55 protein-coding genes and 1 pseudogene (1 of these 56 only partly in view) are annotated in these 55578 nt (G+C 72.1%); 32 read left to right on the top strand and 24 right to left on the bottom strand.

Features of this window, described 5'->3' with window-relative positions:
* The 3 genes in view from AB0I29_RS22115 to AB0I29_RS22105 are tightly spaced (at most 2 nt apart) and all read left to right on the top strand, a layout consistent with a single transcriptional unit that may run on beyond the window.
* On the top strand, positions 1–434 hold the end of the coding sequence (locus AB0I29_RS22115; RefSeq protein ID WP_357485844.1) for a sugar ABC transporter permease. Its footprint begins 511 nt before the window's first position; only the last 434 of its 945 coding nucleotides appear in the window; the start codon falls outside the window, past its left edge; its stop codon occupies positions 432–434.
* Positions 435–436: 2 nt separating this feature from the next.
* The gene (locus AB0I29_RS22110; RefSeq protein ID WP_357485842.1) at positions 437–1330 is read left to right on the top strand and encodes a carbohydrate ABC transporter permease; all 894 of its coding nucleotides are present in this window, start codon (positions 437–439) and stop codon (positions 1328–1330) included.
* On the top strand, positions 1327–2862 hold the full coding sequence (locus AB0I29_RS22105; RefSeq protein WP_357485839.1) for a family 43 glycosylhydrolase: 1536 nt from the start codon (positions 1327–1329) through the stop codon (positions 2860–2862). Before AB0I29_RS22110 ends, AB0I29_RS22105 begins: the two co-directional genes overlap by 4 nt.
* Positions 2863–3066: 204 nt before the next feature.
* Here AB0I29_RS22105 and AB0I29_RS22100 read toward each other — a convergent pair whose 3' ends face one another.
* Both AB0I29_RS22100 and AB0I29_RS22095 read right to left on the bottom strand, forming a co-directional pair.
* The gene (locus AB0I29_RS22100) at positions 3067–3780 is read right to left on the bottom strand and encodes an SDR family oxidoreductase (RefSeq protein ID WP_357485837.1); all 714 of its coding nucleotides are present in this window, start codon (positions 3778–3780) and stop codon (positions 3067–3069) included.
* 38 nt (positions 3781–3818) lie between these two features.
* Positions 3819–4898 (bottom strand): alkene reductase, encoded by a 1080-nt coding sequence (locus tag AB0I29_RS22095; RefSeq protein WP_357485835.1) that lies wholly within the window; start codon positions 4896–4898, stop codon positions 3819–3821.
* A 292-nt stretch (positions 4899–5190) separates the two neighbouring features.
* Here AB0I29_RS22095 and AB0I29_RS22090 point away from each other — a divergent pair, with 292 nt between their 5' ends.
* From AB0I29_RS22090 to AB0I29_RS22065, 6 genes are all read left to right on the top strand, one after another.
* A complete protein-coding gene (locus AB0I29_RS22090; RefSeq protein ID WP_357485832.1) occupies positions 5191–6042 on the top strand; it encodes an alpha/beta hydrolase in 852 nt (283 codons plus the stop codon).
* 72 nt (positions 6043–6114) lie between these two features.
* Positions 6115–7110 (top strand): NADP-dependent oxidoreductase, encoded by a 996-nt coding sequence (locus tag AB0I29_RS22085; protein ID WP_357485830.1) that lies wholly within the window; start codon positions 6115–6117, stop codon positions 7108–7110.
* 42 nt (positions 7111–7152) lie between these two features.
* The gene (locus AB0I29_RS22080; protein ID WP_357485828.1) at positions 7153–8019 is read left to right on the top strand and encodes an alpha/beta hydrolase; all 867 of its coding nucleotides are present in this window, start codon (positions 7153–7155) and stop codon (positions 8017–8019) included.
* 169 nt (positions 8020–8188) lie between these two features.
* On the top strand, positions 8189–8803 hold the full coding sequence (locus AB0I29_RS22075) for a helix-turn-helix domain-containing protein (protein WP_357485916.1): 615 nt from the start codon (positions 8189–8191) through the stop codon (positions 8801–8803).
* 95 nt (positions 8804–8898) lie between these two features.
* Positions 8899–9468: a TetR/AcrR family transcriptional regulator gene (locus tag AB0I29_RS22070; RefSeq protein WP_357485825.1), complete on the top strand. Its 570-nt coding sequence runs from the start codon at positions 8899–8901 to the stop codon at positions 9466–9468.
* Between the two features lie 25 nt (positions 9469–9493).
* Positions 9494–11014 (top strand): aldehyde dehydrogenase family protein, encoded by a 1521-nt coding sequence (locus AB0I29_RS22065; protein WP_357485823.1) that lies wholly within the window; start codon positions 9494–9496, stop codon positions 11012–11014.
* Positions 11015–11085: 71 nt separating this feature from the next.
* Here the strand turns inward: AB0I29_RS22065 and AB0I29_RS22060 are convergent, their stop codons facing one another.
* The 4 genes and pseudogenes from AB0I29_RS22060 to AB0I29_RS22045 all read right to left on the bottom strand — a co-directional run bounded on the left by AB0I29_RS22060 (position 11086) and on the right by AB0I29_RS22045 (position 13580).
* Positions 11086–11535, bottom strand: coding sequence for a roadblock/LC7 domain-containing protein (locus AB0I29_RS22060; protein ID WP_357485820.1), 450 nt, complete (start codon positions 11533–11535; stop codon positions 11086–11088).
* Positions 11536–11573: 38 nt separating this feature from the next.
* The gene (locus AB0I29_RS22055) at positions 11574–12389 is read right to left on the bottom strand and encodes an SDR family NAD(P)-dependent oxidoreductase (protein ID WP_357485818.1); all 816 of its coding nucleotides are present in this window, start codon (positions 12387–12389) and stop codon (positions 11574–11576) included.
* Between the two features lie 142 nt (positions 12390–12531).
* A pseudogene (locus AB0I29_RS22050) lies at positions 12532–12732 on the bottom strand (dehydrogenase); the annotation flags it as partial.
* Positions 12729–13580: a helix-turn-helix transcriptional regulator gene (locus AB0I29_RS22045; RefSeq protein ID WP_285106010.1), complete on the bottom strand. Its 852-nt coding sequence runs from the start codon at positions 13578–13580 to the stop codon at positions 12729–12731. The pseudogene AB0I29_RS22050 and the gene AB0I29_RS22045, both read right to left, overlap by 4 nt.
* Positions 13581–13795: 215 nt before the next feature.
* On the opposite strand from AB0I29_RS22045, the gene AB0I29_RS22040 reads away from it, so the two are divergent.
* From AB0I29_RS22040 to AB0I29_RS22010, 7 genes are all read left to right on the top strand, one after another.
* Positions 13796–14551 carry an SDR family oxidoreductase gene (locus AB0I29_RS22040; RefSeq protein WP_357485815.1) on the top strand — a complete coding sequence of 252 codons (756 nt, stop codon included), beginning with the start codon at positions 13796–13798 and terminating at the stop codon, positions 14549–14551.
* Between the two features lie 59 nt (positions 14552–14610).
* The gene (locus tag AB0I29_RS22035) at positions 14611–15555 is read left to right on the top strand and encodes an SDR family oxidoreductase (RefSeq protein ID WP_357485812.1); all 945 of its coding nucleotides are present in this window, start codon (positions 14611–14613) and stop codon (positions 15553–15555) included.
* Between the two features lie 52 nt (positions 15556–15607).
* Positions 15608–16969, top strand: coding sequence for an MFS transporter (locus AB0I29_RS22030; RefSeq protein ID WP_285106016.1), 1362 nt, complete (start codon positions 15608–15610; stop codon positions 16967–16969).
* Between the two features lie 420 nt (positions 16970–17389).
* The gene (locus AB0I29_RS22025) at positions 17390–18013 is read left to right on the top strand and encodes a (2Fe-2S)-binding protein (protein ID WP_357485809.1); all 624 of its coding nucleotides are present in this window, start codon (positions 17390–17392) and stop codon (positions 18011–18013) included.
* Positions 18013–18990, top strand: a complete 978-nt coding sequence (locus AB0I29_RS22020) for a xanthine dehydrogenase family protein subunit M (RefSeq protein ID WP_357485807.1) — start codon at positions 18013–18015, stop codon at positions 18988–18990. Before AB0I29_RS22025 ends, AB0I29_RS22020 begins: the two co-directional genes overlap by 1 nt.
* 18 nt (positions 18991–19008) lie before the next feature.
* Positions 19009–20184 carry an XdhC/CoxI family protein gene (locus AB0I29_RS22015; RefSeq protein ID WP_357485804.1) on the top strand — a complete coding sequence of 392 codons (1176 nt, stop codon included), beginning with the start codon at positions 19009–19011 and terminating at the stop codon, positions 20182–20184.
* 11 nt (positions 20185–20195) lie between these two features.
* Positions 20196–22457: a xanthine dehydrogenase family protein molybdopterin-binding subunit gene (locus AB0I29_RS22010; protein ID WP_357485802.1), complete on the top strand. Its 2262-nt coding sequence runs from the start codon at positions 20196–20198 to the stop codon at positions 22455–22457.
* A gap of 20 nt (positions 22458–22477) precedes the next feature.
* Here AB0I29_RS22010 and AB0I29_RS22005 read toward each other — a convergent pair whose 3' ends face one another.
* From AB0I29_RS22005 to AB0I29_RS21975, 7 genes are all read right to left on the bottom strand, one after another.
* Positions 22478–24220 carry an alpha/beta fold hydrolase gene (locus tag AB0I29_RS22005; RefSeq protein WP_357485799.1) on the bottom strand — a complete coding sequence of 581 codons (1743 nt, stop codon included), beginning with the start codon at positions 24218–24220 and terminating at the stop codon, positions 22478–22480.
* A gap of 178 nt (positions 24221–24398) precedes the next feature.
* Positions 24399–24746 carry a MerR family transcriptional regulator gene (locus tag AB0I29_RS22000; RefSeq protein ID WP_357485797.1) on the bottom strand — a complete coding sequence of 116 codons (348 nt, stop codon included), beginning with the start codon at positions 24744–24746 and terminating at the stop codon, positions 24399–24401.
* Positions 24747–24789: 43 nt separating this feature from the next.
* On the bottom strand, positions 24790–25710 hold the full coding sequence (locus tag AB0I29_RS21995) for an alpha/beta hydrolase (protein ID WP_357485794.1): 921 nt from the start codon (positions 25708–25710) through the stop codon (positions 24790–24792).
* Positions 25711–25805: 95 nt separating this feature from the next.
* Positions 25806–26345 carry a small multidrug efflux protein gene (locus AB0I29_RS21990; RefSeq protein ID WP_357485792.1) on the bottom strand — a complete coding sequence of 180 codons (540 nt, stop codon included), beginning with the start codon at positions 26343–26345 and terminating at the stop codon, positions 25806–25808.
* A 147-nt stretch (positions 26346–26492) separates the two neighbouring features.
* A complete protein-coding gene (locus AB0I29_RS21985; protein WP_357485789.1) occupies positions 26493–26996 on the bottom strand; it encodes an isochorismatase family protein in 504 nt (167 codons plus the stop codon).
* A complete protein-coding gene (locus AB0I29_RS21980) occupies positions 26972–27154 on the bottom strand; it encodes a hypothetical protein (protein WP_357485787.1) in 183 nt (60 codons plus the stop codon). Before AB0I29_RS21980 ends, AB0I29_RS21985 begins: the two co-directional genes overlap by 25 nt.
* 49 nt (positions 27155–27203) lie before the next feature.
* Positions 27204–27758 (bottom strand): hypothetical protein, encoded by a 555-nt coding sequence (locus AB0I29_RS21975; RefSeq protein ID WP_357485784.1) that lies wholly within the window; start codon positions 27756–27758, stop codon positions 27204–27206.
* A gap of 99 nt (positions 27759–27857) precedes the next feature.
* On the opposite strand from AB0I29_RS21975, the gene AB0I29_RS21970 reads away from it, so the two are divergent.
* Positions 27858–28793, top strand: a complete 936-nt coding sequence (locus AB0I29_RS21970) for a LysR substrate-binding domain-containing protein (protein WP_357485914.1) — start codon at positions 27858–27860, stop codon at positions 28791–28793.
* 237 nt (positions 28794–29030) lie between these two features.
* Here AB0I29_RS21970 and AB0I29_RS21965 read toward each other — a convergent pair whose 3' ends face one another.
* The 3 genes from AB0I29_RS21965 to AB0I29_RS21955 form a co-directional block, all read right to left on the bottom strand.
* Positions 29031–30899, bottom strand: a complete 1869-nt coding sequence (locus tag AB0I29_RS21965; protein ID WP_357485782.1) for a carboxylesterase family protein — start codon at positions 30897–30899, stop codon at positions 29031–29033.
* 101 nt (positions 30900–31000) lie between these two features.
* Entirely contained in the window at positions 31001–31624 is a 624-nt protein-coding gene (locus AB0I29_RS21960; protein WP_357485780.1) for a TetR/AcrR family transcriptional regulator, read from the bottom strand.
* Positions 31625–31705: 81 nt separating this feature from the next.
* The gene (locus AB0I29_RS21955) at positions 31706–32557 is read right to left on the bottom strand and encodes an enoyl-CoA hydratase/isomerase family protein (protein WP_285106042.1); all 852 of its coding nucleotides are present in this window, start codon (positions 32555–32557) and stop codon (positions 31706–31708) included.
* A gap of 121 nt (positions 32558–32678) precedes the next feature.
* On the opposite strand from AB0I29_RS21955, the gene AB0I29_RS21950 reads away from it, so the two are divergent.
* The 6 genes from AB0I29_RS21950 to AB0I29_RS21925 all read left to right on the top strand — a co-directional run bounded on the left by AB0I29_RS21950 (position 32679) and on the right by AB0I29_RS21925 (position 37159).
* On the top strand, positions 32679–33068 hold the full coding sequence (locus tag AB0I29_RS21950; protein WP_285106043.1) for a helix-turn-helix domain-containing protein: 390 nt from the start codon (positions 32679–32681) through the stop codon (positions 33066–33068).
* A 180-nt stretch (positions 33069–33248) separates the two neighbouring features.
* Positions 33249–34013, top strand: a complete 765-nt coding sequence (locus AB0I29_RS21945; protein WP_357485776.1) for a MerR family transcriptional regulator — start codon at positions 33249–33251, stop codon at positions 34011–34013.
* Positions 34014–34089: 76 nt separating this feature from the next.
* Positions 34090–34803: a nuclear transport factor 2 family protein gene (locus tag AB0I29_RS21940; protein ID WP_285106047.1), complete on the top strand. Its 714-nt coding sequence runs from the start codon at positions 34090–34092 to the stop codon at positions 34801–34803.
* A gap of 68 nt (positions 34804–34871) precedes the next feature.
* The gene (locus AB0I29_RS21935; RefSeq protein WP_357485773.1) at positions 34872–35453 is read left to right on the top strand and encodes a hypothetical protein; all 582 of its coding nucleotides are present in this window, start codon (positions 34872–34874) and stop codon (positions 35451–35453) included.
* A 328-nt stretch (positions 35454–35781) separates the two neighbouring features.
* Positions 35782–36123 carry a hypothetical protein gene (locus AB0I29_RS21930; RefSeq protein ID WP_285106049.1) on the top strand — a complete coding sequence of 114 codons (342 nt, stop codon included), beginning with the start codon at positions 35782–35784 and terminating at the stop codon, positions 36121–36123.
* A 202-nt stretch (positions 36124–36325) separates the two neighbouring features.
* A complete protein-coding gene (locus AB0I29_RS21925; RefSeq protein ID WP_357485770.1) occupies positions 36326–37159 on the top strand; it encodes a hypothetical protein in 834 nt (277 codons plus the stop codon).
* A gap of 17 nt (positions 37160–37176) precedes the next feature.
* Here AB0I29_RS21925 and AB0I29_RS21920 read toward each other — a convergent pair whose 3' ends face one another.
* Complete coding sequence (locus AB0I29_RS21920; protein WP_357485768.1) at positions 37177–37455, bottom strand: hypothetical protein; 279 nt, start codon at positions 37453–37455, stop codon at positions 37177–37179.
* Between the two features lie 82 nt (positions 37456–37537).
* On the opposite strand from AB0I29_RS21920, the gene AB0I29_RS21915 reads away from it, so the two are divergent.
* On the top strand, positions 37538–38293 hold the full coding sequence (locus AB0I29_RS21915; RefSeq protein WP_357485765.1) for an alpha/beta fold hydrolase: 756 nt from the start codon (positions 37538–37540) through the stop codon (positions 38291–38293).
* Here the strand turns inward: AB0I29_RS21915 and AB0I29_RS21910 are convergent.
* Positions 38262–38816, bottom strand: coding sequence for a DUF1990 domain-containing protein (locus AB0I29_RS21910; RefSeq protein WP_357485763.1), 555 nt, complete (start codon positions 38814–38816; stop codon positions 38262–38264). The genes AB0I29_RS21915 and AB0I29_RS21910 overlap by 32 nt on opposite strands.
* A gap of 95 nt (positions 38817–38911) precedes the next feature.
* Here AB0I29_RS21910 and AB0I29_RS21905 point away from each other — a divergent pair, with 95 nt between their 5' ends.
* Together AB0I29_RS21905 and AB0I29_RS21900 are read left to right on the top strand one after the other, a co-directional pair.
* A complete protein-coding gene (locus tag AB0I29_RS21905) occupies positions 38912–39529 on the top strand; it encodes a hypothetical protein (protein ID WP_357485760.1) in 618 nt (205 codons plus the stop codon).
* Positions 39530–39643: 114 nt separating this feature from the next.
* Complete coding sequence (locus AB0I29_RS21900; RefSeq protein ID WP_357485758.1) at positions 39644–40552, top strand: alpha/beta hydrolase; 909 nt, start codon at positions 39644–39646, stop codon at positions 40550–40552.
* Here the strand turns inward: AB0I29_RS21900 and AB0I29_RS21895 are convergent.
* Positions 40536–41819 carry a cytochrome P450 gene (locus AB0I29_RS21895; RefSeq protein ID WP_357485755.1) on the bottom strand — a complete coding sequence of 428 codons (1284 nt, stop codon included), beginning with the start codon at positions 41817–41819 and terminating at the stop codon, positions 40536–40538. The genes AB0I29_RS21900 and AB0I29_RS21895 overlap by 17 nt on opposite strands.
* 116 nt (positions 41820–41935) lie before the next feature.
* Between AB0I29_RS21895 and AB0I29_RS21890 the strand changes: the two genes are divergently transcribed.
* Together AB0I29_RS21890 and AB0I29_RS21885 are read left to right on the top strand one after the other, a co-directional pair.
* Complete coding sequence (locus tag AB0I29_RS21890) at positions 41936–43378, top strand: FAD/NAD(P)-binding protein (RefSeq protein ID WP_357485753.1); 1443 nt, start codon at positions 41936–41938, stop codon at positions 43376–43378.
* 105 nt (positions 43379–43483) lie between these two features.
* Complete coding sequence (locus tag AB0I29_RS21885) at positions 43484–44500, top strand: hypothetical protein (RefSeq protein ID WP_357485751.1); 1017 nt, start codon at positions 43484–43486, stop codon at positions 44498–44500.
* Positions 44501–44681: 181 nt separating this feature from the next.
* Here AB0I29_RS21885 and AB0I29_RS21880 read toward each other — a convergent pair whose 3' ends face one another.
* Positions 44682–46610, bottom strand: a complete 1929-nt coding sequence (locus tag AB0I29_RS21880) for a glycoside hydrolase family 3 N-terminal domain-containing protein (protein WP_357485748.1) — start codon at positions 46608–46610, stop codon at positions 44682–44684.
* On the bottom strand, positions 46607–47944 hold the full coding sequence (locus AB0I29_RS21875; protein WP_285106068.1) for an MFS transporter: 1338 nt from the start codon (positions 47942–47944) through the stop codon (positions 46607–46609). The genes AB0I29_RS21880 and AB0I29_RS21875 overlap by 4 nt, the downstream gene beginning before the upstream one ends.
* A 144-nt stretch (positions 47945–48088) precedes the next feature.
* On the opposite strand from AB0I29_RS21875, the gene AB0I29_RS21870 reads away from it, so the two are divergent.
* Positions 48089–50473, top strand: coding sequence for a glycoside hydrolase family 3 C-terminal domain-containing protein (locus AB0I29_RS21870; protein ID WP_357485744.1), 2385 nt, complete (start codon positions 48089–48091; stop codon positions 50471–50473).
* Here the strand turns inward: AB0I29_RS21870 and AB0I29_RS21865 are convergent.
* From AB0I29_RS21865 to AB0I29_RS21855, 3 genes are all read right to left on the bottom strand, one after another.
* Entirely contained in the window at positions 50470–51165 is a 696-nt protein-coding gene (locus AB0I29_RS21865) for a TetR/AcrR family transcriptional regulator (protein WP_357485742.1), read from the bottom strand. The genes AB0I29_RS21870 and AB0I29_RS21865 overlap by 4 nt on opposite strands.
* A 91-nt stretch (positions 51166–51256) precedes the next feature.
* Positions 51257–52201: a hypothetical protein gene (locus tag AB0I29_RS21860; RefSeq protein WP_357485739.1), complete on the bottom strand. Its 945-nt coding sequence runs from the start codon at positions 52199–52201 to the stop codon at positions 51257–51259.
* Between the two features lie 99 nt (positions 52202–52300).
* Positions 52301–53377 carry an N-acetylmuramoyl-L-alanine amidase gene (locus AB0I29_RS21855; RefSeq protein ID WP_285106073.1) on the bottom strand — a complete coding sequence of 359 codons (1077 nt, stop codon included), beginning with the start codon at positions 53375–53377 and terminating at the stop codon, positions 52301–52303.
* Positions 53378–53460: 83 nt separating this feature from the next.
* Between AB0I29_RS21855 and AB0I29_RS21850 the strand changes: the two genes are divergently transcribed.
* From AB0I29_RS21850 to AB0I29_RS21840, 3 genes are all read left to right on the top strand, one after another.
* A complete protein-coding gene (locus AB0I29_RS21850; RefSeq protein WP_357485736.1) occupies positions 53461–53898 on the top strand; it encodes a VOC family protein in 438 nt (145 codons plus the stop codon).
* 76 nt (positions 53899–53974) lie between these two features.
* Positions 53975–54334: a GntR family transcriptional regulator gene (locus AB0I29_RS21845; RefSeq protein ID WP_285106076.1), complete on the top strand. Its 360-nt coding sequence runs from the start codon at positions 53975–53977 to the stop codon at positions 54332–54334.
* 176 nt (positions 54335–54510) lie between these two features.
* Positions 54511–55347: a DUF899 family protein gene (locus AB0I29_RS21840; protein WP_357485732.1), complete on the top strand. Its 837-nt coding sequence runs from the start codon at positions 54511–54513 to the stop codon at positions 55345–55347.
* Positions 55348–55578 lie beyond the last annotated feature (231 nt).

Raw genomic sequence — 55578 nt, 5'->3', positions numbered from 1 at the left:
GGCCCGACTGGCTGGGCTCCACCGCCTGGTCCATGCCGTCGATGATCCTCATGGCGGTGTGGCGCAACATGGGCACGCTCATGATCATCTTCCTGGCCGGCCTGCAGGGCATCCCGCAGGAGGTCGTCGAGGCCGCCGAGGTCGACGGCGCCGGCGCGTGGCAGCGCTTCGTCCGCGTGACGCTGCCGATGCTGCGCCCCACGCTCCTGCTCGGCGCCGTGCTGCTCTCGGTCGGCTACCTGCAGTTCTTCGAGGAGCCCTTCGTCATGACCAAGGGCGGCCCGCTCGACTCCACCCTGTCGATCAGCTACTTCACCTTCAACCAGTTCGGCTTCGGGAACTACGGGACGGCGTCGGCAGCCAGCTATGTGCTCTTCGTGGCGATCGCGCTGCTCAGCATCGTGCAGTTCCGTGCCTTCCGGACAAAGGAGTGACCATGGGCTCCGCAACCACGGCCCCGGCCGTCTCCGAGCGCTCGACCAGAACCCGGAAGGTCACGTCGGCACGGCGTCGGAGCCCGTCGGGCACCGTCCTCGCCTACACCGCCCTGACGTTCGCACTGGTGGCGACACTCATACCCTTCGCGTGGATGTTCCTCGGCTCGGTGAAGACCGAGGCCGAGCTCCGGCAGCGACCGCCGACCTGGTGGCCCCAGACGTTCACCTGGGACAACTTCGCGGCATGGTTCGGCCGGCTCGACATCGGCACGTTCTTCATGAACAGCGTCGTCGTCGCCGTGTTCACCGTCCTCGGCACGCTCGTGTTCTGCTCGATGGTGGGATACGCGCTGGCCAAGCTGGACTTCCCCGGCAAGCGCCTCGTGTTCACGCTCGTGCTCGTCACGCTGATGGTCCCGGGCGTCGTCACGTTCGTCCCGCTCTTCGTCGTGGTGAGCAAGCTCGGCATGGTGAGCACCTACCCGGCACTCATCCTGCCGTTCCTCGCCGGTCCGCTCGGCGTCTTCCTCATGCGTCAGTTCATCCAGGACATCCCGGACTCGCTCATCGAGGCCGCCCGGATCGACGGCGCGGGCGAGCTGCGCATCTTCCTGCGCGTCGTCATGCCGCTGTGCGGCCCGGCGCTCGCGACGCTGGCGATCCTGACCTTCCTCGGGTCGTGGAACAACTTCCTGTGGCCGCTGGTGGTAGCCCAGTCCGAGGACATGTACACCCTGCCGGTCGCGCTCTCGCTCTACTCCGTCGGCCAGAACTCGACGAACTACGGCGTCCTCCTGGCCGGCTCCGTGCTCATCATCACCCCCGTGCTCCTGCTGTTCGTCGCGCTCCAGCGCTACTTCATCCAGGGCATCGCAGCGACAGGAATCAAGTGACCACGACCAGCACCCAGCCCACCCCTGCCCGCACGCGGACACCGCACGAGGCGCCCGACGCGCTCACGAGCGTCGTGCCGATCATCCCGGGCTTCCACCCCGATCCCTCCGTGTGCCGGGTCGGGGACGACTACTACCTGGCGAACTCGTCGTTCGAGTACGCGCCGGGCGTCCCCCTCTGGCACAGCCGCGACCTGCTCACCTGGACCCTCGTCGGGAACATCCTCGACCGGCCCGACCAGTTCCCGGCCGGGCACGCCCCGTCCAGCCGGGGCGTGTTCGCCCCGACCCTGCGCCATCACGACGGCAGGTTCTGGCTGATCACCACCGACGTGTCCGACCGCCCGGGCCAGCTCGTCGTCTCCGCCGAGGACCCGGCCGGACCGTGGACCGCTCCCACGTTCCTGGGCGGCCTGCACGGCATCGACCCCGACCTCGCGTGGGACGACGACGGCACGTGCTACGTGACCTACTGCGCCACCGGCCCGGACGGCGTCGGGATCGCCCAGGCACGCGTCGACCTCGAGTCCGGGGCCGTCCTCGAGACCCCCCGACGGCTGTGGAGCGGCACGGGCCTCGCCCACCCCGAGGCGCCGCACCTGTACCGGCGCGGCGCGTACTGGTACCTGCTCGTCGCCGAGGGCGGGACCGAACGCGGCCACAGCGTCTCGATCGCGCGCGCCGACCGGCCCGACGGACCGTACGTCGGCGCACCGGCCAACCCCGTGCTCAGCCACCGCAGCACCAACCACCCGGTGCAGAACACCGGCCACGCCGACCTCGTCGACAGCGCGGACGGCAGCTGGGCGGTCGTCTACCTGGGCGTACGCCCGCGTGGCGTCACGCCGATGTTCCACGTCAACGGCCGCGAGACGTTCCTCGCCGGGATCGACTGGGTCGACGACTGGCCCGTCGTCGACGAGGACCGCTACCTCCGGCCGGTACCCGACACGTCGTACACCGACACGTTCGACGGCGGCGAGCCGCATCCCCGCTGGGCCTCCCCCGGCACCGGGCTGCCCGAGATCGCCGAGGCTCAGCCCGGCGGAGGGCTCCGGCTTCGCCCCGGGGACGGTCCCCGCGGCGCCGTCGGCGCCCTGACCGCACGCACCCTTGACCACGCCTGGCGGTTCGAGGCCGACCTCGACCTGGGTCACGGGTCGGGCGCACTGCTGCTGCGCCTGGACGACGCGCACTGGTGCGAGGTCCGCGCCGACGCCGGCCTGGTCCGCGCCGTCGTCCGCATCGGTCCCCTCGAGTCGCACCTCGGGGCCACCGTCACGCCGACAGGTTCGTCCCTGACACTTCGGGCCGAGGCACTCGGCCCGACGACCGACGGGCCGGACGACGTGCGGCTGTCCGTGGTCGTCGACGGGACCGAGCACGAGCTCACCCGCTTCGACGGCCGGTACCTCTCCACGGAGGTGGCCGGCGGCTTCACGGGACGCGTCGTCGGGCTCCGAGCGCTTGACGGGACTGTCGACGTCTCCGAGGTGCGGTACACGCAGTTCACGAGGGACTCGACCGAGTGAGCTCACGAGCCTCCCGGGCGGGTTGGTCCGGGCCCTCGGCCGGGCCGAGGGGGATCTTCGGGTGCGACGAGCTCGGAGGCAGGCTCTCGGGACGTTGGACTCCGGCCGCGCAGTGAACGAGGCATGGACCGGCAGGGAGCCCAGGCAGGCGAAGCGGCACCGTTGCCACGGGTAGCCGTGACGACGGTGCCGCCGCCAGGGCCGCTAGGCCCGTGCAGTCGCCAGCTCGGGGTAGACGGCCTCGAGCGGAGCGCTGAGCCCGGCCTTCGCCTGGACGGACGTGGCGTCGGCGAGGACCTCGTACTCCCCCGCCTCGGTGGCGTCGAACACGATACGCACCAGGTCGGCCGGGTCGGTCTTGGGGTCGGTGGTGTGGGCGGCCATCGGGGTGTCGACCCAGCCGACGTGCACTCCGACGACGTGCACCCCTGCGGGCGCGAGCTCGAGGCGCAGGGAGTTGGTCACGGACCAGAGTGCGGCCTTGGTCGCGCTGTAGATGCCGGCGACGGCGTACCAGCTCAGGGCGGAGTGGACGTCGATGATCACCGAGCCCGGCTTGGCCGAGAGGGTCGGCGCGAACGCACGCGCCAGGAGCAGCGGGCCGACGAAGTTGGTCTCGACGCTGCGGCGGATCTCCTCGTCCGTGTGGGTGAGGATGCCCGCGCTGGACACCGACGTACCGGCGTTGTTGATCAGGACGGTCACGTCGGAGGCCGCTTCGACCGCCGCCTGGATGGATTCTGCGTCGGTGACATCCAGGGCGAGCGGCACGATGCGCTCGTCGTCCCAGGTGCGAGGGTTTCGGGCGGTCGCGTAGACCTTGGCCGCGCCGAGGTCGAGGGCCTGCCGTACGAACTGGGTGCCGATTCCGCCGTTGGCTCCTGTGACCAGGACGACGGCTCCGTTGAGTGAGGGCATGGGCTTCTTCTTTCCGAGGGATCTGAGGTCGAGCGGGGTCAGACGTGCGTCAGGGCTGGGTAGTCCGTGTATCCGGCCGCGCCGCCGCCGTACAGGGTGGTCGGGTCGAGCTCGTTCAGCGGCGCGTCGGTGCGCAGTCGCTCGACGACGTCGGGGTTGGCCAGGGCGAACCGGCCCAGGGGCGCGATGTCGGCGAGCCCGGCGTCGATGTCGTCGGCGATCTGCTCACGGGTCCGCCCGTATCGCACGACCAGCACGGCCGTGGGCCACACGTCGCGCAACGAGCGAAGCAGGTCGTCGTCGCCGAGGTGGTGCACGTGCAGGTACGCCAGCTCCAGCGGGGCAAGCTCGCCGACCAGGTGCCGGTACTGCGCCCGGACGCTCTCGACGCCGCCCTCGTCGATCCCTCCCAGGGGGAATGCGGGCGAGATGCGGATGCCGGTCCTGTCGGCGCCGATCTCGTCGGCCACCGCTCGGGCGACCTCGACCACGAACCGGGACCTGTTCTCCACGGATCCGCCGTACTGGTCGGTGCGGTGGTTCGCGTTCGGGGAGAGGAACTGGTGCAGCAGGTACCCGTTCGCGCCGTGGATCTCGACCCCGTCCGCGCCCGCGGCGATCGCGGACGCCGCCGCGTGCCGGAACTCGCCGAGCACGGTCTGGATGTCCTCGGCGGTCAGCTCGCGCGGCACCGGTGTCCTCTGCGGTCCGGCCGCGGTGAACATGTCCTGCTCGGCGGAGACGGCGGACGGCGCGACGGGCTGGCGGCGGTGCGGAGTGTTGTCCGGGTGCGACATGCGGCCGACGTGCATCAGCTGGATGAACAGCGACCCGCCACCGGCGTGCACGGCGTCGGCGACCTTCCGCCATCCCTCGACGTGCTCGGGGGCGTAGATGCCGGGGGTGTTGAAGTAGCCCTGCCCGTCCGCAGAGGGCTGGACGCCCTCGGTGATGACCAGGCCGAGCCCGGCCCGCTGCCCGTAGTACTCGGCGGCCAGCTCACCGGGCGTGCCGTCCGGGTTGGCCCGGTTGCGGGTCATCGGCGCCAGCGCGAGCCGGTGCGCGAGCTCCACACGGCCGAGAGCAAACGGCTGCCAGAGGGAAGGTGACGAGGTCATGGGTGCGAATCCTTACGTCGATCGGTCTTGGGTGGCCGCCACTGCTGCCACGGTTGGAACCTTCGCGCAGTAGTGACTGCGCTCATAACTGAGCATAGTCAGCATCTATTCCGACGAGGGTGCGCACCGCGCGGAGGGCCGCTGGGCGTCGGCTTCGCGACGGCGAGGATCGCGCCCGAGCGCCCCCACTCCCCCGATGCTTGACCCCTGCCCCCTTGACAGACTTTTCTGAGCATGCTCATTATTGAGCATGCTCGCATAAGCCGAGCTGGACGAGGACCAGGAGAACGACATGTCGCAGCAAGGGACGACCCAGGGCTACGCCGACGCTCCGACGCGGACGATCGCGGCGAGCGACGCCGTGTTCGCATACCGCGAGCTCGGCCCGCAGACCGGTGTCCCGCTGGTCCTGCTGACGCACCTCGGAGCGAACCTCGACGGCTGGGACCCGCGCGTCGTCGACGGCCTGGCACGCGACCGCCGGGTGATCGCCGTCGACTACCGCGGCGTCGGCGACTCCACCGGACGTGTGCGCGCCTCGATCGAGGAGATGGCCGGCGACGTCGTCGCCGTGATCGAGGCGCTCGGCCACGACCGCGTGGACGTGTTCGGCCTGTCGATGGGCGGGATGGTCGCCCAGGCCGTCGCCGCGGGGGCGCCGCGGCTGATAGACCGGCTCATCCTCGCCGGTGCGGGCCCTGCCGGCGGGCCCGGGCTGACCACCATGACAGCTGTCATGGTCCGGACCGTGCTCCGCGCCGGGCTCACCGTCAACGATCCGAGGGCGCTGCTGTTCTTCACCCCCACCACGGAGGGGAAGCACGCCGCCCGCACCTACCTCGCGCGGCTCAAGGAACGCACGACAGGACGCGACAAGCCGGTCGCTCCCGGCGTGTATCAGGCGCAGCTGGCCGCGGTACGCCAGTGGGGCAGCCAGGAGCCCGCGGACCTGACGGCGTTCACCGGACCCGTCTTCATCGTCCACGGGGACAGCGACCGGATGGTTCCGCCCGCCAACGCCACGGCGCTGGCCCGGCGTCTGCCCGGCGCGGCCGTCACGGTCTACCCGGACTCCGGGCACGGCGTCGTCTTCCAGTACCACCGAGAGTTCGTCGCCGGGGCGCGGGACTTTCTCCACCGATAGTCCCCGCCCGCCCCGTCCTCGCCGCAGACCAACCCATCAGGCCAAGCCACCAGAACCAGAAGGAAGAGCACCATGCGCGCGTTCGTCGTCAGCAAGTACAAGGGACCGCTCCAGGAGGTGGACGTCCCGGAGCCCGTGGTCGGAGAGCACGACGTGCTCGTCCAGGTCCAGGCAGCCGGTCTCAACATGCTCGACGAGAAGATCCGCGCGGGCGAGTTCAAGCAGATCCTCCCGTACAAGCTGCCGCAGATCCTGGGCAACGACGTCGCCGGGACCGTCATCGGCGTCGGCCCCAGGGTCCAGGAGTTCGCCCTGGGCGACCAGGTGTACGCCCGGCCCGACAAGGACCGCATCGGAACGTTCGCCGAGCGGATCGCCGTGGCCGAGGCCGACCTGGCGCTCAAGCCGGTCTCGGTCGACATCGAGGAGGCGGCCTCGCTGCCGCTCGTGGCCCTGACCGCATGGCAGGCACTCGTCGAGAAGGGCAACGTGCAGCCCGGTCAGCGGGTCCTGATCCACGCCGGCGCGGGGGGCGTGGGGACGATCGCGATCCAGCTCGCCAAGCACCTCGGCGCGACCGTCGCGACGACGGTCAGTGGCGGCAACGCCGACTTCGTCCGCGAGCTGGGTGCCGACAGCGTCATCGACTACCGCACCCAGGACTTCGAGCAGCTCCTGGACGGGTACGACCTCGTGCTGGACAGCCTCGGCGGCCAGAACCTGGAGAAGTCCCTGCGGGTGCTGCGCCCCGGCGGCAAGGCGATCGGGATCGCCGGGCCGCCCGACCCCGCCTTCGCGAGAGAGGTGGGCCTGAACCCTGTACTGCGCCTCGCGATCGCGGGGATCAGCGGCAAGATCCGCAGGCGGGCCAAGCGCCTCGGCGTGACCTACGAGTTCCTCTTCATGCGCGCCAGCGGCGACCAGCTCCGTGAGATCACCGCCCTCGTGGACAGCGGCGTGCTGCGCCCCGTCGTCGGACGCGTCTTCGACTTCGACCAGACCGTCCAGGCCGTGCAGTCCCTCGAGAGGGGCGGCATCCGCGGCAAGGCCGTCGTCACCAGGGCCTGAACGAGCCCTCATCCACCGCACTCCAGAAGCAGGAGAAACAACATGAGCGCCAACGACACCTCGAACCAGCACACCGTCACCTCTTATGCGCTTGCCCCGGCCCGCACCATCACCGCGGGCGGCGTCACCTACGCCTACCGCGAGCTCGGCCCGAAGGGCGGGATCCCCGTCATCTTCTTCGTGCACCTCGCCGCGACCCTCGACAACTGGGACCCCCGGATCGTCGACGCCATCGCGCAGAACCGACACGTCATCACGTTCGACAACCGGGGTGTCGGCGCCTCCACCGGCAGCGTTCCCGACAGCGTCGAGGCGATGGCCGATGACGCCTACACCTTCGTCAAGGCCCTCGGCTTCGGCACGATCGACGTCTTCGCCTTCTCCCTGGGCGGCATGATCGCGCAGGACCTGGTGGTCAAGCACCCCGAGCTGGTCCGCAAGCTCGTCCTGACCGGAACCGGGCCCCGGGGCGGCAAGGACATCGACAAGGTCGTGGCCACCACCTACTGGGACATCCTGCGCGCGACGCTGACCCGGTCAGACCCGAAGGAGTTTCTGTTCTTCAACCGCAACGCGACCGGCAAGCCCGCCGCGAAGGCGTTCGTCAAGCGCCTCCAGGAGCGCACCACGGACCGTGACGACGACATGTCGCTGAAGGGGTTCCGGACGCAGCTCAAGGCGATCAAGAAGTACGGACGCTCGGCCCCCGCCGACCTGTCGGTGATCACGCAGCCCACTCTGATCGCCAACGGCGACAACGACCGCATGGTGCCCTCCGTGCTCTCCGAGGACCTGCACCGCCGTATCAAGGACTCCACGCTCGTCATCTACCCGGACTCCGGGCACGGCGGCATCTTCCAGTACCACCAGAGGTTCGCCCCTGTCGCCGCCGAGTTCCTCGCCGGCTGACGTCAGGGCTACATCGAGGCCCGGATGGCTGACCGCGCAGGTCAAGGCAGCCCCGAGCGGCCCGGTCGACGCGCTGTACCCGGACCTGCGCAGTACCGGGGCACCCCCGGATCGCCGTGGAAGAATGAGCGCCGAGCGCCAGCCCGATCAGCAACGAAGGAGGGCAGCCATGCCACTCGCCCCCGGGTCGCCGTCCGTGTCCCTCAGCCGGCGCGAGCGGAACAAGCAGCAGAAGCTCGAACGCATCGTGGCCGCCGCCACCGAGCTCTTCGCCGAACGCGGCATGGACGATGTCACGACGCAGGAGATCGCCGACAAGGCGGATATCGGGGCGGGCACCCTGTTCCTCTATGCCAAGACCAAGGGCGAGCTCCTGCTGCTCGTGCAGAACTCCACGTACGCCGAAGCCCTCGCCCAGGGCAGGCAGGCGGCCGAGAACGTGACGGATCCGCTGGATGCCGTGATGGCCGTCGTGCGGCCGGTCGTGGAGTGCAACCGTAAGCAGGTCGACAACGGGCGGACCTATCTGCGCGAGATGGTCTTCGGCGACCCCGCCGAACCTCACCACCGCGAAGCCCTCGGTCTGAGCGCGCAGACCGAGGAGGCGATCGCCGCCGTCCTGCAGCGCGACGAGCGCCTCACCGCGCAGGACGCCGCGGCCCGGGCGCGCATCGTCTCCGCCATCATGTTCGTCAGCATGGCCGCGTCCTTCAACGCCGCCAACCCGGTGGACGACATCGTGCAGGAGATCCAGGACCAGGTGCGCGTGCTCCTGCCGCGGTGACGACCCAAACCAGTGGCCGAGATCTTGAACGCCGCCGCCTGACGACGCGTAAACCGATCAGTTTCCAACGTGTCCTGCACGGCTAAACTCGGCGCATGACCACGGAGGCGAAAGCGAGCCCTCGGGAGCGCCTGCTGGAGGCGGCGGCGGCACTGACCTACCGCGAAGGCATCGGTGTCGGCATCCAAGCACTGTGCCAGGCAGCGGGCGTCTCGAAGCGCTCCCTGTACCAGCTCTTCGACAGCAAGGACGAGCTGCTGGCCGTGAGCCTGGAGCGGGGCGCGCCCGCCTACACCGCATGGCTGCTGCCCCCGGCGAGAGACGAGAGCTCACCGCGTGAGCGGATCCTGCACGTCTTCGGCCAGCTGGAGTCCCAGTCGACCGCACCCGACTACCTGGGCTGTCGGTACCTGGCCATCCAGATCGAGCTCAAGGACCCGACCCACCCGGCGAGCCGGGTGGCTCGCGGCGTCAAGGCCGACCTCGCCGGGTTCTTCCGGACCGAGGCCGAGCGGGGCGGGGCAAGAGACCCCGACCTGCTGTCCCGGCAGCTCATGCTGATCTTCGACGGCGCGAGCGCCCGCGCGGGCATCGGGGTCGACGACCTGACGGGTCTCGTCTCCCCCACCGCCGGCAGCCTCCTGGACGCGGCAGACGTGCACTGAACGCTTCGACGACTGAGAGAACCTCATGACCATCGCTCCGCTGACCGGCCTCGCCGAGGGCGCCATGATCCCGTTCGGCGGGGACCGGTACACGACCGTGACCGCCGAGCTCGCCGCGGCCTTCCGACCAGGCGACCATCTGCACGTCGTGCAGTCGACCGGGGCGCTGCTGCACGTCCCGGCGACGGTGCGGACCGCCGTGGCGGCACAGGTCGACGCCGCGGTCGACGCGTTCGCCCAGCTGCGCTCGGCCGCACCGGGCGCGGTGCGCGACTTCTACCTGGCGTTCGCCGACGCCCTGGCCGACGACGCCGTCTGGAACCTCATCGAGGCCGCCAACACCGAGGACGTACTGCGCGCGGAGCGGCTCGGGCGTTCGACCACCCGGCTGCGCGTCTCTGCCGGGATGCGCCAGGACATGGTCACCGGCCTACGCGGCTGGGCGACGCAGCAGGCCGCGCGCGCACGCGACGACTCCGCGGACCTGATCGAGCGCGTCGAGCACGACGACTGGTCCGTCGAGATCGTCTCGGCCCCGCTGGGGGTGATCGGCTTCGTCTTCGAGGGTCGCCCGAACGTCTTCGCCGACGCCGCCGGCGTCCTGGCGACCGGGAACACCGCGGTGCTGCGCATCGGGGGCGACGCGCTCGCCACGGCCCAGGCGATCGACCAGCACGCGTTGCGCCCGGCCCTGCGGTCCGCCGGGCTGCCCGAAGGCGCGATCGCTCTGGTCCCCCGACGCGAACGGGCCGCCGGCTGGGCCCTGTTCAGCGACTCGCGCCTCGCGCTCGCCGTGGTGCGCGGCTCGGGGCCCGCGGTGACGCAGCTCGGCAGTGTCGCTCGCCAGAGCGGGACCCCGGTGAGCGCCCACGGCACCGGCGGCGCATGGCTCGTGGCCGACGACACCGCGGACTCCGCGCGTTTCACCCGGGCAGTGCGGCACTCCCTGGACCGGAAGGTCTGCAACACCCTCAACGTCGTCGCCGTCGTGCGCGAGCGCGCGGAGGAGCTGGTGCCGCTGCTGCTGCGGGCAGCGGACGACGCAGCCGCCGCCCGGGGCGGCGTCGCGCGCGTGCACGTCGCCGGCGGCAGCGAAGGCTGGGTGCCGCCGGCCGATCTGGAGCGCCGGATCGTGGTGCGCCGAGCCGAGGGGCCCGTGGACGAGCCACGCGCGAGCCTGCTACCGCTCGACGAGCTCGGCACCGAGTGGGAATGGGAGGACACCCCGGAGCTGAGCCTCGTGGTGGTCGACGACGTCGACCAGGCGGTCGCCCTGTTCAACGCCCACAGCCCGCAGTTCGTGGCGTCCCTCATCTCTGCTGACCCGGGTGCGCACGCGCGGTTCCGTGACCAGGTCAACGCCCCGTTCGTCGGCGACGGGTTCACCCGCTGGGTCGACGGCCAGTACGCGCTCGAGCGCCCCGAGCTGGGCCTGTCCAACTGGGAGAACGGCCGCTTGCTCGGTAGGGGCGGTGTGCTCACCGGCTCCGACCTGACCACACGGCGCACGTTCGCCCGGCACGACAACCCGGACCAGCACCGCTGACCCGACACCCAGGGCCGGGATCCCTCGCACCGCGGATCCCGGCCCTGGGTGCTCCGTCAGAAACCGACCGCTCAGCGCGATGAGACGCCTCGGGCCTCTCCGTCGACCGGAAGGCTGCCGCGCATCTCCGAGATCAGCTGGGGGGTGAGCGTGGCCTCGGTCCGGGAGACCAGCAGCGCCATCTCGTATCCGACCAGACCGATGTCGCAGGTGGCCTCGGCCACCACACCGAGCACCGACCCGTTGGAGACACTCATCAGGAACAGGAAGCCCTGGTCCATCTCGATGATCGTCTGCCGCACATTGCCACCGTTGAGCTGGCGGGAGGCCCCACGGGTGAGGCTCGACATGCCCGAGACGATCGCCGCAAGCTGGTCCCCGCTGGTGCGGTCCAGCTGGTCGGACATCGCCATGAGCAGGCCGTCTGCCGACACGACGAGCGTGTGCCGGCTACCCGGGACGGTCCGCACGAAGTTGTCCAGCAGCCATCCGAAATTCGTGGCCTCGGTACTGAGTGTCACTCTTTGCTCCTCTGGTGCCGGGTCGCCCGCGTGCGGGCTCAGCCGGGCAGCTGGTTGTGCTTGCGGACAGGGGCGTAGAACATGTGCAGGGGAACCATCTGTGCTTGACCGGGGCGGCTCACCACGTCGATACCGCTCCCCGGCAGAGCCGCGACGTATCGCGGCTTCGGGTCCGGCGCGGTCGCCGCCGCCACGACGGCCTTCGCGATGACGGCGAGCGGGTCATCGGTGCGCACCTCCGCCACCGCTCGGTCCGCGATGCGCCGACGCTTGTCGTCCACCACGATCGCGTCGCCGATCGCACGGGTGGCGGGCGTCGCGTGGTTCACCCGGGAGGCGCGACCGGTCCCACCGGGTACGACCAGGAGCACGCGAACGCCGTCCTCCCACGCCTCGTGGTCCACCGCCGCGGAGTATCCCGCGACGGCATGCCTGGACGCCCGATCGGCCGCCAGGTACGGCCCGGTGATCAGACCGGTGACCGACGGAAGGTTGATGATGCGGCCGTCGCGCCGAGAACGCATGTACGGCAGGACGGCCTGAGTCATGCGAACGAGGCCCAGGAGGTTGTTGTCGAAGTCACCCTGTGGACGCGCCGAGCCGACGGCAGCGGTGTTCACCAGGACGTCGATCCGCCCGAATCGCTTGACCACCCGCTCGACCACCCTGGTCGCCGACGCCCCCTGGGTCACGTCGAGACCGATGAAGACGACATCGTCGACCAGGCCGGCCCCCGATGCGTCGCGACCGGTGCCGGCCACGTCGAACCCGGCGGCCACCAAGGCGAGCGAGCACGCTCGCCCGATGCCCGAGGACGCGCACGTCACCAGGGCGACTCGGCGACGTGTTGCCATCTGAGCTCCTCGCCCGTTGAACCGATCGACTGCGGACCACCGTAAACTGATCGGTTTCCAAAGACAACTCCCCCGTACCGGCGATGCGCGCGTCCGACGACCTGCGCAGCAGCGGCAGCATGGCCTGGTACACCGCCAGCACGCCGAAGACGTGGACCTCCCGGCCAGCCCGCACCTCGTCGGGGGAGACGACGCCGGGCTGCGACAGCGCGCGCGGCTTCTCCATGCCCTGGACGTCGGTTGGGTTGCTGGAGATGGCGGCGTTGTCGACCAGCAGGTCGAGCCGGCCTGCCTCCTCCTGGATCCGCTCGGCGGCCCTGGCGACAGATGCCGCGTCTGTCACGTCGAGCTGGAGCGCAGGGACTGCGCGCCGATGACGGACAGCACCTGGAGCTTCTCGTAGCTCTCGCTGCCGGGAACGGCGGTGTAGACCATCAGGGCGTGGGCCTGGCCCGGGTCGATCAGCCGCTGGCAGTTCAGCTCCAGCGCGCCGACCTCGGGGTGGACGAAGTGCTTCATCTGGTGGGGGTGTATCCCGATCTCGTGGTCGTCCCACACACGCCGGAACTCCTCGTTGCTGTCCAGGAGCAGGTCGGCCAGGTAGGCGGCCCGGGAGTCGGGGCCGCGGAGGGTGACGAGCCCGCGCAGGCCGGCGGCATACATCCGCGTCATGAAGGCGTGCTCCTCCGGGGCGTAGAGGTCCCGCACGCCCGGGTCGGTGAACCACCGGTACCCCAGGCTGCGGGCAGGCCCGGTGTACCGGGTCGTGTCGCCGGTGAGCGCGACGCCCATCGGGGTCTGCCGCAGGGTCTCGCCGAGCTCGGTGACGATCTCCGCGGGAGTGTCCTCCAGGCGGTCGAGGATGCGCAGCAACCCGGGGTTGATGTGCTCGCTGGACGAGCCCCTGGGCGGTGGGTTGTGGCCGGCGAGGCGGAAGAGGTGGTCGCGTTCGTCGATCGACAGGTGCAGCCCCTGGGCGATCGAGGCGAGCATCTGCTGCGACGGCTGTGGCCCGCGCTCGCGCTCCAGGCGGGAGTAGTAGTCGGCCGACATGTTGCAGAGCGTCGCGACTTCCTCGCGTCGTAGCCCGCTGGTCCTGCGGCGCTGTCCCCGAGGCATGCCGACGTCCTCGGGCTGTAGTGCCTCACGCCGGTTGCGCAGAAAGCCGGCCAGCCCGGTGCGATCGATCATGGCGCTCCCCTTCTGGAGTAGTGCCTCGTTTCTATCCCGTGCGGACCGGGGTAACCACGGCCTGGCGATCCCCCCTTACGGACCGGGCCCGTGACCCGGCGAGCCTGTGATCGGGAGGTCCTGGATAGGTCTGCGCCGTCCGCCAAGGATCGATGCCACGGCCACCGACCGGGTGGACGGCCCAGGCAGAAGCCCGAGCGCACATGGAGCAGATGATGACCGACCTGACAGGGAAAGTTGCCGTGGTGACCGGTTCGGCACGCGGGCTCGGAAGGGCGATCGCGCTGCGGTACGCCTCGTTGGGCGCGAGCGTGGTGATCAACTACTCCGCCGACGAGGACAACGCACGACGCACGCTCGACCAGGTCGAGGACGCCGGAGGGCGAGGGATCGTGGTCCGTGCCGACGCGTCGTCGCTCGCCGACCTGGACCAGCTGTTCGCGACCGCGATCGACACGTTCCGCGGTCTCGACATCGTGGTCGCCAACGCGGGGCGCGAGGTGATCGGCCAGCCGGCGGTCGAGGTCACCGAGGAGCAGTTCGACCGTGTGTTCGCGGTCAACGCCAAGGGCGCCTTCTTCACGCTGGTCAAGGCGGCGAAGCTGGTATCGGACGGCGGACGGCTGATCTACATCGGGTCGAGCACCACCGTCAGCCCCTATCCGGGTATGGGCCTGTACTCGTCGTCCAAGACGGCCGCGGCCAACCTCGTGCGGATCCTCGCGCTGGAGCTGGGCCCGCGGAACGTCACCGTGAACACCATCCTGCCCACCGCGACGGCCGGCGCCGGCGTGTTCGCCGACGTCACCGAAGGGGACGAGTTCCACCGGATGAACGCCCAGCTGCGCCCGATCGGCGGACGGGGCGGCACCCCGGAGGACACCGCCGACGCCGCCGAGTACCTCGCCGGCGACCTGGCGGGCTGGGTCAGCGGTCAGTCGCTCGTCGTCGCGGGCGGCGCCGTCCAGTGACGACCGACCGCCCCACGGCCTCAACCACAACCACAACCTCAACCACAAGGAGCAGAACAATGCCGCGTACGCCGATCGACATCACCGTCCCCGACCTGTCCGGAAAGCGCGCGCTGGTCACCGGAGCCAGCGACGGCATGGGCCTCGGCATCGCCGGACGCCTGGCCGCCGCCGGTGCGGAGGTCGTCATGCCCGTGCGCAACAAGGCCAAGGGCGAGACCGCGATCACCAAGATCAGCCGGGTCGCCCCTGGCGCGAAGGTCTCGCTGCGCGGCCTCGACCTGGCGTCGCTGGAGTCCGTCGCGGCCCTGGGCGACACCCTGCGCGAGGAAGGGCAGCCGATCCACCTCCTGATCAACAACGCGGGTGTGATGCGACCGCCGCAGCGGCAGACCACGGTCGACGGGTTCGAGGTGCAGCTCGGCACCAACCACCTGGGCCACTTCGCGCTCGTCGCCCACCTCCTGCCGCTGCTGCGCGCCGGGCACGCCCGCGTGACCTCCCAGGTCAGCGTCGCCTCCGCCAGCGGCTCCATCAGCTGGGACGACCTGAACTGGGAGCGCTCGTACGACGTCATGCGCGCGTACCGCCAGTCCAAGATCGCGTTCGGGCTGTTCGGCCTGGAGCTGGAGCGTCGCAGCAGGGCCAACGGCTGGGGTATCACCAGCAACCTCTCCCACCCCGGTGTCGCGCCGACCAGCCTGCTGGCCGCCCGCCCCGAGATCGGCCGCAGCGACGACACGGCCCACATCCGGCGCATCCGCTGGCTCTCCGAGCGCGGCATCCTGCTGGGCACCGCCGAGACCGCTGGGCTGCCCGCCCTCATGGCCGCGACCGACCCGGCCGCCAAGCCCGGCACCCTCTACGGTCCCAGCGGTCCGGGCACCCTGGGCGGCGCGCCCGCCGAGCAGCGGATGCACCGACCGCTGCGCAGCCTCACCGAGGCGGCCCGCGTCTGGCGAGTCTCCGAGGAGCTGACGAAGACCTCCTTCCCGACCGCGTGACCGCACAGCCGACCACCGCGAGCCCCACGAGCCGAGCCGCAGGAGAAGCCACATGAGTTCTGTCACCCAGCCCGCCGCCCGACGCCGAAGCCCCTGGTGGGTGGTCGTCGGTGCCGGTACCGCCAACGCCGTCGGCCCCCAGATGTACCTGGCCACCACCGGCCTGTTCGTCCTGCCGATCGTCGAGGAGACCGGGTTCAGCCGCACGACCGTGACCGGCTCGTACTCGGTCGCCGCCGTCGGGATGGTCATCGGGCTGGTGATCGTCAGCAGGCTCGTGGACCGGTACGCCGCGCGCTACATCCTCGTGCCAGGGTTCGTGCTCTTCGCGGCCTCGATGGCCTCGATCGCCCTGGTCCCGCCGGTCGAGGCCGTGTACTTCGTCCCGTGCTTCTTCGTGGGGCTCTTCGGAGCCGGCACCGCGCTCCCCGCCGTCCGGGTGGTCGTGAGCTGGTTCGACAACAACCGGGCGCTGGCCGTCGGCGTCGTGACGGGCATCATCGGCCTGGGCGCGGCGCTGGGGCCCCTGCTGGCCGGCTCGCTCATCGACAGCGTCGGCTGGCGGCAGGCCTACGCCTCCATGGCCCTGATCGCCGTCGTCGTCTCCGTCACGATGGTCGCCCTGTTCGTCCGGGGCCGCGCCGAGCGGCACGTCCGCGGCCGGCTGGTCCAGGAGACGCAGGTCGAGGGCCGCGACGTGAGCCTCGAGCTCCCGGGCCTGACGTTGCGCGAGGCGGTCGGCACCCGGCAGTTCTGGGGCATCGCGCTCGGCCTGGGCCTGGTCGGCGCCGTCGTGATCGGTCTCCAGGTGCACCTCGTGCCCATGATGACCGACCGTGGCCTGAGCAACGGCCAGGCGGGACAGCTGCTCGTCGTCTTCGGCCTGGCCTCCCTCCTCGGCCGGGTGGCCGGTGGCTTCATCATCGACCGCGTCCACGGCTCGATCGTGGGCCCTATCGTGATGCTCGCCCCCATAGCGGGCATGTTCTTCCTGCACCCGCCGTTCGGCAGCGCCGTCGTCGCGGTCGCCTTCATCGGCATCGCGTTCGGCATCGAAGGCGACCTGGCCGCCCTGCTCATCACCCGGTATCTCGGCACCCGTAACTTCGGCCAGATCTTCGGCCCGGTCCAGGCCATGTTCCTCCTCGGCAGCGCCTTCGGCCCCCTGCTCCTCGGTCTGGGGTACGACGAGCTGGGCTCCTACGACCCGGTCATCCCGGTGCTGATGGGCGTCCTCGTCGTCGGCGCGGTCCTCATCGCGACGCTCGGCCGCTACACCTACCCCGCCGTCAGCGGCTTCGACCGGCTCGCCGCGCGCGACGAGCTCGCCGCCGCCGAGGTGCTGAGCGACATCGCCGAGAGCCACGACACCCACACCCCGGCAGACCGGCCGCGCCCCCATGTCCACAGCTGATCGCGCGCGGCGCCGCCGAGGCAGCACGCGTCTGAGACGTCTCGGAACAGCTGACCAGGACCACCGTTCCGGCCGCCTGACGTCCGCGCGCCGGCAGCTCGTCCCTACCGGTGGCCACCTGTCAGGTGAGCACCACGGCCTCGGCCCGACCCGTCTGGCCCCTGGTCGACAGCCGCTCCTCGCCCCGTTGGTCATTCGGCATCGACGAGCTCGCGCGGAGAGGTGGCCACGGCCTGCCGATCCCCTGTCCCGGAGCCGCACCGGCCCTGGTTCGGCAGTCCTCAGCCTGGGATCGGTAGGTCCTGGATGTCCCGATCCTCTGTGGTCAGCCTTGGAGCAGCACCGAGCCCGGAGACCAGACGGATGGTCGCGGCGCTGCCTGTCCCCTGCCCGAACGTGCGACCAGCCAGGAGAGACCCGATGAATCCAGCCAACGATGCGGGACACGGCCGTTCGGGCGTGTCCCGGCGGAACTTCCTGGGCGGCGGCCTGGCCGCCGCTGCCGTGACCCCGCTGCTGACCGGACAAGCCGAGGCGGCGGAAGCCGCCGCGGCGCCCACCGCGGACGGCGTCACCCAGGTGACGGTGCGGGCCGCCGTCAACGGCTCCCCCGTCACGCTGCGGGTCGATCCGCGGGCCACCCTGCTGGACACGCTGCGCGAGAGGCTGGACCTCAAGGGCACCAAGAAGGGCTGCGACCGGGGCCAGTGCGGGGCCTGCACCGTCCACATCGACGGCAGGCGCGTGCTGTCCTGCCTCACCCTGGCCGCCACCACGACCGGCCGCGGTGTCACCACGATCGAGGGTCTCGCCGACGGTGAGCGGTTGCATCCGATGCAGCAGGCCTTCGTCGACCACGACGGCCTGCAGTGCGGCTTCTGCACCCCGGGGCAGATCATGTCCGCGGTCGCCATGGTCGACGACGAGGGCCCCGCACGCTCGGACGACGAGATCCGCGAGCGCATGTCGGGCAACATCTGCCGGTGCAGCGCCTACCCGCGCATCGTCGACGCGATCCGTGACGCGCAGGAGGTGATGCGCTGATGCGGCCCTACACCTACGCTCAGGCGCGCTCGGTCCGCGAGGCCGTGCGGGGCACTGGACCGGATACCGCGTTCCTGGCCGGCGGGACGACGCTGGTCGACCTGATGAAGCTCGAGGTGATGACTCCCGAGCACGTCGTGGACATCAACCGGCTCCCGCTGGACGGCATCACGCTGGACGACAAGGGTCTGCACATCGGTGCGCTCGAACGGATGAGCGACGTGGCCGCCGACCGCACCGTGCGTGAGCACTACCCGATGATCGCGCAGGCGCTGGAGCTGAGCGCCTCGGCCCAGCTCCGCAACATGGCGAGCGTCGGCGGCAACCTGCTGCAGCGCACCCGGTGCGGGTACTTCCGCGACGTCACCACCCCGTGCAACAAGCGCGAGCCGGGCTCCGGCTGCTCGGCGCTGGAGGGAGTAAACCGGGGCCACGCGATCCTCGGCACGAGCGAGGCCTGCATCGCGACACACCCCAGCGACCTGGCCGTCCCGCTGGTGGCACTGAGCACCGTGGTGCACCTCGCCTCGGCACGGGGCACCCGGCACGTGCCGCTGGACACCTTCTACACCCTGCCCGGTACCACGCCCGACGTCGAGAACGTGCTGCGGCCGGACGAGCTCATCACCGGTGTCACCGTGCCCCGTTCCCCCTGGGCGGCGCGCTCCGTCTACGTCAAGGTGCGCGACCGGCAGTCGTACGAGTTCGCGCTCACCTCGGCGGCCGTCGCCCTCGAGCTGCGGGGCCGCACCATCACGAGCGCCAGGATCGCCGCGGGCGGTGTGGGAACCAGGCCGTGGCGGCTGACGGCGGTCGAGCGCGCCCTGACGGGCCGGCCCGCGACGTCCGCCACGTTCGAGGCCGCCGTCGTCCATGCGGCGGACGGCGCCCGGCCGCGGGAGCACAACGGGTTCAAGCCTGCCCTGCTGCGCCGCACCCTGGTGCGGGCACTGACCGAGCTACGGGAGAGCCGATGACGGGCGGGGGCGGCAGCCTTGCTTGAGCTCGCCGCCGACCTGCTCGAACGCACCCGCAGCCTCACCCCGTTCGTGACGGCGACCGTCACGGGCGTGGCCGGGAGCGCCCCCCGGCAGCCCGGCTCGTCGCTGGTCGTCGACGCGGACGGCGCGGTGCTGGGCAACGTGTCCGGCGGCTGCGTCGACGCCGCCGTCCACGAGGTCTGCCAGGAGATGCTGGCCGGGGACCACCGACCCCGGTCCCTGCGGTTCGGGTACACCGACGCCGACGCGATCGGCGTGGGCCTGACCTGCGGCGGCACGATCGAGCTGCTCCTGCGCCACCACGACCCGGCCACCGAACCGGAGCTCGAACCTGCGCTCGTCGCCGCCGCGGAGGGCGAGACGGTGGCGGTGGCCACGATCGTGCGCGGCCCCCGCCGCTACCAGGGCCGAAGGATCGTCGTGCGGCCCGGACGGCCGGTAGCAGGAACCCTCGGGGATGCGCTGCTCGACCGAGTGGCCGAGGCACAGGCGACCGACCTGCTGCACGCCGGCCGGACCGGCACCGTCGAGATCGGGGTCGCCGACAGCTACTGCCAGGAACCCATGACTCTGCTGGTGGAGTCCAGCGCCCGGGCCCCGCGGCTGCTCGTCTTCGGCGCCATCGACCACGCTGCCGCGCTGGCCCGGCTCGGCGCCTTCCTCGGCTACCGGGTGACCGTCTGCGACGCCCGGGCCACGTTTGCCACCCCGGAGAGGTTCCCGGACGCCGAGGTCGTGGTCGAGTGGCCGCACCGCTATCTCGGGTCCCAGGCCGAGGCCGGGCTGCTCGACCGACGCACCGTCGTGTGCGTGCTCACCCACGACCCCAGGTTCGACCTGCCGCTCCTGACCGCCGCACTCCGCATGCCCGTGGCGTACGTCGGGGCCATGGGGTCACGCCGCACCCACGAGGAACGCCTGAACCGGCTCCGCGACGCGGGTCTGAGCGATCACGAGCTGGGTCGGCTGCACTCACCGATCGGGCTCGACCTCGGCGCCCGCACCCCGCAGGAGACCGCGCTGTCGATCGTGGCGGAGATCGTCGCCTCCCGGCACGGCGGCTCCGGCGTCCCGCTGAGCACCGGGGTCCCCATCCACCGCGGCGTCGTCCACCACGACGTCATCCACCGCAGCGTCCCGTCGCCGCGCCCGCTCACGCACAGCAGCTAGAAGGAGTCACGATGCCCCGTTCCCCCGTAGGACGCGAGACCGAGCGCGTCGACGGCAGACTGAAGGTCACCGGCGCAGCCGAGTACTCCGGTGACTACCGCGCCGCCGACCTGGCCCATGCGTACCTCGTCACCAGCACCGTCGCGCGAGGCACGGTCACCGGGATCGACACGGCGGCCGCGGAGGCCTCCCCCGGTGTCGTGCGCGTGTACGCCGCGCCGGAGCCCCGGCTGGCGCTGTACGCGGTCACCGGACAGGCCGCCGGCTTCACCGAGAACTACCTCCCGCTGAAGAGCGAGATGGTCCATTTCCACGGCCAGGCCATCGCGATGGTCGTCGCCGAGACACCCGAACAGGCACGCGACGCCGCGGCTCTGGTCACCGCGACCTATGACACCCAGCCACCACGCACCTCGATCGCGGACGAGCCGCACGTACCCGCCGGCCCCGCCATCAGCGGCGCGCCGAGCAGCCTCGACATCCTGGCCCCCGGCGTCGGGTCGATCGACGCCGCGCTCGCCGCCAGCGACGTCGTCGTGGAGGCCGAGTTCCACCAGAACATCCAGCACCACGTCGCGATGGAGCCCCACGCGATCCTCGCCGTCTGGGACGGGGACCAGGTGACCATCCACGCCGGCGCCCAGATCCCCGCGGCGTACGCGCTCGGGATGTCCCAGCGGCTTGGCGTCCTGCCCCAGAACGTCCGGCTGATCACCAGGTACGTGGGCGGCGGCTTCGGCGCCCGCGTCGTCCTGTGGAGCGACACGCCGCTGGCCGCCGCGGCGGCCCGGGAGATCGGCCGGCCGGTCAGGCTGGTCCTCACCCGGGAGCAGATGTTCACCCTGACCGGCCACCGTTCGCACCTCACGCAGACCGTCCGCCTGGGCGCCTCCCGGGAGGGAGTCCTCAACGCGGTCAGCCACCGGAGCGTCGCCGAGCGGCCGACCACCATGGCCACCACCATGACTCCCGCCCACTCCACGTCGGACGCGCTCTACCGCACACCGAACCTGCACGTCGACGCACAGGTAGCCGTCCTCGACATCCCCGGGAGCCGGGCCATGCGCGGCCCGAACGAGGCCCCCGGGGCCTTCGCCCTGGAGACGGCGATGGACGAGCTGGCCGTCGCCACCGGCGTCGACCCCGTCGAGCTGCGGCTGCGCAACCACGCCACCACCCACCCCGCCACGGGCCTGCCCTGGTCGAGCAAGCATCTCCAGGAGTGCTACCGCCTCGGCGCGGAACGCTTCGGCTGGGCCGCGCGCAGCGCCACGCCCCGCGCGCGTGCCGACGGGCAGTGGCTGTACGGCACCGGCATGGCCACCGCCATCTACCCGGCACACCGGCGACCCGCGAGCGTGCGCGTCCGGCTGCTCGACGACGACACCGCAGTCGTGTCGACCGGGGTCTCGGACCTCGGCACGGGCGGGGCGACCGTGGTGGCGATCTCCGGCGCCGACGCCCTGGGGATCCCGCTGACGCGGGTGACGTCCGAGATCGGCGACACCCTGCTGCCGCAGGGCGCACCCGCCGTGGGCTCCAGTGCTACGCACGCCACGGTCCCCTTGATCGTGAACGCCGCCCGCGACGCAATCACCGAGCTCAAGCGGCTCGCCGTGACCGACGCCCGGTCGCCCTGGCACGGGGCGGACGTCGAGGACCTGCGCTACGAACGCGGCATCCTGCACGGACAGGGTCGTTCGATGACCTTCGGCCGCCTCTTCACAGCGGTCGGCTCACCGGGCATCACCACCCTCGCCCAGTCACCCGGCACAGCCGACCCCGGCTACGTGCACCACAGCTTCGGCGCCCACTTCTGCGAGGTGCGCGTCAACCGGTTCACCGGTGAGACCCGGGTCACCCGGTTCACGACGGTCGCCGACGTCGGGCGCGTCGTCAACGCCCGGGCCGCCCGGAGCCAGCTCGTCGGCGGCGTCATCTTCGGCATCGGCCACGCCCTGCTCGAGGAGAACCACCTGGAGCTCGACACCGGACGCCTGGCGAACAGCACCCTCGCCGACTACCTCGTGCCCGTGAACGCCGACGTCCCCGACATCGACGTGGTCATGCTCGACCGGCCGGACCCCGTCCTCACCGGGCCGCTGGGCGACGGGAGCGAGGACGTCGGCACCCAGAGCCTCGGCGCCCGCGGCCTCGGGGAGATCGGCACCGTCGGGTCGGCAGCCGCAGTCGGGAACGCCGTCCACAACGCCACCGGTATCCGCGTGCGTGACGTCCCGATCACCCTCGACAAGCTGATCGTGCACCTGTAGGAATCAGGAGGGGTACCCGATCACCACGATCGGGTACCCCTCCTCGGCGTGGGTTGCGGGGTCGGGTTCTTGCCGAGTTCGCCGGTCTCGGCCGGGATGGTGGGGTCGGTGAACCGGGGGACGTCGGTGGTGTGTTCGGCGTTGCCGTCCAGCGGCGTCCACGACTCATACGTCATCTGCTCCAGCGGCAGGGGTTTGGCCGCCGCGACGATGGTCCGCGCGGGCCGGTCACCACCGAGCAGGAAGTCGATCACCGGCCGGTCGACCTCGTCGGTCCCGTAGGGAAAGACCCCGTGGATGCTCTCGTTGTCGACCGCGATGAGGCTGGTGTTCGGCAGACCCGTGCCGGCCGCCCGGCCCTGCTCGAACGGCGTCATCGAGTCGAGCTCGCTCTGCAGGACGATCGTCTGCGGGAACGACTCGTCCACGGGCGGCATCGTCGAGTCGGTCGGCCAGAACGCGCACGTCGGCGTGACCAGCAGCCCGAGCTGCTCGGAGAGCGGCGCGACGTCCGACGTGCGCTCGTTGAAGTCCTCCCAGAACTCAAGGCCCTGGGTCCACTGGCCGTCCGTGCACGCGGTGAACTCGATCACGTGGTCGTACGTGCCCCGGACGGTCTCACCCGGTTGGTGCACAGGGGGCTTGGCCAGCTGCGCCAGGCGCTCGTGGGCTGCCGCTCGTAGCTCGTCGGGCAGTTCCGTCCGGTTGATGATGCGTGCGGCCGACGTCGCGGGATCCACCGGTTCGGTCGCGGTCTCCCCCTCGGTGATGATGTGCGACACGAGGCTGGCGGCCATCGGGTAGGCGATCGGGTTGGAGAAAGCGACCGGTCCGTTCACCGAGTTCCAGGCCAGCGTCGCTGCCTGAGACGTCTCCGGTGAGCTCGTGGCTGCGAAGTACCGCTCCCAGATGGTCTCCGGGTCGGCGCCGAGCCCGACGGTCTCGTCGTTGCGCGCCATCCAGTTGATCATGTGCAGCCGGAACTGCCGGTCGCGGCCCTCGTGGGCGGAGTTGTACAGCGTCTGGATCGATTCCTGTGTCGAGTCCGTCGCCGAGTCGAGGACCATCCGGTCGATGTTGTCGGCGAAGAGGCCGCCGAACCAGGTCCCGAGCCAGGTGCCGTACGAGTAGCCCATGTAGGTCACCGACTTCAGCCCCAGAAGATGCCGGATGAAGTCCATGTCGTACGCGGCCTGCTCCGTCGTCATGGTCGCCACGTCGGCATCCTGGGAGCACGCCTCGCCGATCGCCCGGGCCTCGGCCGAGCGGCGGTCATCGGGGTCGTCGTACCGGTACTCGTACTCGCACTGCGCGTGGCTCGACTGACCGAGGCCACGCTGGTCGAAGCTGACGTAGTTCGTGGTCGGGCGTAGCTCCGGGGTGTACATCTGCACGGTGGCGCCGTACGACAGGCCGGATGCGTACGGTCCCCCGGGATGCGTGATGATCGTCGTGCGGTAGTCAGGGTCGGCGGGATCGATGTTGCGCGCCTGGGAGATCCGGACGTCCCACGTCACCGCCGGGTCGGGATCGCGCCAGTCGCGCGGGACCTTGATGGTCGCGCACTCCACGTTCGACAGGTCCGCACCTGGTAGGGGTGGGCCGTCGTCGTTGAACTCGCAGGCCTCCCAGGCGAGCTCCTGGTCGGCGAGCGGGCCTGCGAGCGCCGCGATGTCCGGCGTCTGCGTGGGCGCTTCGTCATCGCCGCCGCGGGCGACGATCGCTGCCGAGACCAGGGCAGCGGCGATGACAGCACCGGTCACGACTCCCGCGATCAGGGTCTCAGGCCGATGGATCCGCCTGGTCTCCGTGCGGTCAGAATCGTCATGGGTCATCAGGGGCTCCCTCTCGTTCGTGACTGCGTGCCACCGCGCATGAGCGGTCCGTGAGCGCCGCTCGATCGTCGTTGCCCCGAGTGCACCGCGTGTTCCCGGAACCAGGTCAAGCGCGGGTGTGCGAGGAGACGATGACGTGGTCGAGGCGGCTCAGCAGGGCCTGCAGGTCGTCGATCCTGGCCCTGGTGCGGTCCCGCTCGGCTCGGACGAGGGAGTGCTGGTCGGGATCGGCGTGGTTGAGCTCGACGGGCGGCAGGAGCGTCGCGATGGTGCGGCTGGTCATGCCAGCGGCGTACATCTGCCGTACCAACCGCACTCGCTCGATCGCGTCGGGCCGGTAGCGGCGTTGGCCCGACGGTGTGCGATCCACGTCGAGCAGGCCCTGCTGCTCGTAGTAACGCACTGCGCGCACCGAGACGCCTGCGCCTCGCGCGACCTGGCCGATGCGGATCATCGGGTCGGCTGGTGGCTTCGGGACGGACACGGCTGCCCCGTGGTCACGTCCAGCCATCAGCGAGTCGCCCCTTCGGCACGTCGGGGAGGGGGCGGGGTGCCCGGGCTGACAGGGCGCGGAGCTTCTCACCCAGACTGCCGACCGCGAGTGAGAGGTGTCCGTCGCCCGGCGTCAGGTGTGCCACCGCCGTGGGCAGGTGTGCGGTCAGCCACTGTCCGTGCGTGACGGGGACCATCTGGTCCAGGGCGCCGTGCCACAGCTCGACCGGCGCGGTGATGTCATCGAGGTCGAAGCCCCACGGGCTGGTCAGCGCGGTCAGGTCCGCGACCCAGCCCTCGTCGCTGCGAGACAGGCCGTGGTCCATGGTGGCGGCGTTGTCCGCGCCGTACCCAGCGGTCAGCACCGCCAGGTCGACCGGGGGAAGCAGGGACGCCATGCTGGTCCCGACGTCGGCTGGTGTATTGCCACGGACCGCCGCTGCCATCTGGCCTACGATCTCGCGCACCGCCGGCTCGCCCTGACCGGCTGTCGCGAACTGCGCGACGTTCTGCGCGCCCATGCCGTCGACGTAGTCAAGACCGTCGGCGTCGAACGGCGCGAACGAGGCGACGATCAGCACACCCTCGACGTGTTCAGGGGCGACGGCCGCACTGGCCAGTGCGTGGGGCCCGCCGGCGGACCATCCGACGACCCGGTGGTGGGCGACGCCGAGGTGAGCGAGCAGGAGTGCGCAGTCGGCAGCCGTGTCCGCGACGGTACGACCGGCGTTCGGACTCGAGGTGCCGTACCCGGCCCGGGAGTACGTGACGACCTGGTACCCGCTCTGCGTCATCGACCCCAGGACGGTGTCCATCGGGACGGCCGAGCCTGGCATGCCGTGGTGGAACAGGACGACCGGTCCCGAGCCCGGTCCACGCACCTCGTACTCGAGGTCGCGGCCGTCGGGGAGCCGAAAGAGTGGCATGGGAGCCTCCAAGACTGAGCGAATCAAACAGACATCCGGGGCCGCGCCCGGCCCCTGCGGGCGGCGGCGCGAGTGCTGTGCACGCAGGACGCAGTTCAGACCGGGACGACGAGCTGGAGCGCGAGCCAGGCCGAGACCGTCGCTGTGGTCGTCCACAGGACGATTGCTACGGCCTGCCAGAGCAGCACCCACATCCGCGGGGTTCCGCCGGCGACGAGCATCGCGGACGTGAACTGCGTCGGGATGGCGAGAGGGCCGAGGATGCTCGCGCCGGGAACTCCGAACCGGACGAGCCACTTCTTGAAGCGCTGGCGGCCCTTGGACTCTGGCTTGGCCGGCGCTCCCTCCCGTGCGGCGGATTCCGTCGCGGCACGGCTCGCGCGGTGGTTGACGACGGCGGTGCGGGCCCGTGAGGTGAGGAGGACCACGAGCAGTACGCAGACGAAGTTGCCTACCGCCGCAGCGATGCCCGCAACGATGGGGTTGACGCCACCCACGACACCGATCATGGAGGCCACCTCACCCTCGACGAACGGGATCGCGCCGGCGAGCATCACGATGACAGGTCGGACGATCTCGGGGACCTGGCTCACGAGGTCCTGGAAACTGCTCACGAGCTGCTCGATGGGATTCATGGTGCTTCCTTGTGTGCTGGGCCGTGACGCCGAGATGTCTCGGCGCTTCCCCCAGTTGAGACTGTGTCCTCGGGACAGAGTCAAACGAGGCGGGCCTGGCCACCGCCGCAGGTACCAGGCCCGCCTCCGGCTCATCGGCGGAGCGCGCTACGCGCCGGCACCGCCCGTGGTGGGTGTGGCCAGCAGCTGCAGCTCCCAGGCGAGTGCGGCACCGGTGGCGCCGCCGTGCTCGAAGAGGATCGGTCCGAGCTGGTTCGCCGTCTCCTCGCGAGCCCAGTCCCGCTGCCACTCGCTGGACACGACCAGCCAGGTGACCGGGACCACGCCCGCGCGCTCCATGCGGCGAACGGCCATGTCGTGCGACTCGGCGCTGACCCCGCCGCTGGCGTCGGTGACGACGAAGACGTCATACCCGTCGGCCAGCGCGTGGATGGCGGGCATGGCGACGCAGATCTCCGTCCACAGCCCCGCGATGATCAGCTTCTTGCGCCCGGTCTTCTCCACGGCCTCGACCACACGGCGGTCCTCCCAGGTGTTGATGGAGGTGCGATTGATCGGCCGCTGGTCGGGGAAGACGTCCTGGATCGCCTGGATCAGGTTGCCACCGCGTTCCTCGATGACGGTCGTCAGGATCGTCGGCACGTCGAACACTTGGCGAACTTGGCCAGGCCGACGGTGTTGTTGATGATCATCGTCGGTTCGTGGCTGTGGAGGTTGGCGACCTGGAAGGGCTGGTGGTCGATGAGCACCAGGACGCTCTCCTCGGGGGTGAGCAGTGCGTCGAGTCCTACCTTCGGGGTACGCGTCATGTCGCTTCCTTCTGTGTGATGGGTTGAACGCCAGGAGGGAACGGCAGGCTCAGAGCTGGTCGGGTGCGGCCATCCGGTAGACGAACTCGCCGAGCCCGGACTGCGCGATCGAGAAGAGCACACCGGCAAGCCCTTCCTGGCTGGCCGCCATGTCGAGGCCGCCCAAGCGGACGGCTTCATAGCCCGCGTCGAGGCTGAGCCGCACGACGATGTCCCCGACCTGCTCGTCACCGGACCAGAGATTGCTGGGGCGCACCCGGGCACCGGCAACCTGTCCGAAGAGGGAGGCGAAGTTGGTGCTGAACGCCTTCGCCGTCGGCCCACCGGTGACCGCCTTGACGTACTCGGCGTTGGACGCGAACCCGGCCGGCGGCCGCGTGCTGCCGTAGAGGTTGGTGGCATCGAGCACCGGCCGACCCGTGAGCCCGCGCACGGACGACAACGCGGCTTCGACGGCGGCTCCCGGGACGGCGAGCAGCACCGCCTCCGCGGATCCGGCATCGCCGCCCCCGCGCCCGAGCCGGGTCACCCGGTGCCCGGCACGCTCCCACAGGTCGGCCAGTCCTCCGCCGATGTTTCCTCGTCCGACCACGGTGATGTTCATGCTGTTCTCCTCGCCGAGCTCGCCCCTGTGGCGTGGCACGACGCTATGGCGGCCGTCCCGAGGGAGTCCAAGACTTGTCCCGCCGCCGGACGATAGGCTCTGTCTATCGATATCCATCCACGCCTGCTGCGCTACTTCCTGGCCGTGGCCGAGGAGCTCCACTTCGGGCACGCGGCGACGCGCCTGTACATCTCCCAGCCGTCCTTGAGCCACCAGATCCGTAAGCTCGAGGAGACCCTTGGTGCGCCGCTGTTCGTACGCTCGAGCCGCCGGGTGCAACTCACCACTGCGGGCCGGACCCTGCTCCAGGAGGCGCCCGTCGCGTTGGCCGCGCTGGAACAGGCAGTGCAGCGCACACGCCTGGCCGGGTCCGGGACCACGACCACGATCCGCATGGGCTATACCCCGGTCGCGAATTTCGGCACCTTCACCGTGCTCCTGGATGCGCTGCGGGAGGAGCACCCCGGCCTCACGATCGTCGCCCGGGAGATCTTCAGCGCCGAGATCCCCGAGCGGCTCTGCGCCGGCGACCTGGACATCGGCCTCGCCCTGTCGCCGCCACCCACCGACGGCGTGGGCAGCGAGGTCCTGCGCCGGGAGGCCGTCTCCGCGCTCCTGAGCACGCGCCATCACCTCGCCGCGGCACCGAAGATCCCGCTCGCCGAGCTGCGCGACGAGACACTGCTGCTGTTCCCGCGCCGGCTCGCACCGGCGTACTACGACGATATCGTCGCCGCGTGCCTGGAAGCAGGTTTCACGCCCGAGGTCTGCGCGTTCGAGGACCCGCCGGTCAACGCCATGCTCGCCCGGCTCTCCGGAGGGCACGAGATCGGCCTGGCTCCCGCGTCGTTCGCCGAGCACGCCGCGAACCTCGGCACCGCCCTCACGGTGCGCGATGTCGTCGATCCCCTGATCGCCGCGGACCTGTCGGTGCTGTGGCCCACCAACGACCTGACGCCCGCCATTGAGAACGTCCTGGCCACGGCGCGACGTCGTGCCGAACGGCACGGGTGGTTGCACCGACCTGCTGCCTAGCAGACCGCCTCAGGCGAGCAGCACCACAGACGAAGGGGCGTCCCCCGGGGTCAGCGGGACGCTCCTCTGGTCCAGTTGGTCGGGAGGCCGCGCTGTCGACGGCTCAGCCCTGGGCCGGCGGCATCCGGACCGCCGGGGGCGGCGGCGCCGCGGCCGGGCGCGCCTCGAACGACGTGCCCGTGACGGTGCCGGGGCGTTGGGCCCGGGGGTCAACCGGCAGTACCGCGCTTGTGCCGCTCAGGCGATCGGGCCCCGATAGCTCATCCAGTAGTCGATCGCCTCGGGGCGCGGGCGGGCGGTCATGCCGCTGGGGACGCCGAGCTCCATGACCCGGTCCGGTGACCGGTCGAACGTGGGCCATCCGGGCAGGCCCGGCCCGTTGGGGTCGCCGGTGCGCACGAAGTTGAGCCAGTACCCGCTGAGCTGGTCGCGCAGCACGTGGTCGGCCTCCGTGTAGTCGGCGCCGCCGTCCGCGCCCAGGTTGTCGAAGGCGTACATCACCTCCGCGCCGTGGTAGGCCCCGTACTCCTGAAGGCTCGCGTCGGGCGGGGTGTGCGTGAAGAGGTACAGGTAGGCGGGCGCCTGACCGCTGAGGGTCTGGAGGTGTGCCCACCGGTACATCGCGCGGGTGAAGACCCGGTCGGTCTGGGCCTGCAGGAGCGAGTCGAGCACCTGTTCCTCGGTCTCGCCGGGATACAGGTCGAGGAACGTCGCGGCGTCGTCGCCGTGGTCCGCCTGGGCCGTCGCCCGGTACTCCGCGGGGGTCATGGGTTCGGGCGGGAAGGCCCGGATCAGGGAGTCCTCGTCCGCGTTGCTGCCCACCATCGTCGGCACGTCGAGCTGGTCCCCTGCCGCGTAGATCTCCGCAGGGCTGCGGTCGAGCACGTGCCCGTCCACCGACGGGCGCCAGTGCGGGCCGACGGCGGCGGCCGCCTCGACGATCCGGTCGACGGGCAGGTCGCGCACCTGGTCGACCGTGTCGACGCCGAGCTCCTGGAGCAGCCGTGTCCCCGCGTCCTCCGCGACGGCCCGCGAGTCGCTCTGGTCGCCGCCCTCGGTGTTCCCCTCGGTGCCCATGCACCCCCCGCTGCTGCCGATGATGCCGTCCACGAGGCCCTTCGCCAGGGGCGTCGCCCCCAGGATGCAGACGCTCTCCCCGCCCGCGGACTCGCCCGCCACGGTCACCCGCTCCGGGTCGCCGCCGAACGCGGCGACGTTCCGCCGCACCCAGTCCAGCGCGGCCACCTGGTCCAGGATCCCGTAGTTGCCCGACGCGCCGTACGCCGACTCCGCCGCCAGGTCCGGGTGCGACAGGAAGCCCAGGACGCCCAGCCGGTAGTTGATCGTGATCACGATCGCCTCACCGGTGGAGGCCAGCGACTCGCCGTCGTACAGGGGCAGGGCGCCCGAGCCGGTGGCGAAGCCGCCGCCGGGCACGTAGACGAGCACGGGCAGGTCGGCCGACGCCGGCCGCGTGGGGCGCCAGACGTTGAGGTAGAGGCTGTCCTCGCTGACCGGGTACGGGTTGAGGAACGTGTCCTCCAGCGGGATGTCGACGACCTGCGTCAGCGCCCGGGTGGTGAACGTCGTGGTGCCCTGGACCGGCACCGCCGAGAAGCGGTCCGCGACCAGCACCTCGGAACGCGGCTCGGCAGGCCGCGGTGCCCGCCAGCGCAGCTCCCCGACCGGGGGCTGTGCGTAGGGCACCCCGGCGAAGATCTCGACCGTGCCCGCGTCGTTCCGCACGCCCGTCACCGGACCCTCCCGCGTCTCGACCGGCGCCGTGGCCTCCCGCTGCGTGCCCCCGGCCACCCGAGGCTGCGGGCCCGGATGGGCGAGCACGGCGATGCCGCACACGAGCGCGGCGGCCACCAGCCACGCCCCCACCCGGAGCAGGACGCCACGCCGCAGCCACCAGGGAGCGGTCAGCACCAGCGCCACCAGGAGCGCCGTGACCAGGGCCCAGCCCCACCACGGGGTCCCGTTGAGCCAGCTCAGCGTCAGCGCCGCGGCGGCCACGAGCGCGAACGGCGCCCAGAACCAGGCCGAGCGCCGCGAGGCACCGGATCGGGACGTGCGAGGTGTCGCCTGCTCAGTGATCGCCACGATCTCTTTCCCTTGTCGACTTCTCGTCCGAGCCGCCGCGTCAGCGGCAGCGCCGGATCAGGATAGCCCAAATTGTCCGCGTGGATATTTTGACGGACCGCCTACTCCGGGCTCTGCGCAGGCGGATCCAGGAGACGGTCCAGGACCAGGAGCGAGGCCTCCATGTCGACCTCGCGGTCGAGCAACCACTGCGTCGACAGGCCGTCCGCCGCTGCGACCAGGAGGCCGGCCGTGGCCTCGAGCGGGATGTCCGATCGCACGGTGCCCGCCGCGCGTGCGCTCTCCAGGACCGCGCCGACCTGCCGCCGAAGACGCGCGTAGCGCTCCACGAAGTAGGCGTGGCTGCGCTCGTTGCCGGACTCGAGGGCCCGGGCGACCATGTTCCCCAGCAGCGCCGTCAGGCCCGGGACCCGTGCGCTGTAGCGGGCCGACCGGCGCAGGAGGTCGGCCAAGGTCTCGTCCTGGACCTGGGCGCCGAAGCGCAGGTCGTGCTCGCGCAGCACCTCGAGGAACAGTTGCTCGCGGGTCCCGAAGTGGTGCACCAGCACGGGGTGGGTGACGCCGATGGAAGTGGCGATCGCGCGCAGCGACGTACCCTCGAAGCCGAGCTCGTCGTACACGGACAGCACCTTGTCGACGATCTGTCGGCGGCGCTCGGCGCTCTTCGCGTACGGCCCACGGCGCTCGACCCTCCGTGCCGGCTCGGCTCCTGCCGCCTGGTCCACTGCCGTTCCCCTTCCGTGGTGACTTCACCTTCCAGTCCGCACATCGTAGGTAGGGGGCGACCGGCCACCGGCGGCGACGCGTCAACCGTCTTCCGGTTCGAGGTCTGCGACCCCGGACCGGAGAAGTCCCTCCAGGTCACGTTCGCCGTCGCGGCTCTGGGCACCGGCCGCCAGTCCTCCGCGGATCAGCTTCTCCGCGGCGGGCCGTGCGATCTGCTGCGCCCAGGCCTCATGCTCCCGCGCGTACCCGTCGCTCAGGTCCTGCGGCCTGATCGCACGCTTGGCCGCCGCGATCACACCGTCCGGCAGGTCTGCGACGTGGCGAGCGAGCCGGTCGACGAACGCGTCCAGGTCGGCAGCAGGCAGTGCCCGGTTGACCCACCCGTAGCGCTCGGCGGTCGCGGCGTCGAAGAGGTCTGCGCCGAGGACGATCTCCAGGGCACGATGACGCCCGACCCGACCGGTCACGTACTGCGTGCCACCGCCTCCCGGGACGATGCCCATCAGCGCCTCGATCTGACCAAGACCGGCGCCCTCGGCAGCGGCGAACGTCATGTCCGCCGCGGCCACGAACTCAGCTCCCCCACCGCGCGCGATCCCGGCCAGCTTCACGATCGTCACCTGCGGCTGAGACCTGAGCGCTTCACCCAGCCCCTGGAAGACGTTGACGCCGCCTGGCAGGCCGGCCTCGAACCGGTCGAACGCGTCCGGCGCGTCGATCAGGGACATGTCGACGTGCGCGATGAAGAACTCGGGGTTCGCACTGTCGAACACGATCACCCGCACCGACTCGTCGTCCCGCAGCGCCGCCAACAGGTGGCGCAGGTCGGCCATCAGAGCCACGTCGAGCACGTTGACGGGCGGGTTGTCGATGGTCACGCGAGCGATGCCCGCTTCCCGGGAGACGTGCAACGTCGTGTAGTCGCGGGACATGGAAGTGCTCCGTTCGGTATTCGGTAGGCATCTAGGTTCCCGATGCATACTTACCGTGCGGGCGAGAACAACCGACGTCAATAACGCACTTTGGCCATCGTTAGGATCATGGAGGATACCGATGACAGCGCAACAGACCCTCCCGGCCGGGGATCAGAAGGTCGTCCTGCGTTCCGACTGCCCGAGCCGGCCGATCCTCGACCAGATCGCGGACAAGTGGTCGATGATGGTGATGACGGTGCTCGAGGAGCCCACCCGGTTCAACGAGATCAAGCGCCGCCTGGAGGGCGTGACGCAGCGGGTCCTGACCCAGACGCTGCGCCGCCTGGAGCGCAACGGGATGATCGTGCGCACCGTTCTGCCCACCGCGCCGGTCGGTGTCGAGTACTCCCTCACGCCACTGGGCGAGTCCTTGCGGGAGCCGTTCGGTCACCTGTACAGCTGGACGATCGACAACGCCGACGAGATCCTCGCGCGCCAGGCCGACTACGACGGCCGGTCCGACCGCTGAGGCACCGCGGCCGCACGGCTCTCGAGCGTCGGCCGGTCACTCTCCCCGCGGGCCGAACTTGACCCTGTTCCAGGAACACAGTTCTCAATGGGCGGGCATCCGAGCGCACAACCGCTCGGGCAGGAAGGACGTGATGAGTCTGGGACACAGGTCCCGGCGTGGAGAGAGCGGAGGCAGGCCGTGGCCTGGAGCACCCGTGAGCTAGCCGACCTGGCGGGCACGACCGTCAACACCGTGCGGCACTACCACCGGCGTGGTCTGCTCGAAGAACCAGACCGCCGGACGAACGGATACAAGCAGTACGGCGTCCCCCACCTGATCCGCCTGCTGCAGATCAGGCGCCTGCGCGACATCGGTGTCCCGATCGCACAGATCGAGCGCCTGGACTCCGGCGTCGGGACCTCCCCGGAGGTCCTGGCAGCCATCGACGCGAGCCTCGCCGAGACGATCGAACGCAGCAGCCGGGCACGCGCCGAGATCGCCGACATGATGGAGCACGGTTCGATCACCGAGGTGGCACCGGGGTTCGCCAGGGTGGCACCGCGACTGTCCCCGTCCGAGCGATCCCTGACGCTCATCTACTCCCAGCTGTACCAGCCCGACGTGATGGAGGACGTCCGCGAGATGCTCGATGCCGACGTCGACGCCGCGACGGTCGAGTTCGAGACACTGCCCCCGGACGCCGACGAGGCGACCCGGGATCGTCTCGCGGCGCAGTTCGCACGGACCATCGCCCAGGCCCTGACGACCTACTCGTGGATCCGTACACCGCAGGAGCACCTGCGACAGACGCCGATGTCGACCGCCGTCACCATGGTCGAAGCGATGCAGGAGATCTACAACAGCGCACAGCTGGACGTCCTGACACGAGCCGCAGAACTCGCCCGGGTGCAAGCCGGCGAGGCACCAGGGGTGACGTCAACGCGCAGCCCTCATGGCACCTGAGAGCGGGAATCGACCCGTTGACTTGAATGTTCAACTCAGCGACCGGGGCCTCCGGGACACGAAGGAAAGGATCGCCATGACCGCGCCGATGATCGGCAAGACCTACACGTTCGACATGGGGTGGCTGAAGGTGCGGTTCACCTTCGACTCCGAGTCGAAGGGCAGCTTCGTCGTCGAGGAGGGAGGCGGACTGACTCCCAACGGACATGCCGAGACCGTCGCTCTCGACCTGAAGGAGATCCGCGACGGCGTCTTCATGAACTCCTGGACAGAAGCCAGTGGCGCGACGGTGACCCACGTGGAGGACTTCACGAACTCGACCCTGTACTCGAACGTCACGGTCGACGGCACCCTGTACAACTTCGTCGGGACCATCACGGAGGTGGCCAGCGCCATACCCGACACGACGGTCACCGAGGACGACCAGGCGAAGCGCAACACCCAGATCGTGCTCACCGCGATGCGCGAGCTCTTCGCCGAGAAGGACCTGACCGCTCTGGAGCGCTACTGGGCCGAGCCGTACGTGCAGCACAGCCCGCAGCTGCCCGACGGCCTGGACACGCTGCGCTCCGCCGTGCCCGGCCTGCAAGGATTCTCCTGGGAGCCGCAGCGCATCGCCGCCCAAGGCGACCTCGTGTTCACCCACAGCATCGTGCACGGCTGGGCGGCGGGTCCTGTGGTGATCGTCGACATCTACCGGTTGGAGAACGGACGCATCGTCGAGCACTGGGACGTCGTCCAGGACCTCACCCCGCCCGCGTCGACGGCCAGCGGCAACCCCATGGTGTGACCACGAGCATTCCCGGGAGGAGCGAGGCAACGGCCGTGCTCCTCCCGCCTCGACGAGAGGACGAGACCGTGACGCCGGAATCGAGCACGCCGCCGACGAGCGCGCCGCCGTCAAGCACGGAGCGCGCCGCCCACGCGCAGACGGGTCCCGACGACAGCCCCGGCCGGGTCGCCGCCTGGGAGGACCTGATCCTGGCGATGCACCTGCTCGAGACCGCTCTGGAACGGCAGGCGCAGCGCGACGGCGGTGTGTCGCACGGCCACTTCAAGCTGCTCGTGCTCTTGAACGCCGCCGAGGACCGGACCCTGGGACTCAAGAGCCTCGCCGACAGCCTTCGCTTCTCGCTCAGCCGTATCAGCCACGCCCTGACGGCCCTCGAACGTCAGGGGCTCGTGACGCGCCGTCTCGTACCGGGTGGACGGCGCTCGTCCGAGGCGACACTCACCGACGACGGTCGGCGGCTGGTGGCCCGCGTGCTGCTCGCCCAGCGGCGCGAGATCCGCGACCCGCTGTTCGACGACCTCGGCGACCTCGCCACCCTCGCACTCGGCGACATCAGCACGCGCCTGATCAGGTCTCTCGACGAGGGCCGTGCCACCGGAACCAGGAGTGACACCGCCAGACCGAAGCAGGACCCGGCCCAGCCTTGACCCTGCCCCAGAGCACAGGTTCGACTACGGCGATGGTGACCGGCCTCCCCGACGGTCCGCCAACGAGATCCGACCCGCGACAACCTGAGAAGGAACAGCGTGGTATCTCGGTCGAGATCGACGCCCTCACCGGACACAGCGAACTCAGCGACCTGGCCGCCGCCTACCTCGTGGTCGTGGTCGTCGTCCTGGTCAGGCACCCACCGCTGAGCACGCACACCCCGTCACCACCGCGCTCGCGACGGCGACCGACCGACGGCACGCGCCACGGCGGGTCAGGGCGGGGCAGAACTGATGGATCGTCCTGCCAGGCCCTACGCTGGCGCCCATGACTGAGAGCTCGGGCGCCGGCGTCGAGGCCTTGCTCGGTGAGGACACCGTCTCGCTCGCCGCCAGCACGTTCGTGACGGTGTTCACCGGCGTCGGGCTGGGGCACGAACAAACCCGGCACGAGGTGGACAAGGATCTCCGCCGCCGGTTCGGGAAGCCTCGCAGCAGCGACGACCACTATGCCTACGAGGCAGTCGTCCTTCAGCTCGTCCTGGTGTGGGAGCAGGCGCGGATCGCCGCCCGGGCACACTCGGGTGCTCTCGTCCTGCTGCCCGACGGAGCCCGGCTGCTCGCCACCTCGAATGCGGCCGACACGCTGCGCGCCCTGCTTTCGCGGTGAAGACCTGGCCGGCACATCCCCACCATTGGGCTGACATGTCGTCTCACACCCTAGCCATCACGGCAGAAGTCCGTGCAGCAGTCCTGGCCTCAAGTGGCCGCCGTTGTCCACCACAGTCACAACGCCCTGAAGCAGCCATGCAGCAGACGCCACTCCCGCCGTGGTAGTCGACCTACAACGGGCAGAGCAGTACGTTTCCCCCATGAGCAGTGACAGCGACGCGCCTCGGACCGAGGGCGGCGAGAAGACTGAGCGGATGGACCGCCTACGGGCTCTGCTGACCAAGCCCATCAAGATCCCGGAGTCGGCCTCGACCGGCACCGAGGACGCCGACTACGCCGCAGCCGTGGCAGCCGCCGCGACACCTCAGGGGGCCAGGACTCCGATGACATCCGAGGGAAAGACGCCCAAGGGCGCCAAGGCTCCCGTCGAGACGCCGCCGGCGGTCAAGGCGGCCGCCGAGGCGCTGGACCGCCTGACCGAGGAGGAGAAGGAGGCCGTGGTCGAGGGCTCCGGACCGGGCAAGAGCCGGTCGCGGCGCACCTGGGCCGACGCCTACCTGGCCAAGCCGGACAAGCCCCTGACCCCGGAAGAGGTCCGCGCCGAGCTGACCGTCGCGCTCAAGGAGCAGGGCGCGGACCTGCGGGAGCTGGTCGCGAAGCGGGGCGACACGCAGGAGAAGGCGCTGAAGGAGGCCCTGGAGACGGGTCTCGAACAGGGTCTCGAGGCGGCGCGGGAGAAGACCGTGACCGAGCTGGCCACCCGGTTCGACGGCCGGCTCGACGAGCAGGCGGCGTCGGCCGAGCAGGCCGCGGCCGAGGCCCGCGCGGAGGCGGAGCGCCTCCAGGGCAGGCTCGACGAGCTCACCACGACCGCCGGCACGCTGCGCACCGACCTCGACTCGGCGCGCACCGCCGCCGACGCCGCGCGCGAGACCGCGGAGGCCGCCACCCGGAAGGCGGCCACGGCGACGACGTTCGCCTGGGTCGGCATCGCGCTGGCGGTCATGGCCGCCGTGGTCGGGGTCGTGGTGTAGCGGGCGCGGCCGGCGGGCTAGCGCGGGTCGTCGAGGCGGGGGTCGTCGAGATCGGTGCCGGCGCGCAGCACGAAGCGCCGGTGCCGCCGCCCGCCCTGGCGCTGCCCGGCCTGATGGTGGCCGCCGTAGTACGTCGGGGCCTCGCGTACCGGTGCGTAGGTGACCCGAGGGCCGGTGAACAGCCCGTCCAGCAGGGCCGCGAACGCCACGTCGACCGGGGACGGCGCGGTGAGCGCGCCGTCCCCGTCAAGCACACCGGGCCCGTCGAGCGCCTGACCTTCCATAGGTTCGTACATGTGTTCGAGTATATCCGCCGCCTGGACTGGAGTCCACCGAATGCGTTGGCCCGTGCCACGCCGCCGCCGTTACGGTCGGCGGATGATCCTCAGCCACGACACCACGGGTTCCGGCCCTGCCGTCCTGCTCCTGCACGCCGGCGTCGCCGACTCCCGGATGTGGGATCCCCAGCGGGCCCCCCTGGCCCAGCACCACCGCGTCATCCGCTGCGACCTGCGCGGCTACGGCGACACCCCGCTGACCAGCGCGCGGTTCGACAACGCGGGCGACGTCAAGGCGCTGCTCGACTCGCTGGGCGAACGGCCCGTGGCGATCGTCGCGGCGTCCGCGGGCGGCAAGGTCGCCCTCCAGGTGGCGTCCGAGTGGCCGGACCTCGTGTCGCACCTCGTGCTCGTCAACTCCGCGTTCGCGCTGCCGCCCACGCGTTCGGTGCAGCGCTTCGCACGCCGCGAGGACGCGCTGCTGGAGGCAGGTGACGTCGACGGCGCCACCGAGCTCAACGTCGCCACCTGGCTCGGGCCGGACGCGGACGACGACGCCCGCGAGCTGGTGCGCACCATGCAGCGCCGGGCCTTCGAGGTCCAGCTCGCCGCCGGCGACGACATCAACCAGGAGGCCGGGCCCGCGATCGACCTGGCGGCGATCACCGCCCGCACCCTCGTCGTCTCCGGCGGTCAGGACCTCGACCACTTCCGGGCCATCGCGAACCACCTGGCCGGGCACATCCCCGGCGCCCGGCACACCCAGCTCGGCTGGGCGGGCCACCTGCCGAACCTGGAGCGCCCCGCCGAGACGACGGCGCTGATCACCGAGTTCCTGGACGACCCCCGCGGCTGAGCTCCCGGGCCGCGCTCAGGTAGCCGCGCGTCACGCGGTCCTGCACCCGGCGGGCCGCCGGCGGCACGATCCGGCTGCCCCAGAAGTCGTGCCGGGCCACGGCGTGGATCTCGAAGGCGAGACCCGCGCCGTCGCGCAGCACGCGGAAGGACTCCACCCCCGTCTCCGGGTGGTGTGGCAGCGTCGCGTAGGTGAACCCGGCCTCGTCGGGGCCGCGGACGACGTCGACCACCCGGCACGGGGCGGTGAACCACAGCGGCCCGACGTGCACGGCCTGCACCACGGTCACGCCGAGGGCGGCCGGGCCGGTCGGGGCGATCGTCAGCCCGGCGCCGCGGTGCACGGCCCAGCCGAACAGCGCGTCGGCCGTGTCCGCCAGGGACGCCCCCGGGTCCAGCGCCACCCGCTCGCGCAGCACCCGGCTGCGCGGCGGCGGGGCCGCCAGCCAGCCGACGTCGGCCACCGGCTCGGCCGTGACGGAACGCTCCAGGACGCGGGCGAGGTCGGGCCGGGTCAGCTGCACCCCAGCACCGTACCCGCAGGCGGAGCCGGATCTCACCCGATCACCCGCCATCCGGACACAGGTCACGGACCGGCCTCCGTGTATCTTCCTCACCCATGGCGAGCGACCACGACCCCAGCGCCCTCGACGCCCCGATCCCGGCCGGCGGTGTGCCCCGCCACGCCTCCGCGAAGGAGCGCCGCGGTCTGAAGCCCTTCCTGTCCGACCTCAAGGCCGAGGTGCAGAACCAGCTCTCCCGCGCCGAGATCCCGGGCCGGGTGCCGCAGGCCGCCCAGGCCACGGCCGCGGATCTCACGGCGCGACAGGCCGCGGCCGCGCCGGCCGCACGCGAGGCGGCGACAACACCGGGCACCGCCTACGAGCCCTCTCCGCAGCAGCCCGACAACGCGACGGCGCTCGCCTCCGCCGCGCTGGCGACGGCCGACCACGCGGGTGCCGAGGCGGCCGCGGCCCGCGGCGAGGCCGCCGACGCACGGGCCGACGCGGCGGCGGCGCGTTCCGAGGCGGCGGCCGCGCAGGCCACGGCGGCCCGGGCCGACGCGCAGCTCGCGGCGCTTCGCGCGGAGATCGAGGCCGCCCACCGGGAGTTCGAGTCGCTGCGGACCCAGCTCGACGACGCCGGGGCGCGCACCCGGCGGCAGGTGCTCGTCGCCTGGGCCGGCGCGGGCGTGGCGGCGGTGCTCGCCGTGGTCGCGCTGGTGGTCGGGCTCTGACGACGGCGGGTCCTGACGACGGCGGGTGCTGACCCCCAGGGTTCTGACACAGCCCCGCCACGGCTCGGCGACCCCGGACCGATGAGCTGGCAACCGCCCGGTCGTCACAACCTCATGACAGAGACCCTTGTCGACGTACCGGGCGCATCGCTGTGCGCCGAGACCTTCGGCGATCCTGCCGACCCGACCATCCTCCTGATCGGCGGCATCGGGGGCCCCATGGACTGGTGGCACGAGGACTTCTGCCAGGCCCTGGCCGACGGCGGCCCCCCGGGCAGCACGACCGAGAGCCAGCCCGGCAGCACGACCGACGGCCCGACCGGCCGGTACGTCATCCGCTACGACCACCGCGACACCGGACGTTCCCGGACCGACCCGCCCGGGGCGCCGTCGTACACCGGGGACGACCTGGCGCTGGATCCGGTGCGGCTGCTCGACGCGCTCGGGATCGGCCGCGCGCACCTGGCCGGGGTGTCGATGGGCGGCGGCATCGCGCAGCAGACGGCGATCGAGCACCCGCACCGGGTCGCGTCGCTCACGCTGATGTCGACGAGCCCGGTCGTCCGCGACCCCGGCGGGCCGGACCTGCCCGGCCCCACGCCGGAGGCGGCCGCCCAGTTCCACTCCCCGCCGCCGGACCCCGACTGGAGCGACCCGGACGACGTCGTCCGCTCGATCGTCGCGGCGGAGCGGGCGTTCGCCGGGCCGGGTTACGACGAGACGGACACGCTGGCCACCGCGCGCAGCATCGTGCGCCGGTCGATCGACCCGGCGGCCGCGGCCAACCACTTCCTGGTCGGGAGCAGCCCCTTGCACGGCACGCTCGCCGACGTCTCCGTGCCCACCCTGGTGCTGCACGGCGACGCCGACCCGCTGTTCCCGCCCGAGCACGGCGCGGCGCTGGCCGCCGCGATCGACGGCGCGCGGCTCGTGCTGCTGCCCGGCGTGGGGCACCAGTACCCGCCGCGGACCGCCTGGGCCGTGGTCGTGCCGGAGATGCTCGCGATCAGCGCTCCGGCCTGACCGGCCTGGCTGGCCTGGCCGGCCTGGGCACCTCGAACCGCACCGGCAGCTCCCGCGGCGCGGACGAGAAGAGCGTCCCGGCCGAGCGCAGCGCCTCCGGCGGCACGGTCAGCGCGACCCCGCCGAGGCGGCGCAGCGCGGCCTCGACCGTGATCTGGGCGATCAGCGTCGCGGGGCGGCGCGCCGGGCACGCGTGCGGGCCGGCGCCCCACGTGAGGTAGGAGAGGTTGCCCGACTCGAGCCAGATGTCGTCGCCGGTCCCCCGGGACTCGGCGCTCGCGCCCAGGATGCCGGGCACCACGGCGTCGCCGGCCGCGATCGCGCGGTCGCCGAGCGTCGTGTCGGCCAGGGCGAAGCGCGGCGCCGCGTTCGGGGCCGGCGGCGTGGAGCCGAGCACGGCCTCCAGCGTGTCCGGCGCGGAGAGCCGGCCGCCCGAGCGCCCGTCGAACCGCGGGTCGGTGAGCCGCAGGCGCAGCGCCTGCGTGATCCACCCGACCTCGAACTCGCTGCCCAGGATGAGCGTGGCGGACACCGCGCTCTGTGCGTCCAGGTCGGTGGGCGCGCTCGGGTGCCGCAGGATCGCCGAGGTCAGGTCGTCCGACGGCGCCGCGCGGCGGTCGGCGATCAGGTCCGAGATCAGCGCGCGCTGCGCGTTGAGCGACTCGACACCGGCCGCCCCCTTGGCCTGGAAGACCTTGCGCGCGTGCCCGAGCATCGCGCGGGCCTGCTCCGGGTCGAGGCCGAACATCGTGGACATGACCAGCAGCGGGACGGCGCGCGCGTAGTCGGCGACGAGGTCGGCCTCGCCCGCGGCCAGCACGCGGTCCAGCGCGAGGCCGCACCAGTACTCGACGGTCGCCGCGAGGCGGTGCTCGTCCACGCTCTCGAACGCGTCGTCGACCAGCCGGCGCAGATGCCGGTGCCGCGCGCCGTCCACGTAGTAGATGCCGTCCCGCGGGGCCAGGATCCCGCCGACGCCGCTGCCCGGGCCGACGGTGCCGTCCGCGAACAGGCCCCAGTTGCGCGCGTCGCGCGAGTACAGGCCCTCGTTGCGCAGCACCGTGACCAGCTCCCGGTGCCCCAGCACGAGCCAGGCCGGCACGCCCGGCTCCAGGAGCACGGGGGCCACGTTCCCCCAGCGGGCACGCAGCGCCTCGTACACCGCGGCAGGGTCGGGGCCGCTCGTGGTCTCGCTGAGCGGCGTGAGGCCGGCCAGGCCGGCCAGGTCGGTCAGGCGCTCCGACTGGGTGGACGTCGTGACTGTCATGGCTCCCCAGGTTCTGTGCGCGACAGAGGCGCGCGCCACGTCTTTTAGCCGGAATGTACCTCATGTCCGATGCGCGGTAATACATCGGCCCTGGTCGCAACCGTTATCCTCGGGCCATGCAGCGGACCATCGCCGTCGTCGGCGGCGGGGCCGCCGGCGTCATCCTCTCGGCCCACCTCGTGCGTGCGGCCGCGTCGCACGGACCGGACCGGCAGGTCCGGGTCCTCCTGGTCGACCCCGCGGAGACACCCGGCCGCGGCCTCCCCTACCGGACCACCGACCCCCGGCACACCCTCAACGCCGTGGTCGCGCGGCTCAGCGCCTACGACGACGATCCGGAGCACCTGCTGCGCTGGTGCGCCTCCGCCGGCGTCGCCGCCGAGCCAGGCACATTCCTGCAGCGCGCCGACTTCGGCCGCTACCTCACCGAGCTGCTCGGGTCGGTGCCCGTGCCCGACGGGTCCGCGGTCGAGCACGTGCGGGGCACGGTCGTGGACGTCGTGGACGGTCCCGAGCCGGGCGTCACGCTCACCCTCGCCGACGGCGGCACCCTGCGCGCCGACGCCGCCGTCCTCGCCCTCGGCACCCCGCCGCCGGCGCGGCTGCCCGAGTACGAGCCGTGGGGCGAGCGGTACGTCGCGGACCCCTGGTCGCCGGACCTCGACGACCAGGCCGCGGGCGCGCGCCGGGTACTGGTGGTGGGCACGGGCCTGACCACGCTCGACGTCGTCGCGCACCTGCACCCGCTGCTGCCGGGCGCGACGTTCACCGCCGTCTCCCGGGGCGGTGCCCTGCCCGCGGCGCACGCCGCCGACCCGCTGCCGCCGGCCGTGGAGGTCGACCTTGCGGGCGAGCCCGGCGCCACGCCCAGCGCCACGTACGGCAGCAGGCCTGGCGGCAGGCCGGGCGACGAACTCGGCAGCACGCTCACGGGCACCCTCACGCCGACCGGCACGCTCGACGCGGCCCTCGACACGGTGCGGCGGCACGTGGCCGCGGAGCGCGCGGCCGGCCGCGACTGGCGCGCGGTGATCGACGCCGTCCGCCCGCAGGTCAACCCCGTCTGGTCCCGGCTGACGGCCGACGAGCAGGCGGCGTTCCAGCGCGAGCACGCGCGCTCGTGGGAGAACGTGCGGCACCGCATGTCGCACGCGATGCGCATCCACGTGGACGAGCTGCTCGCCGACGGCGTGCTCACCGTCTCCACGGTCGAGGCGGTGCTGGGCGGGCCGGGCTCGGGCGGGGCCGGCCCGGACACGTCCGCGTTCGACCTCGTGGTCGGCGCCACGGGGCTCCCGGCCCTGACCTCGCCCGGCTGGAACCCCCTGGTGGACGCGCTGGTCGCGCGCGGCGTGATGCGCCCCCACCGGCTCGGCACGGGCCTCGACCTGACGCCGGGCGCCGCGCTGGTCGACGTCGCCGGCGTCGGCCACCCGCGGCTGCGCGCCATGGGCCTGGCCCGCCGCGGGCTGGAGTGGGAGTGCACGTCGGTGCCGGACCTGCGCCGGCAGGCCGCCCGTCTGGCGCAGGACCTGCTGGCGGACGACCTGCTGGGCTAGCACTGGTCATCGAACTGCCATGTCACGGTTGCCCTACGGCAACGCGTGGGGTGAAGTCTTCCCTCGAACACCCACCTGTCACACCGACCGGGACGAGGGACACAGATGCCTGGACCTGCACGAACACTCACACTGGCCGCCGGCGCGACGGCGGCCGTGGTCGCCCTGGGGATCGCGGCGGCGGGCTCCGCCGCCGCGGGGCCGACGGCCGCGAGCAACGCCGAGGTCTCAGCCGTGAGCAACGCCGACCTGGCTCAGCGCTGGGCGCCGATCCACTACCAGGACGTCGACCAGACCGGGACCAACGCCCTGGGCGGCCGATCGGACTACCTCGCGGCGTACGACTTCGACGGCGACCTGAACGCGCGCAACAACTGGGAGAACACGGGCAGCTACCCGCTGGCGGCCACCGCCTACTACTCGGTCATGGAGACGTCGACCCACTGGTTCGTCACCTACATGTTCTTCCACCCGCGGGACTGGTCGGACTCGATCTTCGACACGGAGCACGAGAACGACGCCGAGGGCGTGATGGTCGCCGTGCAGAAGGACGGCTCGACCTACGGCGTGCTGCGCGGCGCCGTCACCGTGGCGCACACCGACTTCTACTCGTACACCCCGCAGGGCAGCACCTGGGGCGCGGGCGCCGAGACGATCGACGGCACGCTGCAGCTCGCGACCAGCCCGCACGACGGCCTGGCCCACCCGGTCACGGCCCAGGAGGCCAAGGGCCACGGCCTCAAGGCGCGCCCCGGGTACGACATCAAGGGCGACGGCGTCATCTACTACCCGGCCGGCCGCGCCGAGGTGCCCGAGCACCCGGACGACCGGGACGTGTCCTACCGCCTCGTGGACGTCCACGCACCCGGCGGCCTGTGGGCGCAGCGGAACAACACCCAGCTCTTCGCGAGCGCGGGCACCTTCGCGGGCGACGCGTCGGGCAGCTGCGGCGACGGCGGCATCTCCTGCACCCAGAACTCCGCGAACGCCCCGTGGGGCTGGGACGACGGCAACGACGTCCCGGGCCGCGGCGCCCTGGCGACGGACCCGGCGGGCCTGTCGGCGAACTACTTCCGCATCCCTGAACCACTGAACCGCACGTACGTCACGAACCCTTTCTGACCTGAACCCGCTCCCCCTGGCGTTGACCACAGCAGTTCCTGCCGGGAGATCGCCTCTCGTGGCAGGAACTGCTGTGGTCAACACCGGGGGCGGACGGCGGCGCACTCAGGTTCAAGTCGAGGTTGAAGGTTCGCGCTGTCTCAACCTCGGGTTGAGGGTGAGGTCACCGGCAGACGGCGGGTCAGGCCGCGACGTCGTCCCCCACGGGGAGCGACTCGCCGTCGCCGAAGCGGAACAACGGGTCCGCCGTGTCGAACGGGACGTCCGAGCGGGACTCCTCGACCGCCGCGGTCGACCGGGGCAGGTCGAACGGCAGCCGGCCCTCGGGTGGGACCGCCCCGGTGAGCGCGTCGAGCAGCGCGGGGGTGCCCACGCCGAACGTGACGACGAGCGTGGTCGTGCCCGGCAGCGCCACCAGCGGCGTCAGGACCGCCGGGCGGTCCAGGTGCACGTCCACCACGGTCGGCACGGCCGCGGCGACCTCGGCGACGTGGGCCACGACGTCGTCGGCGAGCTCGAGCGACCCCGCGTGGAAGAAGCTCTCGAAGCCCGGGCCTCGCACCTCGAACGGCGGGTCGAGGCGCAGCAGCGCCACGTCGGCCTCGGCGGGCGAGGCCACGCGCCGGAACCCGGCCACCTCGCCGTCGGGCACACCCTCGGCATACAGGCGCAGGCCGGGCGCGAGCGGCAGGCGTGCCGCGCCGCCCGCTCCCCCGCCGACGCCGCCGGCACCGCCGCCCGCGTTCTGCAGCACCGTCACCGACCGGGACTGCGCCCGCCGCCCGGCGGCGACCAGGTCCGCACTCCCGACGACGACGGCGGCGGCGTCCTCGTCGACGTACCGGCGCTCGTCGAACAGACCGAGCTCGAACTTCTCGGCCAGCAGGCGCCGCACCGACGCGTCGATCCGCTCCTCGGCGACCCGTCCCGACTCCACGAGCTCCACGACGTGCTCCGGGCACGCCTCGCCGCCGAGCTGGTCGGCACCGGCGTCGAGGATCTTCGCCACGCGGTCCAGCAGGCTCAGGTGCTCCACGCCCCAGGCGCGGGCGGGGAACGGGAGGCCGAACATCCGGGCGTCGGTCACCAGGCCCCAGTCGGTGCAGATGATGCCGTCGAACCCGAGGTGCTCGCGCAACAGCCGCGTCAGCACGCCGCGGTTGAAGCCGAACCCGACCTGCTCCACGTCCTCCGGACCGGAGCCGAGGTCGGCGCGCAGCCCCACGGGCATGCCGTAGTACGGCATCATCTGCCGCGTGCCGGCGGCGAGCAGCGCCTTGAACGGCTCCAGGTGCAGGTCGAACCGCCCGCCCGGGTAGACCTGCTCGCGGCCGTAGGCGAAGTGCGGGTCCTCGCCGTCGAGCTGCGGGCCGCCGCCCGGGAAGTGCTTGGTCATCGTGGACACGCTGTCCCGGCCGAACGCGCCGTCCAGCCCGGCGGCCCGGGCGACGTCACCGCCGGCCTGGAGGCCGCGCACGTAGGCGGCGCCCAGCCGTCCGGTGAGGTCGGCGTCCTCGCCGAAGGTGCCCCCGCCGCGCGCCCAGCGGGGCTCGGTCACGAGGTCCACCTGCGGGTGCAGCGCCGTGCGGATGCCGACGGCGAGGTACTCCCGGCGCGCGGCGTCGCCGTGCTCCTCGACCAGCCGCTCGTCGCGGGTCGCGGCCAGGCCCAGCGTCTCGGGCCACTGCGAGAACGGCCCCGACAGCAGGGCCGCGCCCGGGTTGTCCGTGAAGCCGTGCCGCGGGTCGGAGGCGATGGTCACCGGGATGCCCAGCCGGGTGCCGGCGGCCAGGCGCTGGAGCCGGTTGTGCCAGGCGGCGAACTCGCGGGCCGTGGGCGGCGCGGCGAGCACGTTGAGGTGCGTCAGGTGCCGGTCCAGCACCAGGTCGGAGGTGCCGGGCATGCCGTGGTCGGACGGCTCGTCGGCGAGCGTCCCGCCGGGACCCACCTCGACCATGGTCTGGAACATCTGCCCGGCCTTCTCGGCCAGGATCATCCGACCCAGCAGGTCGGCGACGCGCTCGGCGACGGGCAGCGCGGGGTCGCGGTACGGCACCGCCGGGTGCGGTGCCCCGCGGGCCGCGTCGCGGGTCGCGTCGGTGGCCGTCATCGCGCACCCCGGATGAACATGGTGCTCACGGCGCCGACGACGGCCACCAGCGCGCCCACCAGGAACAGCGAGGTGTAGTTGCCGCCCGCCCCGGAGGCCGGGCCGATCGCCAGGAGTGCGGGCGCGAGGGCCGGCGCGAGCGACTGCGGCAGGGCGTTGGCGATGTTGAACACGCCCATGTTCTTCGCGGCCTCGGTCTCGCGGTTGGGCAGCACGTCGGTCACGAGTGCCAGGTCGACGGCGAAGTACGCACCCAGGCCCGCGCCGAACAGCGCGGCACCGAGGTACAGGTGACCGGGCGCGCCGGCGAACGCGAAGACGAGCAGGCCCGCGCCCGCGAGCACGGTGGAGACGACGACGAACACCTTGCGGCGGCCGGTGCGGTCCGACAGCGCACCGCCCGCGGCGCCCGCCAGCAGCAGCACGGCCGCCTGGAGCACCATCAGGCGCAGCTGCCAGCCCAGCGCCGTCGGCTCGTCCATGCCGAACCGGTCCTGCAGGAAGTACACCTGGTAGCTGTTGTAGAGCGCGAAGCCGAACAGCAGCAGGAAGCGCCCGGCGAAGGCCCAGCCGAAGTCGGGGTGCTTGCGCGGCGAGACCCAGAAGCCCCCGAGGAAGCGGCCCAGGTGGAACGGCTCGACGTCGGCCGGGTCCAGGCGGCGGTCCCGCAGGACGGCGACCAGCGCGAGCACGCCGACGATCGCCAGCGCCGTGGGCAGCAGGAACAGCCAGGCCGAGCCCGCGCCGGCCGCCGTCAGCCAGGCCGCGATACCGATCCCGGCCAGCGGCGCGAGGTTCTGCGCGATGCCGAGCCAGCCGGAGACGCGGGCCCGCAGGCGCTCGGAGACCTGGTCCGGCAGCAGGGCCTGCAGGGCGGCCTGCGTGCCGTTGAACGCCGTCTGCGCGATCGCCCAGCCGATGGCGACCACCGCGATGTTCGGCGCGACCGCGATGATCGCGATGCCGACGGAGCCGAGCAGCACGCCCCACAGCAGCCAGGGGCGGCGCATGCCGAGGCGGGAGGTGGTGCGGTCGGACAGGGCGCCCGCGAGCGGGTTCGCCACGAACGCGAAGAACGCGCCCACACCGGTCACCAGGGCCAGGTCGGCCGCGCGCGACTCCGGGGTGGACAGGGCGCTGACCCGCAGCGCCAGGGTGCTGATGACCGGGGTCAGGAGCGCCACGTACAGCGCGAAGAACGCGGCCACGTAGGCGAGGACGAGGCCGGTGCCGCCTTCCCGGCGCCGCGCCGGTTCCTGGTCCGAGGGCTGGGCCGAGCGTGGTGCCGCGGCCGCCGGGTCCTGCGGCGCGGGAGGCGAGTCGAGGGTTGCCATGGTCTCTCCTGAGTGGGGCAGCACTGCCCCGGCTGGTCGGGCCCTGGCGGACCGTTGTCGACGTCGGCCTACCAGGTGGTAGTTTTTGAATTTCTACCACTCGGTAGGTTTGCTACGCAACAGACCAGGCTAAGGAGCGCACCCATGACCATCGAGGAGACCACCGAGGCCCCGGCAGCGGCAGTTCCGGGCACCACGGGCCCGGGTTCGGGACGCGCGTTCGACGTCGAACGCGTGCTCGCCGCCCTCACGCTCGAGGAGAAGGCGTCGCTGCTGTCGGGCCTGGACTTCTGGACCACGCAGCCGGTCGACCGCCCGGAGGTCGCCGTACCCGGCGTCATGGTCACCGACGGCCCGCACGGGCTGCGCAAGCAGGCCGAGTCCCCCGACCACCTGGGGCTCGGCACCTCCGTGCCCGCCACCTGCTTCCCGCCCGCGGCCACGCTCGGCTCCACCTGGGACCCCGAGCTGCTGCGCCGCGTGGGCGAGGCGCTGGGCCGCGAGACCCGCGCCAACGACGTCGCCGTGCTGCTGGGCCCCGGCATCAACATCAAGCGCTCGCCGCTGAACGGCCGCAACTTCGAGTATCTCTCCGAGGACCCGGTGATCTCGGGCGAGCTCGGCGCCGCGCTCGTGGACGGCATCCAGTCCCAGGGCGTCGGCACGTCCCTGAAGCACTTCGCGGCCAACAACCAGGAGGCCGACCGCATGCGCGTCTCGGCCGACGTCGATGAGCGCACCCTGCGCGAGATCTACCTGCCCGGGTTCGAGCGCGTGGTCAAGCGGGCACAGCCGTGGACCGTGATGTGCTCGTACAACAAGATCAACGACGTCTACGCGTCGCAGAACCACTGGCTGCTCACCGAGGTGCTGCGCGACGAGTGGGGCTTCGAGGGGCTCGTCGTGTCCGACTGGGGCGCGGTGCGCGACCGGGTCGCCGCCGTCGCGGCCGGGCTCGACCTGGAGATGCCCGCCTCGGGCGGCCGGACCGACGCCGAGGTGGTCGCCGCGGTGCGCGCCGGCACGCTCGACGAGGCCGTGGTCGACGTCGCGGCCCGCCGCGTGCTGCGGCTGGTGACGCGCTCGCTTCCGGCGCTCGACGCCGCGGCTGCCTCCGGCGAGGTCTTCGACGTCGATGCCCACCACGCCCTGGCCCGCGAGGCCGCGGCCGCGGGCACGGTGCTGCTGAAGAACGACGCCGTCCCCGCCGGCGGTTCGGGTGACGGCCCGGCCGGGGTGCCGCTGCTGCCCTTCGCCGGGGTCGACGGCGTCGCCGTGATCGGCGAGCTGGCCCGCACGCCGCGCTACCAGGGCGCCGGATCCTCGCAGGTCAACCCCACGCGGCTCGACGACGCGCTGTCCGCGCTGCGCTCCGCCACGGGCGCCGAGGTGCCGTTCGCCGCGGGCTACACGGTCGACGGCGCCGACGCCGGCTCGGGCACGGACGCGGCGGCCCTGCTGGCCGAGGCCGTCGAGGTGGCCCGCGCCGCCGGTACGGTGCTGGTGTTCCTGGGGCTGCCCGCCTCCTACGAGTCGGAGGGCTTCGACCGCGCCCACATGGACCTGCCCGCGGAGCAGGTCGCGGTGCTGGAGGCCGTGGCCGCGATCAACCCGCGGGTCGTGGTGGTGCTGGCGAACGGCTCGGCCGTCTCGGTCGCGTCGTGGCGGCACCTCGCCCCGGCCGTGGTCGAGGGCTGGCTGGGCGGCCAGGCCGGTGGCTCCGCCGTCGTCGACGTGCTGCTCGGGGCGGTGAACCCGGCCGGGCGCCTGGCCGAGACCATCCCCCTGCGCCTGGCGGACAACCCGTCCTACGGCAACTTCCCCGGCGAGCTGGGACACGTCCGCTACGGCGAGGGCCTGCTGGTGGGATACCGCTGGTACGACGCGCGGCAGGCGGACGTCGCCTACCCGTTCGGCCACGGCCTGTCGTACACCACCTTCGCCTACGACGGCGTCGCCGCCGAGGTGCTGCGCCCCGACGCGACGGCGGCGGACGACGACGCCGCGGTGCGCGTGCGGGTGACCGTCACCAACACGGGCGACCGGACCGGCGCCGAGGTCGTGCAGGTGTACGTGGGCGACCCCGCGGCCCAGGTGCAGCGCCCGGAGCGCGAGCTCAAGGCGTTCGCGAAGGTCGGCCTGGCGCCGGGCGAGTCGCGCGAGCTCACCCTCGATCTCACGGGCCGCGACCTGGCCTACTGGCACCCCGTGCTGCGCCGCTGGGTGGTCGAGGGCGGCGAGTTCGTCGTCTCCGTGGGCGCGTCGTCGCGCGACCTGCGCGGCTCGGCCACCGTCGTCGTCGACGGCGAGGACGTGCGCCTGCCGCTGGAGCCGCTGTCCACGGTGGCCGAGGCGATGGCGCACCCCGTCGTCGGGCCGCACATCCAGGCCCTGGTGCACGGCGGAGCCGTCGCCGAGGACATGCTCGGGATGATCGGCGACATGCCGCTGACCGTCGTGGCCGACTTCGGCATGGGCGGGTTCGACCGGGACGGCCTGACGGCGCTGCTCGCGGAGGCCAACGGCTAGCGCAGGATGAGATCCAGGTAGCCGCGCAGGTCGGCGGCCATGTCCACGCGCTGCGCCCCCGGCCGTTCGAGGGACAGCAGCCACTGGATCTGCAGGCCGTCCATGAGCGCCACCACGGTGCGCGCCGCCTGGTCCGGGTCCACGCCGGGAGCGAGGCCGCCGCGTGCGGCCCGCTCCCGCAGGAGCTGGGACTGCTCGCCCAGCACGCGGGCGTACCTGCGCTGGAAGTAGTCGTGCGCGGGATGGTCGGGCGACGTCGCCTCGGTGGACAGGCCGGCGAACAACTCGACGAGCGGCCGGCGCAGGCGGTTGCGCTCCACGACGTTCAGCAGGGCCTCGAAGTAGTCGGAGCCGCGCTCGACGTCCTCCTGGAAGGACTGCTCGTCCACCGCGTCGCGGTACTCCAGCACGGCCTCCAGCAGGGCGGCCTTGTTGGGGAAGTGGTGCAGCAGGCCCGGGTGGGAGATGCCCACCCGGGCCGCGATGTCCCGCAGGGAGGCGCCGTGGAAGCCGACGTCGGCGAACACGAGGATCGCCGTGCGGATGATCTCCTGCTGCGTCGCGCGACCCTTGGCGTAGCCGCCGCGCTGACCCGTCGTCGCCGCGGTGCCGGCGGCGCGGGTGCGGGCGGTTCCGGTGCCGGCGGTGGCTTTCGTCCTGGTGGACGGGCCGGTCTGAGCGCTGACGGACATGCGCCCAACGTACCCCGGCCGGGGCGGCGCGACGGTCTGGGGCCGCTACGCCCCGCTCGTTGTCGCCTGAGCCTGCGGTTCCGCCTCGGGCTCAGGCGAGGCGGGCGCTGGCCACGATCTCGCGGTCCACGTCCAGGCGGACGTCGGCCAGGCGGACGCCGTCCGGCAGCTTCTCGGCGAGGTCGATGTCCCGGCTGGTGGCGGCCTCGACCTTGCCGCGGATCGTCCCGAGCAGCGCAGCGACCAGCGGGTTGCCGCTGCCGAGCTGCACGTCGCGCACGGCGAGCACCATGTTCTCGTCGATGCTGACCGACGCCGTGGCCTGCACCCGCGCCGAGAGGAACACGCCCTTCTTGATCGCGGCGTCGACCCGGAGCGTCGCCGCCCGCGGACCCCGCGAGACCACGTCGAGGTCCAGCCCGGTCAGCGTGATGCCCTGCTGCAGCAGGACGACCGTGAGCACCCCGCGCGCCGTCGTGACCAGGCCCGCCTTGTCGACGGCGACCCGGGCGTGGCCGGAGACCGGGTGGTCGGCGCTGGGCTCGACGGGCTGGATGCCGACACGGCCGTCGGCCCCCTCGACCCAGTCGAACCGCAGGTTCGTCAGCTCCGCGGTGATGTCCACGGGCAGGTCCACCACGACGAGCTGGTGCGCGTCGACGCGCAGATGGCGCAGTGTCCCGGGCTCGTGGCCGACCACCTCGGGGTGCCAGCGCCTCGCGGCGGACGCGGGCTGGGCGGGGTGGCCGGGCAGGCCGTTGTGGACGGGCTGGGCCGGGGCCTCCGGCAGGCGCACGACGACGCCCGACAGGTCGATGACGGCGGACGCGATGTCCGCGCCGTCGAGCTCCGCGGTGATCGGCGCGCGGTCCAGCCCCAGGGCCTGGCCGCCGATCTCGTCCGCGAGCGTCGCGCGGATCCGGGCCTCCAGGTCGGCGCCGAGGGCGGGCCGGGGTGCGGTGCCGAGGGGGATCGGGTCGGGCGCGGGGCGGCCGGCGGGCTGGTCGGGTGCGGGGCGCTGGGCGGCGTCGGTCATGGACGCGAGACTAGCCGCGATCGCGCGGGCGGGGTCGGTGACCTGCGGTGCGGGTCGGACCCCGCCGTCGTCGGACGAAGGCGGGCCAGCCGGGCGCCGTCAGACGCGGCCCTGGTTGAGGCGCCGCTGCAGGGCCATGACGGCGCGGGACTCGCGGGAGATGACGCCGTCGACCGGGGTGCCGAGGTAGCGCTGGAGTGCGCGGATGGTCTGCGGGCCGATCTTCCCGTCACGCTGGTCCGCGGGCATGCCGATCTTGCGCTGCAGGGCGGCGATCACACGGGAGCCCTGGGCGTCGGTGACCCAGCGCCAGCCGGTGGTCAGGCCGGGGTTGACGTCGCGCCAGGCGATGCTCTGGGACGAGACGACGCCGTCGACCGTGGTGCCGAGCTCCTGCTGAAGGCGGCGGGTGGTGGACGAGCCCCAGAAGCCGTCGACGGTCAGGCCGCCGGGCTCCCCCGGGCTGGGCGGGGTGGAACCCTCGCCGGCGCGGATGTCGTCGAGGCGCGCGTACAGGTTCCGCCCGGGGCAGGCGGTCTGCGAGACGTCGCGGTGGCCGCCGAGCGGCGCGCCCTGGGTCCACCAGCGGCCCTTGCCGGCGCCGTAGATGGCCGCGGCGGTGGAGATCTGGGCGGCGGTGGGGTTGTTGGTCTCGTAGTTGCCGGCGAAGCAGATGGAGCGGGAGGTGCTGTTGCGCCCGCCGGTGTGGGTGCCGCGCCGGTTCCAGCTCACGCCCTGGTAGGCCCGGCCGGAGGGGAAGACGACCACGTTGTAGGAGATGCCGGTGCCGAACCGGGTCTGGCCCACGCTCTCCAGCGCCCGCATCTGCTCGGCCTCGGCGGCCACGCTCGCGTCCGGGGAGAGCTGCGCCGTGACCGAGTGGTGCACCCACACCTCGACGGCGGGGCCGGTCAGCGTCAGGTCGCCGTCGGGGTAGCGGGCGCCCCAGGAGGCCCGGGTCGCGATGTTCACCGTGGCGGTGGGCTCGACGTACGGCTCGGGCGGTGCGGGGGCGGTCGTGGGTTCGGGGGTCCCGGGCGCCTCAGGGGTCTCGGGTGCCTCGGTGGGTTCCGGGGCCGCCCAGGGCTCGGTCACCTCGCCCTGCGGCTGGTCGTCGGGCCCGAGCACCTCCAGCACGACGCCGCCCTCACCCTTGATCTCGTACGTCTCAGCCACGGTTCCCCCTCGCGCCATGTTCCGTATATGTCGGTCATGTCTACCACCGTGCGCGAGGCGGGGCGACCCCTTAGCGTGCGGGTATGACCACCGCCTGGTCCCTCACGATCGACTGCGCCGACGTCAGCGCGGTCGCCCCGTTCTGGATGCTCGCGCTCGGCTACGCCGAGCGGCCGCCGCCCGCGGGCTGGGGCTCGTGGGAGGACTGGCTGGCCGCCCAGGGCGTGCCCGAGGAGGAATGGCACGACGTCGCCTACCTCGCCGACCCCGAGGGCCGGCTGCCGTCCGTGGCGTTCCTCAGGGTGCCCGAGCCCAAGACGGTCAAGAACCGCGTGCACGTGGACCTGCAGGTCTCGGGCGGACGGGACGCCCCGCCCCCCGTACGCGAGGAGCGCATCCGCGCCAAGGTCGCCGAGCTGGTCGCGGCAGGCGGCACGATCGCGTGGGAGGTCCCCGGGCCGGCGGGCCTGGACCACGTCACGGTGCGCGACCCGGAGGGCAACGAGCTCTGCGTGGTGTGACGGGGCCGGCGCGACCGGGCGGGACCGCGTCGTGTGGGCCGCGCCCAGCCGGTCCCGGGCGTGCCGCGCTTGTACTGTGGCGAGCGTGATCAGCATCGACGCCGAGTCCTCCGTCCCGCCGTACGAGCAGGTGCGCACCACGCTCGCCCAGCAGATGGCGGACCGGACCCTGCCCGTCGGCGCCCGGCTCCCGACCGTACGGGCCCTGGCCGCCGACCTGGGGATCGCCGTCAACACCGTGGCCCGCGCGTACCGCGAGCTGGAGGCGGCCGGGCTGGTCGAGACCCGCGGCCGGGCCGGGACGTTCGTCAGCGCGGCCGGGAACCAGCGCCTCGCCCTGGCCCAGGACGCCGCCGCGCAGTACGCGGAGACGGCCCGCGCGCTCGGGATCAGCCGGGCCGAGGCCCTGGAGATCGTCTCGGCGGCGCTGCGCTAGCCGGCAGTCTGCCCGACAAGGTCGGGCTGCCGACCGTGCCCTGGGTGTCGAGTTCCGCCGGGCTCGTTCGTCGTGGTGGTGAGGTGCCGGCCGATGAACTTCGGCAGAGCCGGTCGTCAGTACCTCGGGACGCCTGCGAACGGCGTACCGACCGGACCGTCGCACGAGGAGAGCACATGACCACGTCACAGGAGCACCACCCCGCACCGGACGGCACCGCACACGACGCCGCGAGCGCCCGGCCCGACTCCCCCGGCGTGCCGCCCGTCGTCGACCGGGCCGCCTGGCAGGCCGAGCGCGACGAGCTGCTCGTGCGGGAGAAGGCGCACACGCACGAGGGCGATGCGATCGCGGCGGCCCGGCGCCGGCTGCCGATGACGGAGGTCGACGCCGGCGCCGTCGTCGTCGGACGGGACGGGCCCACGACGCTGCTGGACCTGTTCGCGGGCCGCGAGGAGCTGATCGTCTACAAGCACATGTGGCACCCGGGCGAGCCGTTCGAGAACCAGTGCGAGGGCTGCACCCTGACCTACTGGGCGGTGCAGGACCCGGCCTACCTGACCGCGCGCGGCGTCTCGTTCGCGGTGTTCGCGGAGGCGCCCTACGCGGAGCTCGCGCCGTTCGTCGAGTTCATGGGGTACCCGGAGCACTGGTACTCCGTGCTGGACTACTCCGAGCAGGACGGCGCGGACGAGATCGTGGGCGGCGGCGAGTTCGGCACCTGGGTGTGCTTCCTGCGACAGGGTGACCGCGTCTATCTGACCAACTCCGTCACGGGGCGCGGCGCGGAGGCCACGATGCCCGCGCTCGCGCTGCTCGACATGACTGCGCGCGGCCGGATCGAGTCGTGGCAGGACTCCCCCGAGGGCTGGCCGGAGGGCAAGGGCCCGGGCTGGTTCTGGCGCACCCACGAGGACGGCGTCGGGAACAGCTGGACGGGCGGGCGGCCCGCCATCCAGTGGACCCGCCCGGGCGCGACACCGGTGACCACGGCCGAGCACCACCACCACTGACCGCCGCCCCTGCCGCCCGCTGGCCGCCGTCGGCCGAAGGTGCGGGTGCGGAGGTGCGGCTGCGGAGGTGCGGGTGCGGAGGTGCGCTTCTACCCAGTCATCGGGCCCGGAACGAGCTGTGTTCCGGGCCCGATGGCGAGGCATCGGCCCAGGCGCCGTGCACCAGCACGATCGTGGGCTGCGGCCCGGGGCGGGTGGCCGGGGCACCCGTCGCTGCCGGGGCGGAGACGG

This window comes from Promicromonospora sp. NPDC050262 (genome assembly GCF_040655935.1).
GTDB lineage: Bacteria > Actinomycetota > Actinomycetes > Actinomycetales > Cellulomonadaceae > Promicromonospora.
This window is presented reverse-complemented; position numbering and strand designations above follow the sequence as displayed.

Bases quoted from the DNA above. Each gene is read 5' to 3' on its own strand.
- AB0I29_RS22110 (WP_357485842.1), top strand. From the start codon at position 437: ATGGGCTCCGCAACCACGGCCCCGGCCGTCTCCGAGCGCTCGACCAGA.
- AB0I29_RS22100 (WP_357485837.1), bottom strand. From the start codon at position 3,780: ATGCCCTCACTCAACGGAGCCGTCGTCCTGGTCACAGGAGCCAACGGC.
- AB0I29_RS22095 (WP_357485835.1), bottom strand. From the start codon at position 4,898: ATGACCTCGTCACCTTCCCTCTGGCAGCCGTTTGCTCTCGGCCGTGTG.
- AB0I29_RS22090 (WP_357485832.1), top strand. From the start codon at position 5,191: ATGTCGCAGCAAGGGACGACCCAGGGCTACGCCGACGCTCCGACGCGG.
- AB0I29_RS22085 (WP_357485830.1), top strand. From the start codon at position 6,115: ATGCGCGCGTTCGTCGTCAGCAAGTACAAGGGACCGCTCCAGGAGGTG.
- AB0I29_RS22080 (WP_357485828.1), top strand. From the start codon at position 7,153: ATGAGCGCCAACGACACCTCGAACCAGCACACCGTCACCTCTTATGCG.
- AB0I29_RS22075 (WP_357485916.1), top strand. From the start codon at position 8,189: ATGCCACTCGCCCCCGGGTCGCCGTCCGTGTCCCTCAGCCGGCGCGAG.
- AB0I29_RS22070 (WP_357485825.1), top strand. From the start codon at position 8,899: ATGACCACGGAGGCGAAAGCGAGCCCTCGGGAGCGCCTGCTGGAGGCG.
- AB0I29_RS22065 (WP_357485823.1), top strand. From the start codon at position 9,494: ATGACCATCGCTCCGCTGACCGGCCTCGCCGAGGGCGCCATGATCCCG.
- AB0I29_RS22055 (WP_357485818.1), bottom strand. From the start codon at position 12,389: ATGGCAACACGTCGCCGAGTCGCCCTGGTGACGTGCGCGTCCTCGGGC.
- AB0I29_RS22045 (WP_285106010.1), bottom strand. From the start codon at position 13,580: ATGATCGATCGCACCGGGCTGGCCGGCTTTCTGCGCAACCGGCGTGAG.
- AB0I29_RS22040 (WP_357485815.1), top strand. From the start codon at position 13,796: ATGACCGACCTGACAGGGAAAGTTGCCGTGGTGACCGGTTCGGCACGC.
- AB0I29_RS22035 (WP_357485812.1), top strand. From the start codon at position 14,611: ATGCCGCGTACGCCGATCGACATCACCGTCCCCGACCTGTCCGGAAAG.
- AB0I29_RS22030 (WP_285106016.1), top strand. From the start codon at position 15,608: ATGAGTTCTGTCACCCAGCCCGCCGCCCGACGCCGAAGCCCCTGGTGG.
- AB0I29_RS22025 (WP_357485809.1), top strand. From the start codon at position 17,390: ATGAATCCAGCCAACGATGCGGGACACGGCCGTTCGGGCGTGTCCCGG.
- AB0I29_RS22020 (WP_357485807.1), top strand. From the start codon at position 18,013: ATGCGGCCCTACACCTACGCTCAGGCGCGCTCGGTCCGCGAGGCCGTG.
- AB0I29_RS22010 (WP_357485802.1), top strand. From the start codon at position 20,196: ATGCCCCGTTCCCCCGTAGGACGCGAGACCGAGCGCGTCGACGGCAGA.
- AB0I29_RS22000 (WP_357485797.1), bottom strand. From the start codon at position 24,746: ATGATCCGCATCGGCCAGGTCGCGCGAGGCGCAGGCGTCTCGGTGCGC.
- AB0I29_RS21995 (WP_357485794.1), bottom strand. From the start codon at position 25,710: ATGCCACTCTTTCGGCTCCCCGACGGCCGCGACCTCGAGTACGAGGTG.
- AB0I29_RS21990 (WP_357485792.1), bottom strand. From the start codon at position 26,345: ATGAATCCCATCGAGCAGCTCGTGAGCAGTTTCCAGGACCTCGTGAGC.
- AB0I29_RS21980 (WP_357485787.1), bottom strand. From the start codon at position 27,154: ATGACGCGTACCCCGAAGGTAGGACTCGACGCACTGCTCACCCCCGAG.
- AB0I29_RS21975 (WP_357485784.1), bottom strand. From the start codon at position 27,758: ATGAACATCACCGTGGTCGGACGAGGAAACATCGGCGGAGGACTGGCC.
- AB0I29_RS21955 (WP_285106042.1), bottom strand. From the start codon at position 32,557: ATGTCCCGCGACTACACGACGTTGCACGTCTCCCGGGAAGCGGGCATC.
- AB0I29_RS21950 (WP_285106043.1), top strand. From the start codon at position 32,679: ATGACAGCGCAACAGACCCTCCCGGCCGGGGATCAGAAGGTCGTCCTG.
- AB0I29_RS21940 (WP_285106047.1), top strand. From the start codon at position 34,090: ATGACCGCGCCGATGATCGGCAAGACCTACACGTTCGACATGGGGTGG.
- AB0I29_RS21930 (WP_285106049.1), top strand. From the start codon at position 35,782: ATGACTGAGAGCTCGGGCGCCGGCGTCGAGGCCTTGCTCGGTGAGGAC.
- AB0I29_RS21925 (WP_357485770.1), top strand. From the start codon at position 36,326: ATGAGCAGTGACAGCGACGCGCCTCGGACCGAGGGCGGCGAGAAGACT.
- AB0I29_RS21920 (WP_357485768.1), bottom strand. From the start codon at position 37,455: ATGTACGAACCTATGGAAGGTCAGGCGCTCGACGGGCCCGGTGTGCTT.
- AB0I29_RS21915 (WP_357485765.1), top strand. From the start codon at position 37,538: ATGATCCTCAGCCACGACACCACGGGTTCCGGCCCTGCCGTCCTGCTC.
- AB0I29_RS21905 (WP_357485760.1), top strand. From the start codon at position 38,912: ATGGCGAGCGACCACGACCCCAGCGCCCTCGACGCCCCGATCCCGGCC.
- AB0I29_RS21900 (WP_357485758.1), top strand. From the start codon at position 39,644: ATGACAGAGACCCTTGTCGACGTACCGGGCGCATCGCTGTGCGCCGAG.
- AB0I29_RS21895 (WP_357485755.1), bottom strand. From the start codon at position 41,819: ATGACAGTCACGACGTCCACCCAGTCGGAGCGCCTGACCGACCTGGCC.
- AB0I29_RS21890 (WP_357485753.1), top strand. From the start codon at position 41,936: ATGCAGCGGACCATCGCCGTCGTCGGCGGCGGGGCCGCCGGCGTCATC.
- AB0I29_RS21885 (WP_357485751.1), top strand. From the start codon at position 43,484: ATGCCTGGACCTGCACGAACACTCACACTGGCCGCCGGCGCGACGGCG.
- AB0I29_RS21880 (WP_357485748.1), bottom strand. From the start codon at position 46,610: ATGACGGCCACCGACGCGACCCGCGACGCGGCCCGCGGGGCACCGCAC.
- AB0I29_RS21875 (WP_285106068.1), bottom strand. From the start codon at position 47,944: ATGGCAACCCTCGACTCGCCTCCCGCGCCGCAGGACCCGGCGGCCGCG.
- AB0I29_RS21870 (WP_357485744.1), top strand. From the start codon at position 48,089: ATGACCATCGAGGAGACCACCGAGGCCCCGGCAGCGGCAGTTCCGGGC.
- AB0I29_RS21865 (WP_357485742.1), bottom strand. From the start codon at position 51,165: ATGTCCGTCAGCGCTCAGACCGGCCCGTCCACCAGGACGAAAGCCACC.
- AB0I29_RS21860 (WP_357485739.1), bottom strand. From the start codon at position 52,201: ATGACCGACGCCGCCCAGCGCCCCGCACCCGACCAGCCCGCCGGCCGC.
- AB0I29_RS21850 (WP_357485736.1), top strand. From the start codon at position 53,461: ATGACCACCGCCTGGTCCCTCACGATCGACTGCGCCGACGTCAGCGCG.
- AB0I29_RS21840 (WP_357485732.1), top strand. From the start codon at position 54,511: ATGACCACGTCACAGGAGCACCACCCCGCACCGGACGGCACCGCACAC.